Consider the following 53,948-nt stretch of genomic DNA (forward strand, 5'->3'; position numbering starts at 1 on the left):
CCGGCGCGGACGGCAGCAGCTCCAATTCGGCGGCCCGGGATAAGGCGGCCAGCAAAGCCATGCGTCCGCTGCTTGCGGCTGGCTCAGCTGTGGCGGCAGCAGCCGTCATCTCCTATCCGTTTTTCTACGAAATGCCTGTGGAGTATCAGGCCGGAGCCTTCTGCCTGGGCGCGTTGAATGTGCTGGCTGCCATCCTCCTCGTCAGGAAACCGGGTTGCAGGACCGAAGCACAACCCGTCTGAAGAGGCGTTGCGCCGCCAAAGTAAGGAACTGCCTGATGGACGAGCAGATCATCAAGTACCCGCGGACCCCGCATATCGAGGGGTCGAAGCTGCAACCCGGTGACAGCGGCCATGATCAGATCACGATCGCGAAGCTGCGGGAGCAGTACCCGGGTGCCGCGTTCATCAGTGAGGAGAAGCTGGACGGCGCCAACACCGGCCTCTTTTTCGACCGCAATCTGGACATGACCCTGCAGTCGCGGGGACATGCCCTTCGCGGCGGCGCGCGGGAGGCGCAATTCAACCTCTACAAACAGTGGGCCTGTCAGTTCGAGGCGGAACTTCTGGAACGGCTGGAAGACCGGTACCGCACCTACCATGAGTGGACCTTCGCCAAGCATACCCAATTCTATGACCGGCTGCCGCACTACCTGCATGAGTTCGACATCTGGGACATGAAGGAGCAGATCTGGCTTTCGACGCCACGCCGCCACGCGCTCTTGGAGGGTTTGCCGGTGGTCTCTGTTCCCGTGATCAGCACCGACTGGCCGAAGGACGGCAAGCATCTGGCCTCCATGGTCGGCCCGTCGCTCTACAGGAGCAAGGAATGGCGCGAAAACCTGGCCGTGGCAGCGGACCGCGCTGGGGTCGATCCTGATCGGGCGCTCATGGAGGCAGGTGCGGACAAGCCGGATGCGGATCTGGCAGAGGGCATTTACATCAAGATCGAAGACGCGGATCAGGTGCTGGCCCGCTTCAAATATGTCCGGAAGGGATTTTTGCAGACCATTCTCGACAGCGGCACCCACTGGCATGACCGGCCCATCGTGCAGAACCAGCTGAGATGCGACGTGGAGCTGTTTCCAGCCGCCGGAGGTCCTGGCTGGTGAGGGGCATGACCGAGAAGGAAGTCATCGAGCAGATGTACCAGCAGGACCGCAAGCAGGCCCGCCGAAATTACATTGAAGCCGTCACGGAGGCCAGGCGCCTGCGGGAAATGCGCCTCGATAACCTGCAGAAAGACAGCAAGAAGGAGCAACCTGGCTGTGACGCATGAACAACGCCTCGCGCAGCTGCGCGAACTTCACCGCACCATCGCTGAGATCGCCCGGCAGGACGTCAGTTTCCGCCGTGCAATTGGCCGCATCCCGGATGAGGTCGAGAGCCTCATCGCGCATCTGGCGCGGGATCCGGAGTGCTGGCGCCTGACTCGGTCCCTGCACGCAGTGCATGTGCCTTCCTTCGCAGCCGCGGTCGGTCTCTATGCCCAGATGCCTTCGGGCAGCGATGAGTTCGCGGAGGATCGCGCAGCGATCCACACCGCTTTCAGTCGGGCGGAAACCCTGTTTGCGCAGGCCCGCAATACGCTCGACGCAGGGATCGTGTGCCGGGCGCGCCTCGAAGCAGAGGCTCTGGCAGACCGGGCCCCTCTGCCCGCACCTGCCCCTGAGCCTTCCGGCCGGTTCGGCCGCATCACCTCGGGGCTGGGAAGTCTCGGAGCCTCGGCGGTGAGTTCCTTTTCAGACACGGCAGGCGGCATGTTCGAAGGGGTGGCCACTCGGGTCGCAGCTCTTCCGAAACTCGGCAGCGCTCTCGGCGGCTCTTTCATCGATCTGGTCTCGGAGAATGTCACGTCACCCGTAGCGGTCCGCTTGGGAGCGTCGCGCAGCGCCATTGCAAGCGCCGCGGCTACCGGGACCGGCCTGGGTGTAGCCATCGGCATCCTCTGCCCTCCCCTGCTGCCTTTGGCGGCCGGGGGCGCGGTTCTCGCAGCGCTGGACGCCTACTCACAAGGGGTGGACGAGCTGTCCGCTTTGGAAGCCGCGGAACGGGACAAACGGCGCCAGGCGCTGGCCGCAAGCCGTGCCCAGGCGCTGCGCGAACTGGCGTTCGGGGCCGGCGCTCTTCAGATCGAAAGCCCGGATCTCAGCCTGACCGTCGATGCCGAAACCGGCGCTGCGGATGCGGTTGTTCTTTCCGGGCCGCACGCGGGGCGCTCATATTCCAGCCTTACGGACGAGGAACGCGCTGAGATCCAATCCCGGGTGCGCAGGGGCAGCAATGGCGATGAGGGCCGCGGCGGGTCGGGGCGCTCATACTCCAGCCTTACGGACGCGGAGCGCGCTCAGATCCAATCCCGGGTGCGCGGGGGCAGCAATAGCGATGAGGGCCGCGGCGGGTCGGGGCTGCTCATCCTGGACATTCTTGCTCTGGGTCTGACAGCAGCGGTGGAAAGCTGATGGCGCCAACGACAGCATTTGTGTCCATCGACTATGATGAGGCTGATCCGGCCAGCTACCGGGGCGTTGAAGTCACCTTCGACCGGAAGCGGATTGCCTACTGGGGCACCGGCAACCCTCAGGCCGACTGGGCCAGTTTCCGCGCCTGGCAGGATGAGCGCTCATTCGGCTTGTTTGTTGGCACCTTGAGTTCGGTCACGCATTTTCTTCACGACGTGCCAGGCTGGCGCATGATTGAAGATGCCCGCGGCCGAGAGATCCTGGTGCCTGAAGACCGGCCCGGCTTCGAGGATGTGAATGGCGTTCTGATCCCGCCCGCAGCCGCTCCGAATATGTGAAATGTCTACATGCAACCCGGATGCAGAGGCATCCGAAACTCAAGGGCCCATCTGATGACCTTAGCACCCATCACCCCCGAGGAAGTGAAAGCTGGCGCCGCCGGCGCCATTCCCGAATTTGTCCTCGAGGCATTCAATGCGCTCCTGGCTCAAAAGGCCAGGAATGGACGCGCCACCATCTACCAGGATGAAGTGATTGATCTTATCCTTCAGAAGGCGCCCGAACCCACAAGCCGCGACATGATTTTCAACCGAAACTGGCTGGATGTCGAAAGCATCTACCGCTCGGCCGGCTGGAATGTGACCTACGACAAACCGGCATACTGCGAGACGTACAAAGCGCATTTCATCTTCAAGATGCGCTGAGCCCGCTTTCTTTGCATCAGTTTTTCGCGTAATGTCCGGCGTCGCAACAAGGTCATTGACCGGTACGCGGCGGGGCAAAGATAGTTTGCCCCGTTTTCGCCGGAACATGCGAATTTGCATGTGAAAATCAAACGCCGGAATGACTCAAGCACCGGGACACACTGCAGGGTTCCGCAACACTCGCAAGGATCTGGGTATGCAGAATTTGGACGCGCAGGACACCGGTTCTGCGCTTATGGCTCAAAGGACACTGCGCGACGAGGACGGGCGCCTGTTCCCCGTTATCGAATTCGACAATGGCTGGACCATGTCACTGCAGGGCGACAAGGCGGGATACGCCTGTGAGCCGCGCCAAAAACTGGAGGCGCTGCAGGACTACCGGACATTGGAAGTCATGATCAGCGCTCCGTCTCTTACGCCGGTCGACCCGGCGCGCCTCGGCCTGCCAGCGACGGTGCTAGAGAAGTTCACCCCCACCAGTCAGGATGGGCCGCACCTGGGCCTCTATATGAACTGGGCGGACATTGCCGCATTGAGTGAAGCTGTCAGCCTGGCAAGCAAGCAGCCGCTTGATCTTCATGGGGTTTATATTCTGTCCGGCTCCGGCCCGGAAGGCGCCTGGATGGAGCCCCATCCCAGCCGTCAGGCCGCGATCGTACGCACCGGACAACTCCTGAGCATCGACCACAACAGGCCGGAAGCTGACCATGACCAATTCTGGGAGACGGCTGCGATCGCGGCCGCTGAAAGCGGCATGACCTTGCACCTGGCAAAGCTGGATCCAGAAACGCTTGCCTCCGAAACGGTGTGGTCACACCCGGCAAAACCCGAGATCGATTGTTTGGAACCATCAGCATGAACACCTCATCAAAACACATCAGTGACGAAGCCGTCCTGGCTGTCAGAAAGGTTGTTGCGGCGCTACAGGAGAGAGACTGCCACGGCGCAGTCACTCTCTTGGGGATGGCCGTGGGACGCAATTCGAGATCAGAGGGCTCCAGCGAAATGATCCTTCGCTGGGCCTCAGAAGGGCCGGATCCGGACGAGCTCTCCCTGTATTGCGGCAAGGCCATTGTCCGGCCGATGCGCGAGGAGGTCTTCGAAGGCTATATCGATGAAATCGTGTCGGCCTTTGATCTTGTGGCCGCTGAGGCCGCGGTCCGGGAAGAGCCGGAACTGATGCCAGCCTGATTGCCGCCTTATGATGAGCAAGGGAGCATAGAATGCCTGCAAAACACGACGAGAAGAGCTACGCGCTTCTGACCCCGGTCGGACCTGACGGCGAAAGCTTTCCCCACGGGCTGACCGCAAGCCGCTGGAGGGTTGCCACGGCCCAGCCGAAAGAAGGGTCACTAACCGAACGCGTTTTGAGCAATGCGCAAGAGCATGATACCGAAGAGGCCGCGGCCGCCGCCTTCTTTGCGCTGATGCGCACGGGTCTGCCCGGGGTGCTTGATGCGGCGAATTTGCGTTTGCACGAAGACACGCCCCTGGCCTTCGCGGAGGCGATGACCGACCACGTTCTTGAAGCCTGTGAAGCGGCCGGCGGCGACACCGCCAGGGCTGATGACTGGGATAACACAGAGTTTTCGGCTTAGCGGGATGCAATGGTCGATGCATGCCCGGAGTATTCCGGCGAAGATCCGGACAGCGGCCCGCAGATGGGTTAAGCAGGTCATATGCGGGCCCAAGACTTCATCTTCCTCGACTTTGAGGCTTCCAGCCTCAGCCCGCAGAGCTGGCCGATTGAGGCTGGCGCCGCCTGGCTGGATGAGAAGGGGAATGCCTGCAGCTGGTCGAGCCTGATCAGGCCGGCCCCGGCATGGCCGCGGAGCGACTGGGCGGACGCGGCAGAAAATGTGCATGGAATCCCGCAGCAAGAGCTGGACCATGCGCCGGAAGCTGGCAGGGCCGCACAGGAACTTGCTGGCCTGCTCGCCGGCCGCACACCCGTTGCCGATGCACCAGAGTTCGATCAGCGCTGGCTGGAACGTTTGTTCGCGGTCCGGCCCGGATTAGACGTGCCCTTGATCCGGGACTTCAACGACGTTGCGGATGAGGCATTTGACGGGCTGGTCCTCGACCGGCTCTACGAGAAGCTTTCCAGGCAGCCGCGGCCGCATAGGGCAGGCCCTGATGCCCTGCGCATGGCGCGCGCTTTCGCCCATGCCCGGGCAATCGCCACCGGCCAGCGGGGCTAAACGGCCCGTAGCTCCTTGGCCATTTCGAGGTAGCCGGCGTAGCCATAATCCCGGTACATCTGTTCATACCAGGCCGCCCAGGGCTCCCGGCGCTCTTCCGGGAAGACGTCGAACCAGGATCCTTTGCGCACGCTGACCTGGCCGTCCGGCATTCGCTTGATTTCGATCTTTCTGGCAGCCATTGATCTTCTCCATAAAAGCCGGCGGGCATTGCCCAAGCAGGTGCATACCGCCAACGCCGCATGACTGATTATGAAATGTGGATTGCGAGGTTTGCAAGCAAGTCGCCGAATGTTATGATTTGCGAAAATGTAACTGAATAGACAATTGGATCTATACTATATGAGAGACCATCCCATCCTGGCCCCTTCGTTATTGGTCCCGATCGGTCTGCTTTTCGGCATTTGCGGAATTATGATCTCTGCGATGATGGAGATGACGCCGCAGGAAAGAGGTTATGAAGGTCTTCTCAATGCGCATGACCTCCAGGTCGTGCAGCTGGAGAGCCATCAGCTGAACGAGATTGCACCCATGGCAACCGACGGCACGCTTCGCATGCTGCCGGGCACCGGCTTTGACCTGCGTGACAACGGTTCCGGCCAGATGGTCGAAAACTATGCGCTTGCCTGCCTGAATCTGCCGGACGGGAAGAAGGCCGCGCAGATGGTCCGGTTCCGCTCCGGCCGCATGATTGGCGTTAATGACGCCGAACTGCGCGCGCGCATCCGTGCCGATAAACTTTGCGAGACCCGAAGCAAGATCTGACTTGAGGCATGTTTAGCCGTTTTAGAAACACAGCTAAACATGCCCTTATCAGGTCCGGAGGGTTCCGTTAAAATGGCGTCATCCCGATCAGCCTAGGTATCGCTACCGATCAGAAATCCTTCCATACGTCTCTTGCGGCGCTGCCCATAGTGGTGGCGACAGGAACTGGGGCGGTCGTGAGCTTACCCATGCCCCTGTTATCGCTGCCATGGGCAGTTGGCTTGAGTGGGGCCTCGCCACCAAAGTTCTGCTTCCCGACACACGCAGCCGAGACTTTGAACTTGTCCACGATCTGGCCAAGCTTGCCGGCATCAGAGTTTAGCAAGTGGCTCGCCGCGGTAGCCTGTTCCACCATCGCAGCGTTCTGCTGGGTTACTTGATCAAGCTGAACGACGCCTGTGTTGATTTCACCCAAACCCGTGGATTGTTCAGATGCGCCTTCGGCGATATCAGACACAAGGCGTGCAATTTGGCTAACGCGCTCCACGATACTGGTCAGAGCTTCGCCAGCCTTGCCGACAAGATCTACACCACGTTCGACCTGTTTCGAGCTCTCGCTGATTAGCGTCTTAATTTCCATCGCTGCATCTGAAGAGCGCTGAGCCAGCGCACGGACTTCACTTGCAACAACGGCAAAGCCTTTGCCGGCTTCTCCCGCCCGCGCGGCCTCAACGCCTGCATTCAAGGCCAGCAAGTTGGTCTGGAAGGCGATATCATCGATCAGGCCGATGATTTGGCTGATGTGTTTCGAGCTTTCCTCGATCTCGGTCATGGCCGCAACCGCGCTCTGAACCACCTGACCACTGGCTTCGGCTTCTTGCTTGGCCTCACCAGTGATGTTTTCCACGCTGCGCGCGCCCTCCGCGGTGGATCTCACGCTTGCGGTCAGTTCATCCAGGGCAGCGGCTGTTTCTTCCAGGGTTGCGGCTTGGCTTTCGGTGCGATGCGAGAGGTCATCCGAGGATTGACTGATTTCAGCCGCGCCTGTGCGGATGCTTTCCGTGCTGGCCACAACCTGCGACACCGTGCCGTTCAACGTATCAACCGTGTCGTTGAAATCTTTGCGCAACTGTTCGTAGTGATCTGGGAAGACCTGGTCCAGTTTTGACGTCAGATCACCGCTTGCAAGGCTCTGCAACCCGCTTGCAAGGGAATGAACAACTCGTTTCTGATCTTCCTGCTCCTTGAGCCGTGCCATCTCAAGGCTTTCCTTTTCCGCGAGACCTTGACGCAGCTTCTCGATCGAGCCGGCCATATTGCCGATCTCGTCCCTGCTTTTCGGCAGGTCAACGGCATCTTGAACCCGCCCTTCGGACAAGGAATTCACCGCTGTCAGCATTTTGGCTAGGGGGCGACGTACCAGAGACTGGGCCGAGAAGAAAATGGTCACAAGCGTCAAGAGAAGCAGCAGACCACTGGCGACCAATTTTTCAATAATGCTCTGGCGTACCGGAGCAGCGAAAACATGGTGCGGTACATCCATTACTACAACCCATGTCTTGTTCATGCCGAAAGCGGTGAACGGATAGAACAGGCGGGTCGCGCCGTCCGGAAGGTTAGCGGCCACCTGTACTTCACCTGTTTCCACGGCAGCGGCCAAGGCTTCGGCGCCGGGACCTTCATAAGACCGGGTAATCTTTTCCTTGTCGGCATGGGCAAGCCATTTTCCACCTTGCCCCAGCAGCATGACTTGGCCGCCATCGAAAACCGACAGGCTGGTTACTAGTGCTGTCAGGTTGTCCAGGACAACGTCGACACCGGCCACCGCAGCGATTTCATCACCAACAAAAACCGGGACTGAAACCGATGTTAACAGACGGCCCTCGTTTGAGAGATATGGTTCAGTGATCAAACCTTCCCCAGTCACCTGAGGCTTTCGGTACCATTCCACCGTTGTGTCCGGTTCGAACTCAAAGGATTCGAAAGTCAGATCACCGGTTTCCGTCTTGGTCCAGTAAGGCGTAAACACACCTTTCGCATTGCGGCCCTCATCACCAACGATGAGCGTATCAGTCGCTCCGCCAGGGATAGCCGCCATCCAAGCAAAGAAGCCTGGACCGAAGCGTTCTGGTACACCTTTCAGAAGGTTGATTAGTTTCCCCGCAGGCACCTCTCCCTCTTCCAGAAAACCGGTCAATGCCCCGCCAACCGAAGCAGCCGCGGCCGTCGCCTCGGTCAATTCCGCCGCAAGCGTGAGAGCAATACCCGAAGCGGCGAGCGTCGCCTGTTCAAGCGTCTGCTCATGGGTTTCTGAAGAAACGCGCCACGCTGTCAGAGTGGTGTAACAGATCACCAGAATGGTAACTGCGAGTGTTATTGCAGCGAGGAGTTTTCCTGAGATCGTCTGAAAAGGGGGTGTCATGTTCATATCCCACTGAATGAGCAATTCTGCCGCCTTCAGTCCCATGGCTTTCTGAACAAAGGCTTACCTTCTCACCTTTGACATCTGGATAAATCCGAAGAAGTTAATTTGTCGCACGCGGCTCTGCTCAAGGCCCTTTGAGCTCTGCCAAGCGGCATGATTCACGTCCGCTAAAACGGGCGGTGAGCCGCCGAAATAGCATCGCTAGCAGGCAGTCTGCGCCCCTTAAGGGGACGCAAGTGCTACATTGAAAAATTGGATTCCGAAGTCGTGCGCGAGCACAAGGCAGAGTCGATCAGTGCGTCATTCACCCAAGTGAAACCGATCTCGATGCGATCGCCGGGATCTGCCGCACCGGTGTCCTGCTGCATCTGCTGCTCGATCTCAATGTCGTCCACCCCCAGATAGAAGCTGACCTCTCCGCCGGTGCGCAGAATGCATCCGGCCGCGCGGTCATCAGGACTGCCAATTGCGCTTCCGGTGCGGATGCTGAGCCCTTCGATGTTCTCGATCGCCGTGAAGATGCTGACCTCCTCCGGATAGAGCCTGCGCACCGCCGCGGCCAGCTGCGCCTGCGCATCACTGGGCCGCTTCCCGATGAAAAACAGGCTCACTTCGCTGGTGTCGAGGTGTGCGATATGAAACCGGCGCTCACCACAGCGCTGCAGCTCGCCTTCCCAGAACGCCTCTCTGACATCCTCGCCGTGGAGGGGAGGATGGAATGCCTCGCCATCGAGGTATTCCACGCCGTATTTCGCAACCACATCAACCGGTTCAAGCCCGGCTGTGCTGCCGCGCGCCAGCGCCACGACAGTGTCATAGACCGGAGAGGCCCCAAAGGACTTGAGCACGGTGACTTCAACGCCCTCGTTCATGGCCACACCGGTCAGGGTCGCATAGAAGCTTTGCCCCTGCTCCATCCGCTCCTCCATTTCATGGCTGGGAAGCTCAGCAAAGGCGGCCAGGCCATGCTTGTCTTTGAACCAGGTCATCTCACATCTCCATGCTTGTGGAAGGCTCAACCGAAAGCCCGATGTCGCGCAGTGCTCCAGCCGCATCGTCGGCAGGCCATACCCGCTCGAGATCGTCATGAACCAGGACCACCCCTGGAACCTCATCCTGAGGAACATGCCCGACCCGCCAGCCGCCCTCTTCTGCCAAAGCCAATAGGGCTTCCGGTATTTTCTTTTTCGCTTGCTCGATTTCATCTGCGAGATAGAACTCCCGCAGCCAGGATTTGGCGACCTGTTTAGACCAGACCTGACTGATCAGCTCATTCCCGGCAATACGGCCGGCCTTGAATTGCGTGTTCGGACAGTTGATGTCGCTGCCGCCGCCGTCAGTGTCCACCTCGAACACAATCGCATCAGGCGCCATGTCCGGAACGAGGGCGCGCATCGCACGCGTAAACTGCGGCCAGGGATCGAAGGACAGGCGGTGCGCCACTGCCGCTTCAGATGCCGCGTGAATGAGGGGGAGCATGTCGGCATCAAACTTGGAGGGGTGACGGTTCAATACCGGCTGCACCCACGCATGCCATGCGCCAAATTCCATGTGGTCGTCCGGCACGAGCTGCGGGATCCGGTGGATCAGAGCCTCAGCGGTCTCCTGGTGCTCATCCCGCTGCATTTCGCGGCTGCTTGGCTTGTTTTCACTGCTGGTCATCGCGCACCCCATATGACTTTCGCATTTTCATTAATCAGCATTACCCTGCTCGATATGAATCTAGGAGGGCTGTATGAAAAACGCCATCATGCAACTGGAGGAGCAAGAGCGGATCCGCTTTCTGTCGGGCTCCTGCATCCGGGCAAACATTGCTGTTCTGAGCGAGATCATGTCCGCATCCGGAATTGCATCAGTGCAGATGCGCGCGCTCTCTGCCAATCGCCGCTGCCTGATATCCCCGGATGCTGATTGGATCTATACACGGGATCCCGAGGCGGTGGACTGGCCCTTCGTGCAGCTCCGTACAGTCGATGACGCAGGCCATGAAGCCATGGCTGAGAAGCCATTGCGCGCCGCGATTGCCCAGGTCTTCGGCGAAATGATCGAACATGGTCATCCGGACTGGCGGGACGGCACCTCCAGCATCAGTATGCAGCTGGAAGGCGGCAAGGCACTGCTCAAGGCAGCGGTCATTACGCCCGAGGGACACGACCGCAAGGTTCAGACCTACCAGCAGCAGCCACTGGATCTGTTCCTTGAAAAGGAGCCGGTGGCGGAAACCGATACGGGTGCCTGGTACGAAATCAAGTCCGAAGCCGAGGCAAGGGCCGCAAGCATGCTGAGCGGAACTGCCATTGCTCAATACTACAGGTCCAACAGCAACAATGAGCATGCCCGCTGGTATGCTCATCTGGAACTGGAAGGGGAGACGGCGAAGGCGGGGGTTGTTCTGGCCGCACAGTCCGCCGACGGTTTCGATGCCGGCGTCTGGCCGCATCATTCCCATGTGACCGGCTACCGGAACATAAACCCCTACCCCGACCGCGCGGCAGAGATCGAGATCCTGTCTGAGGCCGCTGGCCTCCATATCGCTCCCAACTGGATGGGCGGGGATCCATACGCAGATCAGCCATCCTTATGATCAGCAGGCAGGAGAAAGAGATGCAGAACTCTGAAAATACGAACATCTATGAGGGCAAGATCATCGTCACATGCATGGGCGATGCGGAAAACCTTGAAGCGTTTGAAACCTGGGTCAGCTCCTTGAGCCTTGAACAGCTCGGCCGCGAGATCAATGAAGGTGAGCTTCTGGGAGCAATGAATCTCGCCTCAGCGGAGGAAGTCCCCGCGGCGGATATCGTCAGCCGCCAGGTCGCACTGGGCAACGATGGCACATTCTTCGACAGCCAGTCCGAGCCGCAGAAGAAGGTCGACCCGAACGGGCGGATCTTGCGCTCCCAAATGGAGCAGGGCTGGAGCAATGAAACATTGGAGATGCTGGGCCGCCGCTTTATTGAGGAGACCGGAATGTCCAATGCCTTTGCCGCCTACCTCGAACAGCAAGCCGCGGCAGAGAACGAAGCCGCTCTGGAGAGCGGCGATGAACCGGGATTCTAAGCCAGGCCCGAAAGGGCAACGGCGTTCCAGTGCTATCCATGCTGAAACGCGGAATTGCAACGCAATTGCGGCCGACGTCTTGTTATTGGCGGGGCACGACCTCTTGGCGCCGCGGCTGGATGGCCGCAGGCCGATCTTTGGCACGATCACTGCCCGTATGTTCGAGCAGAATGATGCTGATATCGTGCGCCGCCTCACTATGTCCGCCAGCCAGGTTGAGGTGATCCGGATACTCGATTTCAAGAAAAAACAGGGCTTTCATCATTTCGGCGTCACCGCTCACAGCTCACTAGCCGAAGACCAGATCGTGGCCTTCTTGAAGAAGGTGCGTACCGCATTTTCAGCCGCGGTTCGGATGATGCAAGAGCGAGAAAAGACAGAAGTGAATTCGGCAGTCACAACCTTCCTGGATGCCAAGATGGCTGGCTCTTCTCTTTTAGCCGCTCCGGATCACACTCAGATGCAAATCGGAAGTCAGAGTATCTCCCTGGCAGATCTGAACGTGAACGAGATCATATCCTAGCGTCGCGGAGCGCTGAAATGACTTTCGCGATTCAGTTTTTCGCATTATCATTTCCCACAGCATAGGAGGATTGCCATGAACATTCGCTGCGTCACTGTTGGGAAACACATCACTGCTCAGGGAGAGCTTGTGCAGGAGCTTGCCAATGGCGAAGCGATTGTCCTCTCTGGCCAGCGGCAGGTGACCGGCAAGCTTGTCCCGGCGCTCAACAGCAACATGCCGGACATCATCCGGAGCGCGGAAGCGCCCGCCCCCTGAGCGCCGTCCAGCCGGGACCGCCATTCCATATTGATTTAGAAAAATTCCTGCCCTAGTCAAAGGTAAGAGAAGGCGCAGCCAGCATCTGCGCCTTGCTTCTTTTCGCGAAGGAATTTTCCATGATCAATTTCAGATGCGCGGGCATGACCCTTGCCGCAATACTTGCCACCGCGGCGCCGGCGTTCGCCACCGGCTGTGATGCCTGGCCCCAGTTTTCCTCGAATGACCCGTATCTGGAGCCGCTTTCCGTTCCGGCAAAAGACGTAGGCGAGCACTTGAGTGACTGGGAGTGGTCGGAAGGCATGCAGTTCACGTCGCGCCTGCATGGCAGCGAGCTTTGGCTTGATATCACCCACTTCCCGGGGAACACCACCGCCGCGGGGGTGAGCCGGTCCGTCATGCATCTGGGCCGTGTTGCTGATGAAGACTTCGCCACCCTGGTTCTGGCGGAAGGCGATACCGGCCTCTTTTCGATTTCCGAACCGGAACTACGAGCCATCGGCTGCCAGTTTATCTGGGGCAAGGAAGGCGGACAGAACCCGATTGCGCTCCTGCGCGAGCTCTACAAGGCACTACGCCACTACGAGACAGGCGCCCCTTTGAGCAGCGGCTTCACAGGTCATCTCTTGGGGGACTCCACTCTGGCCTTGGAGCTGAACAACAAGATCGTGCTCCCGCAGTGGGCGATGAGCGCCGTTAACTGAACGGTGCTGCAGCTGCCGGACCGGCGCTCCGTGCGCCGGCCGCCACTCTCCTGCACGGATGCCTCAATTCCCTGCTCGGCGAGCCTTTTGCGGGCCTCTTCCGACCCATGCAGCAGGCGGGACAGGTGTCTCAGCATTTCCGCAGCCCGCTCCACGCGGTGCAGCTGTACGCCAATGGCCCGGGACGCCGTGGTCATTTCATCTAGGCTTGCAGCGAGGCGTTCCACATCGGAATGCGGCGCCGGATCCGTTTCATCAGCCGCTTTGGCCTCCGGGGATGCAGTCATTCGGCTCACCTTTCAAATAGATCAAGTTGGGGTTCCGCCTCAGGCCGCCATTCTTCCAGACCGGAAACGGTCACACCAAGGAGCCTGACAGGCTTCTTGAAGGGGTGCTCGTCCCGCAGGATGCTCCTGGCCAGCATGGCAATTCTCTCCTGGCTTTGTACCAGGTCCGTCACAGTCCGCTGACGGGTGTGCTGTTCGAAATCCCCGTACTTCAGCTTGACCGTCACCGTGCGCCCGGACATCCCTTTCTGAACACAGCGCTCAGAAACCTTCCCGGAAAGACGATCGAGAGCCTCAGAGGCAAAACGCAGATCCGTGACATCCTCCTCGAAGGTGGTTTCGGCCCCAATGGACTTGCGCTCGCGGTTAGGCCGCACCGGCCGGTCGTCGATCCCGCGCGAAATCGCATGATAGCGCTCCGCCGAGGAGCCGAAGTGCTGGCGCAGGAAGTCCATATCCTTCGCCCTCAGATCTGCGCCGGTCCGGATGCCCAGGGCTTCCATCCGGGCCTGGGTGACAGGCCCGACACCGTAGAACCTGCCGACCGGAAGATCCGCGACAAACCCCTCCCCTTTCCCGGTAGGGATGACGGTCAGCCCGTCGGGCTTGTTCTGGTCGGAGGCCAGCTTGGCCAGAAACTTGTTGTAGCTGACGCCCGCAGAGGCCGTGAGCCCTGTCGCTGCAAGGATCCCCGCCCGGATCTCCTTGGCGATGTCTGTAGCCGTCCGGCCCGCCCGGCAGGCTTCGGTGACATCCAGATAGGCCTCATCCAGGCTCAGCGGCTCGATCAGATCCGTGTATATTGCAAAGACCTCATGGATTTGCGCGGAGACCGACCGGTAGACCTCGAAACGAGGCTCCACAAAAATCAGATCCGGACACTTATGCATGGCAGTGACGGAGGGCATGGCCGAGCGTACGCCAAAACGGCGCGCCTCATAGCTTGCCGCCGCAACGACACCCCGCTTGCGGGCACGCCCGACGGCGACCGGCTTGCCGCGCAGCGCAGGCTTATCGCGCTGCTCGACAGACGCAAAGAATGCATCCATGTCGACATGGATGATGCGGCGTGTTTCAGCGTCCCCTTTGGTCAAGCAGGGTATCTCCGCCTAGATCGGCTTGCAGGTACAGGTATCAGGATAGTCCGCCGCAACCCCAAGCGCCACCTTATGGAAGATCGCAAAGAAGTCGCGCGCGTTCTGCTCCAGATCGCCGCCGCCTTTCGGATCAAACCCGATTTTCTGGACGAGATGGTCCGTCAATCTCGCCTGAGTCCGCCGATGGATCGCATCATAGACGTCCTGGTGCTGCCAGGCCGCCGTTTCCGGATCCTTACCCGTGAACACGCCGGTGTAGAAGCTGCACAGCTCGCGGTGCCGCTGCGCCTTTTCAGCGCCGTTGAGACGATCCGTCTGATGGCACAGCAGATAGCGGAAAATGGTGAACTGCATCGCCACGCAACAGGCGTTCCGGAATGCGTTTTCCGCCATCCCATCCGTCATCTGCTTGACCTGATCCTGTTTCATGCTGCCCTCACCGCTTCACAGACCGCCCGGCACAGGCCGGTGTCAAATTCATCGCATCCGTTGCGGACGCGGCTTTCCATATCGATCCAGCCGCCCTCATGCTCCGGCAGCATGGCCAGAACCTCAGCCACATTGTCCGGCCCAAGGCCGCCCGCGTAGCCAAATCGCACCGTCTCACCGGGAAGATCCGGCCAGGTGGCCGGACTGATCCCGCGGCCGCCCGACGGATCGTAGAGCCAGCTCACCCGCGGATCTTCCGGGAAAGGCCCGCGGCATTGCAGGATCGGCTCGATCTCCTGACCGCTTTGGCGTCCAGCAGACTTCGCCCAGCTGTGAATGCGGCCGGGGTCAACCGCCTGTGCGGTGTTGATCTGCACCCGGGCAAACCCGTGCAAGCGGCCGTCGATCTCAGACCACCCCTCCTCAACGATCTGCCGCGCCCAGCCGCCGCAGATATGGGCTGCGAGCCGAAGGCCGCTCCTCTGGATAGCTTCGATCCACTCCTGCCTTGGGAAACGGGCGGTCCCTTCGCGGGACGGCGAGAACAGAATGGCAAATTCCACCGCGTGGCTCTCAGCCAGCGCCAAAAGATCCCCGATATCGGTTTTGTCGTCAGCCCCGGTGAAGGTGATGAATTCCGGCTTGAACACAAGGGCATCCTCGAAATTACTTTTTCGCATATTCGCACAGCGCCAACGCGGCCACAAATCATTTTTCGCATATTTCGCGAAATCGGGCTTGCCTTCCCTTCTGAGCATCTCTATCAATCAGGCAAGCGCCGGGACGACGGCGTGCCGTTAACGCGGAAAGCGACAGCAAACGTCACACCCTCACCTATGAAGACACATAGCCAGCATGCGCCCGTCTTGTGATGCGCCATGCGGCACATCAGGAGAATGATGATGACGAACGTATACCTTGCGGACGGCACCCCTGTGGCCACCCTTCAGACTGAAGCGAAGGCGCTGAAGAAATCCTCGGGCGCGAAGCTCACCGAAGCGCAGGACAAGGTCGCGCAAGAGCACGGCTACACCAGCTGGCAGAACATGGTCGAAAACACGATCTCCATTGACGAGGAGTTCGAGGAGCACTTCACGATCCAAAAACGCGCCGGCCAGGACAGCTATGTGCTGCATCTCGATTTCCTGGAAGATGGCGAATACCTCGACCGCTCCCGCACCGCCTTCCGCAAGATCTTTGCCAAACGCGAGCTGCTGGTTGGGCATCATCCCGGCAGCGTGGAACACCACGTCGAATTTGTCTTTGGTGAAGAAGTCGACGGAATGCATGCGCTTTATCCGCTGAAGGAGGCCCCCTCAGCCCGCGGAGTCAACAAAGCGCTCAACGAGATCTTCATCTCCGGCGACGCCAGCGGCTTCATCTCCATCCTGAACGATCAAGGGTTCTTCGACGGCCTCATGAACACCCCGCTGGATGAGGTAGAATTTGAAGCGGAACTGATGCTGATCCTGCGGAAGATGGGGCGCACTGTAGGTGACCGAGTCCTGTTGAACACTCACCCTGTAGATATCCCCCCCAAGGATCTCGATTGGGAGCTGCGCTGCTTTGCCAACGCATTGGATAACGATGATGTGGTGTTCTCCAACGGCGCAACCGGAGAGGACCTCCTGTACAAGATCGTGACTGCGGCTGAGTTCGAAGATCTGAAGCAAGACTTGCTGAAGGCCTGCGGCCCGACTGCGGCCACCTCCCGCGACGGCGAGCTCTGGCTGCATAAAAAGATGCTTGCCAAGTCGTCTGAGCCGGACAATCAGCCCGGGATGTAATCGCGGTTGCCGGGGCGCCGGATATGGTGCCCCGGCCTAAAGCCTATCCCCGGCGTCAGACCTCAGGTGCAGCGCTGCACGACCATTCCGGTGCAACACCAACGCGCGCAAGAAAGCCTTGCATCTCCGGATCGACCTCCTTGAATTCTGCAGCCAGCCGGGCCGCCGCGGCCCAGTCGTCAATGCAGCCGTCAGCTTCCCCGTCCACCCAGGTCGCCGGATCTCCCAGATTTACATGCGGCATGCATTGATAGGCCACGCCTTCACAGCGCGCCACCGACCGCATCGGGTGCCCGGTGGTCCCTTGTCCGGCAAAAGCGCAGGGGTGCCCGCCGCCGCCGGGCATATGCGCCGGGCCGCCTTCCAGGAATTGGATGCCTTCTTTGGTCTCCAGGAAATCGAGGGTGCAGTTCATACGGTCTTCGGGCCACTCCGCGTCCAGCATTTCAATCGCCTCGGTGTCCTCTCCGGTTTTGCGAATGAACACCTGATCCATGAAGTGCGCGCTCAGCCCAAGCTGCTCCGCATGATCCACGATCCTCTGCGCCAATGCGGCCGACCGGATGGCGTTCCAGGCGTTGGCGGCCGTAGCCCCCTCCCCCGTCCAGCCGTAGTAGTTCGCGACACCGGACACCAAGCCGCCACGGACAAAAACCCTCCATTCAGCGGGCCATTTGCCTGGACCGGCCAGCGGTGTATTCGCCCGGTGCAGATCCTCACCCTCATGGTACCGCGCAGGCTGCGCCCAAGGGCGCGCCAGGTAGGAGACGCCCGGCTTGTGTCCGCCGATAGCGGTTTGGAGGAAGCGGGGATCGGAGAAGTCGATGATCCGCCGGTTTCCCGTCCGCACCCAGCCGCCGCCGATTTCGAAGCCGGGCCGCACCTGCGCCGTGTCATCCGCCTTCAGCATCAGGCCGGTGCCGACCAGAGCTTTGAGATTGCCTGAGCCTGCATACTGAGTGCGCACCATCCAGCTGGAAGGCACTTCGTCCAGCGCGCTTTCCATTTTCTCGAATGCTGCCCGGGCTGTATCCGCCTTGCGGCCTGCAGAGGCCTGATCTTCGTTCTTGAGGTCCAGGACCTGCTCAAAGAAGGCGCTCAGGTCTTTACGCCCGGCATTCCCCTCTGCTGTGTCCAGCCCAGCGGCAAGACCCTCAGCGAGAGATTTCCGGATGCCCTTGGGCAACTGCACCGACCCCAGAAGGAGTTCCAGCTCCTCCTCCTCCAGGCGCGCGACCTCCTGTGCAGGAATGGCAGCGACCCCAGCCGCTTCAGCCAAACGCAGCCAAATTCGGAGATCGCAGACGTCGAAACGGGACCGACCATCACCGGAGCAGACCTCATCAGGGTCCGCCCAGCTCTCCAGTTCCTGGTCATGGATCTCTGACAGCCGGGCAATCCCTTTGATGTTCCCCAGCAGTTCAGCCGGATTGCTCCTGGCGAGCCGTGCCGCCCCGGTGAGCACCCTGCGAAAGCCGTTGCGCTGCCCCTTCTCGGCTGCTGCCCGCGAAATCGCCCCGATATAGTCTCTCAGCTTCATGATAGGCTCCTTTTGATTTTCGCAGAGCCGCTGCGGACTCTGCGAAAACCAGCAAGATTTTTAGGGCGTCATGCCCAAGTCGGCCGCGCCCGGCATCCGATGGGCGGCGATTGCCGCCTCGTCTTCCTCGCCGGACTCGTAGTCTCCCCAGCGCACGACCGCGAAGTCATCACTCTTGTCGCGCCCGTATTCTTCCAGCTCATCCCGGTAGCACCAGGAGCCATCGGCCCAGGTGATCAGGTCCTGCGGGTCACTTTGCTGCTTTACCGGCTCCCAGTCGTGAGGCAGGTCACGCATCGATGCCCCATCCGGGACCCCGATCACCCGGGGCGCATCACACTGGCTGTCGATGATCATGTACCGCGTCACGCCGCCTTCCCGTTCGATCCGCAGGCTCGAAGCCTGACGCCCGTAGGGATCTTCCTTGGCCCCGCCGATAAAGACATCGATGTGGTCTGCGGCCGATTCGATGGCAACAGTGATCGGCTCCCGGATCGGCACATCGCCGCGGGCCACATCCTGCGGCGCGCGCCAGTCCTGCAAAGTCAGTGCATGCGGCTCCTGCGCGGCCGGCCCTTCGTTTTTGAGGGTTGCCATCAGCGCGGCCTGGTTTTTGAAGCCAAGCGCAGATGCGATCAGGTCCATTTTCTGGAGGTAGCTGAGGCCAGGGACATCAAAGGTCTTGGCGAGAGTCGTGATTTGCTTACGGTTGACGGAAATTCCCATCGTTTTCACCCATTGCAGTTCGACCTTGGCTTGAGTTGCTCCGCTACCCACCGTGTCGAACATGGATTGAACGATTGGTGTTTTCAGTCGTCAGGACCGGTTTGGCTTAGCTGGAGCGCCAGGCCCGGTCTGGCCATGGACGGAGATTGGCATTCCTTGCCGGGAGCGTCAATCGCTTTTTCGCATTTTTTTGCCGCGAGGCCGTGCCTCACGGCTCCAGGCCGTCCCGGTCCGGCTCTTCCGGCACAAAAGACGGATAATCCATCTTCTCCAGGATCTGCTGCCACCGTTTCAGCTCGTGCTCATCCATCTCAGCGGCATTCGCTTTGAGATGACCGTGAATGAGAGCGCCGACTTCCTCAACTTCGGGCTTGTTCAGCGTCTGGGCCATAAAGCAATGGCCAGCAGAGAATGTGGGATGAGATGCGGACATTTTCGGGTTCCTGTTTCAATTTCCGATTGGCGGTCTGAAGCCTTCAGCCGTTCTGGTTCAGGGCGAGGGACTGTCAGCTTCTTGCGCCGGCGCATGGGCTTCAAATGCTGCTTTCAGCGCCTCCAGCTGTTCTTCGCTAAGGTTCTCCCTGGCCACCCTGTCCCGGCCAAACCTGTCCCCTTCGACGAAAATCTTGCTGTGCTCGCTCATTTGGTTCGCATCGTCCAGATGGGCGATGAAGTAGTCGAGCGCGCCTTGTTTTCCGCCGGTGCCGCAGGCAGCAGCATAGCCCTCCCGGTGGTCTCCGTTCAGCACAAAGAACACCGAGTCCCCGAAGACCAGAGCCGTGGTCTGGCAGCCGTAGCCGCTGGTGCTGGAGTCGTAGCTGACATGATATTTCCCCTGGTCCAGCACGGTGTTCGGCGCCAGCTGGTTGATGACGGGAATGCGCTGCGACTTGAAGTCGTTCTTTCCGCTCATGATTTTCCTTCCTAGTATCAGAGGCCCGGCACAGGTGCCGCCTCGAGTTCCGCACGTTCGATCAGCTCGGCGTAACGATCATGGCCGCGAAGCACCTCCGCTTTCTCCGGATCGTCCATCGCTCCAAGCACAAAACGGGCCAGGCCGTCGGTCGAGATCTTCTCGTTGTCCGCAATTTTGTCGATCAGCCCGGAGAAATGCGCGGCGCGCTCGGCAGCCTGGGCCGCGGCCAGGCTTTCGGTCCGGGTGTCCCGGATGTTCTCCATCTCCGAGCGGTCACCGTTGAAGGCATCCCGCAGCGTGATGATGTCCTTCTCCAGCGCCGGGAAAGGGAGGGTCTTTGCCCACGCCATGAACTCCTGGTACGGCTCCTCCATATCCGCGTAACGCTCCATGCTGGCTTCTTTGCCGGCGAGCTTTGCCTTGCGGATGTGGTTGACCGCGCCACGCATGCGCTTCCAGTTCCGGTAGAAGTGGCTCTTGAGCTTGTAGAACTGACCTGATGCGTCCTCCATGACACAACCCTCTACCGGCGCGCCGTTGATCATCCACTTCGGATCATGCTCGACGCGGCGGTTGAAGCTCTCCAGCGCCCGTTTGTTCGGCAAACTAGCGATACGGTTTTTCACATCGCAACCGAGCCATTTGGCGACCTTCTGAAGATCCTTGTATGGCGCTTGCTCGAAGGTTTCAGAGCGCCGGATGCAGGCCAGGAGAGTGACCGTCGGCCGGTCAAGCTTGATGATATGCGGATCCCGCTCCGGGTCCTCGATCTCGAACACCAGGCTGGCCTGCTGATCCCGGTTGAAGCGCAGAAGACGCTCCATGCCCGCCGGTCCGAGCGCCGTTGCAAGCACATCCCTGGCGATGTCCGGAAAGTCCCCATCGGTGACGGATTTCGATGCCACGACAAGCTCGCCGAGACGCTCAGAGAAGCCGGTGATGCAAAGGAAGCCATTGGCCTTCTCAAAAGCATCGACAGGAAAGGTCAGCCGGTCCCCGATCGTGTCCGCCTGCGTCTCGGGCCTCTCATTCAGGTTGAAGAACTTCTCATAGCTCCGCGCTACGACCGTCCCGATCTCCCCATCGATGTAAAGGCCGCGCGCCATGGTGGTGTAGTCGTCCCACGCCGCGTTGTTGAAAGCCTTATGCGTGAAGTTCACCGAGAAAACGCCCGGCAGGGAGCCGGAAGGCTTGATGTTGATCATGTCATGGTTGCGAAGCTTGCTGACCAGGCCGGAAGAGACCTTCGGCAGCGCCTCGCCACGCTGGATCCAAGGCATCAGCGGCGCATGACGGCTGGCCGGTGTCCGGTTCACCGCCCGGTTCGCAGCGATATCGTCTTGCATCGTGCGGTGAACGGCCGACCGTATGTTGATTGGGGTGAAGCCCGCATCGTCCAATTTCAAAAATCGCAGATGTCCGCCGAACTCGACCTGCCCCTCGAGGTTGATCGACAGCGGCGCAGCCGTGCTGGGCTGCATGGCGCTGTTGCGGTGGCCATGCACCTGGACGCGGCCGGTCCCGGCCTCATTGGCGGACCACTCGGTATCGACATCGACCTCGTAGCGCCCGTTGCCGCGGCGCAGCTGATGTGTGGAGACCAGATCCATATTGCTTGGCCAGCGCGCAAAGCCCGCATGCGAACACAGCACTTCGCGGCCGCGCCAGCTATATGCCAGGTAGTCTTGAGACATCTCCGCGATACGGCGGCAATCACGGTGCGTCAGGCCGGCCTCCTTGAGCTGGGGCCAGCTGAACCGGGCCCACTCGCTGTCGGGCAGCCCGATATCACCTTTCCCGGCGCGGGCCTGGTGCTCGACATAGTCTTCATGGTTGCCAGCAATCAGCACGGCATTCGGCCGTCCGTAGACCTCCTGCATGAACCATTTGCCGACCTCACCGTTCTGGACACCACGGTCGAAAAGGTCGCCGTGGAAAATATAGAAGGTCCGAGGGTCCAGCCCGTCCTTCAGCGGTGAGCGCGGATCGAGCAGAGGCGCGTGGCACCCCTGAATATCGCCGATATGGACCACGCGGTCATAGCGGGACAGATCCCGTGAGCAGCGCGGGTCCGCGAGGAAGCGGCCGATTTCTGCAAGTGCCGCATCGATGCCATCGTCATCCGTGGGATTGAAAAATTCCACTTTGGGATTTTCGCGCATCACCGGCGGCATTGGCACTTCATCGGCCATGGCCTTCATCCTGGCCACGCTGCTTTCCGGAACGCGCTCACGCTCAGGCCGGGCCATGTTGCGCTGCATCCGGAGCGTGTCATCGAAACCATAGAGGTCGATGACCAGGCCCGAATATCCGCCCTGCTCGAACTGGCTCCAATGCTCGTAGAGCTGTGAACCGTTTGCCAGGGTGCCGTCGATGCAGACAACTTCGCCCCGCGCAATGCGCCGCTTCATGCTGTCCTGGAACACGTCAAAAGCCAGCGGCTCATATTCATGGTTCGGGACAAATTGCCCGTCCGGATTCAGCATGTCCCCGCCCAGCACATTGCGGATCTTGTCCATGGAGATGTTGAAACCCTCCAGTCCAGCTCGCCGCATGAGCGTTGACTTGCCTGCCCCCTGAGGACCGCGGATGAAAATGACTTTGCGGGCCATTGCTGTTCCTTACGTTCTGCTTCCCGGCAGACTACCAACGTTTTGCGAAAATGAAATACGGTTTACGATTATGGCTCGAACTCGCTGTCCGGCGCCTCCTGCACAGGCGCTGGCGTGACGGCTTCCAGCTGCGCCTGGATAATGGAAATGGCCTTTTCGGCCCGCACGACGCGCGGGTTGTTATGAACAAGGCGGGATACGATCTCTTCGGCAGTTTTTCGATCCGTGAGCCAGACCTCATCCGGGTGGACCTCTGTCCAGAAACCTGTTTCCCGGGAACGGACCGGGGCCTTGCGGGCCAGTCGCGTTTTCCCGAAGTTGCGGGGGTTGTCGGTCATGACCGCATAGAGCCGCTCTTCGGAAGGCTTATCTTTGGGTTCGCCCTTCATGGCTCGATCTCCTCGTTGTGGCTGCAGCAATAGCGTTCAGGCCAAACCCAGTCCGCCGCATCGACAAGTTCCGCGGCAACATTCAGCGCGCGCGGAGAGAGGATGAACATATCCTCGAGCCAATCATGGCGGCTGACGTCAGGACTGCGGAAGTGTTCATGAAACTGCGACACCCTGTTGCCGGTGGCCATGTAGAGATGGAGGCTTGCGCCGGGCTCCACTTCGAGCCGGACAACATCATGCTCTTTCTCATATGCATCGAGCAGCGCGAGGGCCTCCTCTCGCGTGAGTGGCGCGCCTTCCACCTCCCGACCCCGGTCCCCGATGCCGCCATTCGCCGCGATCGCCTCGCCGCCGGCAACAAGGATATCGGCCAGGATCTCGCGATCAGCGAAGGTGACATCCCAAAGATCGCAGCAGACGCGACCGATCTCATCAGGCACCTTTTCAGCAAGGAAACGCTGACCGTACTCAGCGTCGGGGTCATCGACCCAAAGATCCTCGCTGTCCTCATCGAAATAACCGATGCGGATCAGGTCACCGTCACGGCTGACCCGCGGAGAGGAGTTCGTGGTGTGGACCCGCAGCAGTCCCAGGCGCTCGTAATGATCCTGAGTCCGATTGTCGACGCCGAGGGCGGAATTGATGCTCGGTCCAAGCACCGCGTCGTCCTTGACCCCCTCGTTGAATCCAGGGATGCGGAACCAATCCGCTATGAGGATCGTGCCGGACGGCGACTTGAACTCGACGTGCCGGATGGGCTTGGGGCCATCGAAGGGGCCGATCAGCTCGAAACGTGATGGTGTCCGCTTCGACTTGTCGGCATTCCAGCCGCCATGATGCCAAACACCCAGGGCTGGCGAGAGAAGCTCCCCCTCGACCCAATTGAGGCGCGCGTCCGTCTTGGGGCACCAGGGCGCATCACCGCCAATCTGGAAATAACGCAGCACACCGGTGGCACAGCCTTCCATTTTGGCGATACAGCTGGCAACCACCTTGTCGATCAGCGCATTGTTGCACTCCATCAATGCCTTGCCGGCAACACGATCAGAAGGCTTGTCGGCGGAATTACGGTCAAACCCGGCCGCCTCGCGGGCCTCCCGGATTGCATCGTAGCCTCCAGACCAGATGGTTTCCCCGATGGCGCGCGCCATGGGCGTGTTCATCACATCCCGCCAACCATATTGGCTGACACCCTCTCGTCCATGGGCGACGAGCCCATTCCACTCCACAGCTTCTCGCACATTCCGATCCGCGCCATGCGGAATGGGATTTAGCAGCCCTTCGGCCTGCAGGTCGCACAGGATATCGGCGATCTTCTCCTGAAGAGCCTTGTGGTTCGCGGGATGCGGCAGCGCACGCTCCAGCGCCTCATCGGTGCCAAGCTCCGCTGCGGTCGGTGGCCGGTCATAGAAGTGTGTCTTCTCACCGGCCTCGTGAATGGCCATGGCCTCATTGATCCGGGCCTTGAGCCAGTCCGCGGTGATGTGCCGACGCAGGATCTCGACATCGAAAAGCGGCTCGCGAGGCGGATCGTAGGGTTTAAACATGGGTCAGATCTCCAGATTGGGGCTGGCTTCAGCCGCAGTGGGGTTTGGTGTCTTCCAGCGGCCTTCCAGAAGGTCATTCGCGCTCACCCCGCGCAGGTGGCGCCAGGCCTCACGGCATTGCTCGACCGAGAACATGCCGGTGTGGGTCTGCTCCCGCGGCATGCCCATCGCGCTGGAAAGGAACCGGTAGAGACCGGTGCGGACTTTGTTGCGCTTCTTCCGGCCCGCCTGCAGAGAGATCGGTTCGATCATATGCTTGTGGAGAAGCATGCGGGCACGACGGGTTTCTGCACCGCTGGGATAGCCCAGCGGCACATCCGTTCCCGGATGGCAGCCGCAATATGCGCCGCAGCTGCACAGGTGCATCGGGAGGTCATGGAGATCCGGCCGGCCTGGATAGACCTCTTTTCCGGATACTTTTGCCACCTCCTTCGCGCCGCACTCAAGGCAGTGGAAGCCCGGCGGCCAGCCTGGTCCGCTCATGTCAGGGTTCCATACCGTCATCACTCTGCGGATCATCAGGAAGATCAAAAGCGTCTTCCGCCGGCGCATCGGTATGCTCGATACCGGCGAGCTGCTCAAATTTCATGAGCCCGTCCAGAAGATCCATCGGGTTCATCCTGGCATCGCCGTCCACCAGCTTGCCAAGACCAGCTTCGCGCATCAGGTCTTGCTGCTCGCTCTTCCCGAGGTCCGGCATGAATGTGGTACTGCCATCCCGGCGCGTGATCGAGATCCCTTTCCTGCGGCTCTCACTCATGGCTCCATCCCCGCATCCTCTGACGGGCGGGCGCCAATGCGGTCGATAAAGCCGGGGCGCAGCTCATCGAGGTAGGCGATCGCAAACGGCAGCTGATCCGCTTCGATCGCTGTGGTGTGGGCAATGCCTTGAGAGTTCAGTCGCTCAAGGTTGGCATCATATGCCAACGGATTGTGGGACCAATTGATCACCTCTTCCGGATCCGCCTCACCGACCTTTTCGGTGAAGTCCCATCCCCGCTCGATGCAGTATGCGATGTCCTCCTCGTCGGCGACAGCAAACCATTCGCGCATGTCGAGCTGGCCTGCGAACTCTCCGTTATCAAGGCGCAGCCGGGCCAGAACGGGGCGCCCGAAAATATCTTCCGGGCGGGACCAGAGCCCATCAGGCCCAGGGTTCAGGTTTCGCTCTGCAATGACGCTGGAATGGAGCGTGTCCTCCAGATCGATATCCTGCGCATCAACCTCAACCCAGCCGCCGGCCGCCTTGCGGATGACATTGGAACGGGTTGCGGACCTCAAAACCCAACGATCCTCGACCTCGGCGCCAAGCGGTGACCCGAAGATCTCTTTCAGCTTGTCCGGCTGCGCTTCCACACGGTCCGCCATCTCCCGCAGGGCCGCAGCGGCTTTCTCCGCAGTGAATCCGACGCCGCCGCGGTCAATCATGCCCTTGACCTCAAGCAGCATTGCGTAGTGAAGCTTGTAACTCATTTTCGCATTCCTTAGCTCATGTCCATTTGCGGGGCGCTCTCAAGATGAAGCAGATCCTGGTATCTCTCGAGGTTGTCAGGGTGAACTTTCCGCCCCGCCTCATATGCCGCGACAACCTCATCGCGATGAAAGGCCCGGCGGGCCTCATATCCTGAGCGCGAAAAGTGTGACGGCATGAAAAGACCGAGCGCCTCCTGGCGGTCGGCCTTATGCATCGCCTTGCCAAGGCCCCGCCCCCGCCAGGCCTCCTCGACGTAGGGTGTGCCCCTGACGCACCCTCCTGCAAGCTTGAGGGTCCCCGCATCAAGGATCGCAAGGCGAGCCATCATGAGGTCGGGTGCCTGGGCGAAAAACCGGAAATCCGGATAGCCAGGAACCTGGAATTCCCGAACGTCTGCGAAAATCAAAGGGCCGCCGTCGCGGAATTCTTGATAGAGATCCAGATCCATCCGCATGCGGAGCAATCCATCCCGCGTGAAGTCGATCATTTCCTGCTCTGCAGGCCCGAAGTTTTGGTCTTCAACGATAATGGGATGAGCACGGCCGATGAATCTATCGAGCGGCATTTCGGCAACCGGAACGCGCGCCTTCAGGGCATTGACATAGCCAGCGTTCTGCCAGCCCAGTCCCTTGCGTTTGACCAGAAGATCCAGATCCTTCCACCCATCAATTCTGACCAGCAGATTGTCCGGGTGACCAGCTGGCGAAAGGTTGGCATTATCCTTGAACATTGGGGTGCTCAAACCAATCTGGATGCCGCCGGTGGTATGCGCCAATGGATGGCAGAGGTGCTGGAAAATACCTGCCGCCGTATCTTCGATCCGGGCCTGAAAGGCGGCCATATCGATGATGCCCTCATCATCTCCGCAGGACAGCAATGCTTGAACAAGCTTCGATTTGACCTGATGGCCGGCAACCGCGTTGAGGATGGTCTTGGCGCCATCCGTCAAATCACCGCCCGCGGCAAAGCGGTTCCAGTCTTCAGCCTCCGGGAACTCCCGCCCCTCCAGGTTCGGAATTTTGCCGAGCTTGCGCGCGCTGCGCGCAGCGAGCGCGGCCTCGACATCCACCGCAATCCGGTCGCGAAGGCCATTAATGGCCGCAAAACCCTCGGCCAGAGGGATTTTGGCAGCAAGCGCGTCGAGCGGCGAGAGAAACTCGTAGATGCGTTTAATGGTAATCATCTCAAATTTCCGGACATTCATCATCAGCGCTGCGGGCGACTGCAAGACGCTCAGCCAGCTCGCCTGTTTCCATCCGCACCACGCGGAACCGGCCGGTCTCCGCCAGCGCGTCTGCCAGATCGATCATGTCCCGCACCCCGGCCATTGCGGCTTCGTCCACAAGACCCTCAAGGTTTTGCCGGATCAGAGATGCCAGATTGCGATCCGTGCCGGAGGCAAAAGCCATAGGCGCCATCGGATCCTGGAGGGCATCATCAAAAAGGACTGCGAGATGCCTCAGCTGCCCGCCATAGGGCAGAGCTGCGATGCCGTCAGCGATGACCACTGAGGGAGCCTGCCCGCTCAGCATCATTTCCTGCAAGAGGTCTGAGGCCTGTTGAAATGCAAAGGCCGGACTGCTGCCGTATGTGAGGAGGATCGGCTGGCCGGCGTTTTCGATCATCGCAATGGAGATGTTCTGCAAAGGCCGCATTAGGGCACCCGCGGGAACCGTGCCGATGATCTCCTTCAGCCAGTCATTTCCGGAACGGACCATGCAGGATGCGCAGCCGCAACCCGGCCCATGGGCCGCCGCATCACGCTTCAAGAGCACCTGGCTGTCGACGGACCAATTCCGCTCACGGCCATACCCGGCAATCTTGCCAATCACGTCCTCACCCTGAAGGCCATTCAGGTCAATAAAGTAAAAACGTTCGCGCAGCCCGTCAGCCAGCGTATCCGCGTTTGCGCCGACGTGGATTTCAGTACCCCCTGCAGTCATGACCATGAAGGCTGCGGACGCCACCTGCCCTTCACCCAACCCGTGCCGGCTCAGGACGGCCCGTGTGATTTGGGCATGCTTCGGCAGCGCATCCACCCAGGCGGCCATCTGATCTTCATCCAACGCCCAGAGGAAACCGCTTTCGCCGCCGATCCGCACATGCGCAACAGCGAGGCTGTCCATGACGTCAGCAGTCCGCTCCGGGTCATGCACCGGGTTGTCCCGCAGCATCTCCGCAGCCGGAACAAAGTCCTGCACGGTGATGTCATAGCCCGAAGTCTCGTTCGCATAGTGGCGCATACGGCAGTTCAATGTTGCAATCCCTGGCGTCGCCCCGGCCGGGTACATTGGCGCATAGAGATCATGAGCCTGACGCAGCGAGCCGTCCGGCAAACGATATGCAGCGACACCCGGGATCATGTGGTCCCCTTGCCCCATCTTGCTTTCGCAAGACGTTCTGGCATTTTTCGCAGACACTTCCGCAAGCGCGGGAGGGAACGGCAGGAAAGTAAGCATCGCATCGCCTCGAAATTATTCTTGATGAGCATAGGAAACGGACCGGAAAATCAAAAGTGCGAAAACGCCCACCTTGCCCTTGATTATTTTTTTTCGCATACTGCCGGGAGGACGCCAGATATCCCGTTTGGCGCGCAGCAGGAGCAGTGCCGTGTCGCCGGAAATTGCAGAAGAAGTCCTCGGAGCCAGTGGGAATTCCATTCTGATCGGTCAGCTGATTGCACGCCTTGCGGTCAAAACCCCGGACATCCTCTATCGCTCCCAGGATATTCTCGACAATATCGGAAACGATCTCCTGGCCAATGCGTTTACGCTGGCAGCCGCTGATCATCTGCGCACGGACAAGGATGAGGGCTGCCAAGCCCATTGGCGCACCGACACCGATGGGGAAGAGGAGATCAATCTCTTCACCGAATTCTGCCGCGCCCGCTACCTGGAACCAAACACAGAAGACTTCGCGGAGGCCATTGAGGTGATCTCAGCATTGGAGCCTGACGTCCTGAGGAAGGTTCTCGGCCGGCTTGTTGATAAGGCCGGCGGCCTCTTCATTCTGCAGCCAAATGTCTTCGAGGGGCTTGAAGGGCAAGGCGCCGGAATCCTGATGTCCGCGGGCAGAAAGGAAATCGATCCGGAATGTGCCTTCCGGTTCAGCGCCTGCGTCATGACCGCTGGTGATCCGGGCCATATCTTCGTGCTGCGCATGCTGTGCGTGCGTGAGGGTGGCCCGATGCCGTCGGAAGGTCAGCGGATTTCGGAGATTGGGCTTTCACCCCGATCGCCTACACTTAGCTGAGAAAACCAGAGGTACACCCAATGCAGGCGGAAGCATCAGTTAATCTGATCCTGAAAATTCTGTGCGGCGCTGTAAAGGCGCGCTATGAGCAGCATCCCCATGCGCGAAGATTGCGCCGCTTCGCGGTGGAAATCGATAAAGGACTTGTTCTGTTGCGGCCGGATGAAGAAGACGGCCGCTTCAGGGACTTCCATGAAGATCAGATGGCCCGGCCGGATGTGCGGGCCGCACTTGCCAAGGCTGCAGACCGTTTGAAAGCATCCCTTCCGCCCGGGGCATTCCCCTTTCGCATTGAAGCCAGCATCGAGCTTTATGTCGCCCGCAGCGAAGCTAAGGCGCAAGCAGAAGACGTCGAGTTCTCCGCGGCAGGCATTCGCAGCAACACCAGCTACACGAGCTGGAGCAAACCCCTTGAGCGGCTTACCGAAAAGCTTGAGTTATTGCATGAGCGCGAAGCTGAGACCATGGACAAGCATGCCTACTATATCGTCCGCAAACGGCCGGATGGTGAAGGCTTTTCCGGGTTGCAGAAATTCTATGCCTCGAGCCCTACGGCCGCCCGTGACAAGGCGCTGATGATCGAATCCCCAGCAGATGCCAAGAGGCTGTTTTCAGGGGCTGTTTCAAGCTTCGATGAACGTGTCTTCGAGCGGCTCGATCTGCTGCATGTTTGCCCCGCTGGCCCATCTTTGGCTGACCTTCTGAAGCAGCAGGATAACGCCCCCTCCCCTGCTTGAACCCCCAATACCGAAGAGGTGAAACCGTGACGGCTTGGCTCGATCACATTCTGGCCGGTCCGGCCGATCCGGATCAGATGGCAAGAGATTTTCCCTGGGCAGCCGCTATGATCGGCTGTCCGCATGACGCCGTTTATCATGCCGAGGGAGATCCTTGGGTTCACACCTGCATGGTCGCCGAGGCTCTGGAAGCCAGTGACGGCTTTCAGGATCTGCCCGGCGACCACCGGGAGGTCCTGCGCCTGGCGGCGTGGTTCCATGACATCGCAAAGCCGATGACCACCGAAATCATCTGGGACGAAGAGCAGCAACGCGAACGCGTGCGGCAGCCGGGCCATGCGTCCCGGGGCGCCCGTATTGCGTGGCAGGCCCTCGTGGACGCTGGCTATGATCTGTTGAAAGCGCGTGATGTCCACACGCTTGTTTTCTGGCACCAGCGGCCGACCCACCTCCTAAGCCAGCGCAATACTCTGCAGCGTGTTGTTGAACTGGGGCATGAGCTGCATCACGCAAACTGGGACGACCTGCTGCGCCTGTGCCGCGCCGATCAGGATGGGCGCATTTGCCTTTCCAGGGATGGCGCGGACGACAACCTGGAGCTGCTGCGCATGTTCATCGAGGAGGCAAACGCGAATGCAGGCGCCGATCTGCTGACGGAGCCTTGGCCGTTCCAGTCGGACGTCGCCCGGCGCCGCTATCTGGCAGGCGACCCGGATGACTCCCCGTTCTTCACGCCGCAAGAACCCGGCGGATCGCGCGTCATCATCATGTCGGGACTTCCCGGGTCGGGAAAAGACACCGCGATCGCGCAGCATTTCGGGCATATGCCAGTGATCTCCCTGGACGCGCTTCGCAAAGAGATGGGGATCTCGGCAACAGACAATCAGGGCCGCCTGATCCAGGCCGGCATCGAGGCCGCAAGGTCGCATCTGCGCGCGGGGCAGGACTTCGTCTGGAACACGACCGGTATCACGGCGCAACTTCGGCAGAAGATCATCGGGCTGTCCCGCGGGTATGATGCCCGTGTTGACGCCGTTTCGATTGATGTTCCGGCCAGTATCGCCATCTCACGCAACCGCGGCAGGAAGGATCCCCTGCCCGATGCGGCGATTGAGAAGCTGGCACGCAAAAGAGAACCGGTCATGGCCGCAGAGGTGCATGGCCTGTGGTCAGTGGATGCGGACCTGCAGCTGCGGCCGGTATTTGGCGGCGACGCCATCACTCGGTATGCGAATTTTGAACCGGACTATCTTGAAGGAGCCAGACCATGACGCGGACGCCGGAAGAACTGCTTGCCCTTGCCTGCCGGTTCCATATCGGTGCAGACATCTACGTCGAGCGCCGCGGGCCTGACAGCTGGGCTGTATGCACCGCCTCGCGCTGCTGCATCAATACCGATTTCGAGCGTGAGCTGGAGCCCTTCCCGTCCAGCCGCAGCGAGAGCTTCCTTGCCCGGACGCGCTTTGCTTCCCTCGATGAGGCTGTCAGCCATGCGGAGGCCTACCTCCAGTTCGCAAAGGAAGAGATGCGCAGGCACTCCACGGACCTTGCCGAAACAGAAACAAGCCAGGAAGCCTGAACCATGCCCATTATCGCCTCTCAGCATCGCTGGAAAGACAAGGACCATCTCGCCCATCTGCGCAAGGACTGGCCTGACGACTGCAAAGTCCAATGGGGCGGATCGGGGATCGTGCTCGGCGAGAAAAAGGGTCCGCGTCAAACCGCTTTCTTCGAGGCGTTCCCCAAGAGCGGCGGCTTCATCCGCGGCGAGGGAGCCACCATTGAGGAGGCGGAAAACAATGCTTTCCGGCGTTTTCAGAAAGAAGCCGCCTGCCAGCATCAGTGGGGCCGGCGCGGATACACGAACGGCGGCTGCCGCTGCACCCGCTGCGGCGCCTTTAATACGGTCATGAAACCCGTTGTGAAGCTTGGCAGTTACCGCGACCCGATCAAGTCGATCGAGATTGAAATCGCAATTAGTCTTCACGGACTCGCCCGGTCAAGAAGAAGCGATCGGGACGGAAACAACACCTCCCGTAAAATCTGGCTTCGGCTGCGCCGCGCCGGAATTGACCTCCCCCCAATTCCAGATAAGCCTGAACCCGAAAATCATGATGATCCCTTCGCTCCAAGCCCCTTCGCGGCCGCATGCCGGGTGGCGATCTTCAGCTATTTTGATGCCCATGGCGGTTTGGATCTGCTTGAAGGCCGGGGTGATCTTCAAACGATGCAGGGCTTCTTTGATGGGATGAGCTTTACCTGCATTAAATGGGACTACCAGAACTGGCTCGAAAGCAAGGAGGAGAGCGCTCCTGCGCCGGACATGTGAGCCGGGACGCCGAACCTGCGTAACGCTCGTCCTGAGGCGATTGCGAGGACGGGCAAATTCGAAATTCTCCGCGCTGGACGCTGCGCGCCCGGCATGCTCCTCTCCCGTGGCCCACTGTGTGCTTCGAACTGAAAGGATTCTCCCGCATGGCGAATGACCTGACCGCGCGCGTTTCGCTTGAAGACGCTCTGAATGAGGTGCCGGTGGCCGTTGCGGACTTCTTCCGGCGCCTGGACGGGCAGCCGGAGTTCCGGGTAACGCCGCTGCGCATGCAGATCACTATCCATTACCGGGACCAGAAGGCTGGGGGCTTCAACCGGTCGACTGGCGAATGGTACATCTCCAAGCTGCTCGTCGAGGGCACCAGCGGTGCCGAGGTGCTGGAGCGGCACGGCTTCCTGCGCAAGGAGAGCGGCGCTCGGCATGTTTATTGGGGCTTGAGAGATCCGGAAAGCGCCGCCGTGTTTCAAGCCGCGCTCGCCGAAATCTTGAAGCGGCCGATCTGAGCAATTCCGGCCCTGACAGGCCGGCATCCCCATCTATTTCTCGAAAGGATCCAGTGCGGACGGCGCCGGACTGGAGAGGAAGTCATCCAGCTCCTGAAGTGCCTCCAGGAACTTTGGAAACACGTCCCTCATTCGCTCGAGGTTGGCAGTCACCAGATCCTCGCGCAACTCATTTGCATAGTTGTGGTTGACCACATGTCTGAATGCACGAAGCTCGTTGACGTCCGGGTACCATTCTTCAGAAACCAGAGCGGGCCGAATGCCCTTCCGTGGAGAGGCCACCTGATCGAGAATATCCTGGTGAGATGACCCGCCTCCCGGCACAAATCCATCAACATCACGGCAGACCACTTTCATGACGTCTTCCATACCGTTGTAGATATTATGCAGAGCTGTGGCGACAGTCGTAATCGCGGCCCATCGCAAGGGCGCGACCTCAGTGTCAAACGGCTTCAACGCAAGAAATTCATCAAGCCGGCCCATTTCGCTCTGAGCTCCATTGATCTTCTTGGTCGCTGCAAGCAATGGCGGCGAAGCGAATTCAATGCTCAAGAATAGCCTCCACCGTGCTTTCCGAGAGATCCTGCTCAAAGAACAGGTCCAAACCGATTTTGGCTTCCGCAGCCGCCGCTTCAGCTATCTTGCGGGCTTTTTGCCGACAGTCAGGGCTTAGATTTCCAAGGATCATCAGATCGATATCTGAATGCTCCCGGAAATCGCCTTTTTCCAGGGAGCCAAACAGCCGGTGATCGATCCCCGCGCGCGTCAAGGCTGAATGAATCCGCTTCCAGGCGGATGTTGCCGCCTGAAGGCGATACTGCCTTCGCTGATCCAAAATCGCCTCAAACCTGGTCATAGAGTTCTCCATGAAATCAATATAATGGAGTTCAGCCGAAATGTCAGGACTCTGCGGCGCAGCCAGAAGACGTGCGGGCATTTAATTTTCTGCCAGCCCCGCCAGGCGCGGCCGGATCGCATTTATGAGCCGGTTGCCGACATCAAGCAGCCAGTCCAGCTGGTCCTGCTCATCAGAAAAGTCTTCAAGCCTGACCTCGTAGCCGATCGTGTCCCGCTGATCAGGCATTCCGAAAGTGTGAAAGCGCAAACCCGAAAGCCCCGTATCTGAACGCAGATCCTCCTCTTCACAAGCGAGGAGAGCGTAGACCTCCCCTGCCCCCTTGCCGGACAGGAAGAAGCCGATGTGACCATTCCCGGTGCTTCGGTATGCAGTCAAACCCGCCTCGCCGGGCAATGGCAGCCGGACCCAATTGTCCCCGCCGTGCCGCGGTGCGGGCTGATCCGGGTGGTCGAAAACGGCCGTGTCGATGTAGCGCTGCCAAAAGGCCCTGTTCACGGCGCGGCGGCTTGCGGCCTCCGGGTTCGAAATCGCCTCTACAGCATCCGCTTCACCGCTTTGAACCTCAACGGCCGCCCCATCCGGCGCCACCAGAACGGTCTGCCGATGGACCTCAGTCCGAAAGGGAATGCTAGGCACAACAAGCCTCTCACCCCCAGCGCCGGTCCAAATCTGAAACTCAACCAGGGCAAGACGCGCCCCCTGCCCCCGCAAGTGCCCGGCAATAGCGTCAACGTCTTCCCGCATCCCGTCTCCGGCCACGATGAGATCGAAGTCTCCATTGCGCAGGCTCCGGGACACCGCGTCCGTAAAGGCTGCCTCTTGCAAGCAGCCGCCACAGGCCGCCGCCTTGGCGTAGATCGGATTTTCACCGGCATAGCCCCGGTGCGCCTTCAGATATGCGGTGAGATCCGCGTAGCTCCAGCGCCGCAGCAATGCGGCATATTCCAGGATCTGGGCAATGACCTCCCGGCGCGCCTGAGGATTGCGCCAGAGCTTGCATTCAACCAGCACCAGGCGGCCGCGCGGGGTCACGGCAAGCATATCGAGAAACACGCGTCCGGAGGCGGAGGGCAACCCCAGCTCCCGCGCGATCGGCACCACCTCTCCGGCGCCCGGATCGATCTCCTCCATCGGAAGGACAGCCGGGTTTTCAAAGATCAGATCTTGCAGCCATTTTTCCGGAAAGGGCGCCCCGGCAATGTTGCGCTCCAAAAAGCTGGCAGGCTTGCCCTGCACGTCCAGGAGGATCGATTTCATGATTTCACCGGCGCTTTGATTTGTGGTTCGGGCACAGGCTAACCGATGCGCCGTAGAGATCCATGCCCGCGGTTAACAGGACTGCAGATCCCGCCTATGGTGGGGCGCATGTGCAACCTTTATGCCAACACCTCAACGCAGGACCTGATGCGAAAGCTGTTCGAGCTGCCGCGGGAGCGGGACCGGCTTGGAAACGCGGAACCGCGCCGTGCGATCTTTCCCAAGTATCCCGGACCCGTCCTTCGTTTGGACGCGGCCGAGGAGCCGGAACTTGTCGAGATGGGCTGGGGGTTCATCCTGCCGCAGAAATCAAAGAAGACCGGCAAGCCCATCCTGCCGAAAGCGGTCAACAACGCCCGGGATGACAAAGTTCAGACCTCGCGCTTCTGGAAGGCATCTTTCGAGGAGAGGCGGTGCCTGATACCGGCCACGAGCTTTTGCGAAGCCAAGGGCCGCAACCCCGCCGTCTACCATTGGTTTGGAGTGGACGGCCGCAGCCCGTTCTGCTTCGCCGGAATTTGGCGCGAAAGCAAATCCGGCTACGGCAAGGGCGACGGCGCCATCGAGACCTACTCGATGCTCACGACGACCCCGAATGCGCTGGTAAAGCAGATTCACCCGGACCGGATGCCGGTCATCCTCGATCAGGCGGATTGGACCGCCTGGCTGAACGGCACGCCGGAGGAAGCGGCAAAGCTCCTGCGCCCCTTTCCGGCGGACCGCATGGAGATCATTGAAGACGGCGAAGATCTGAAATCCGAACCGACCTGAAGCGGCACTTAACTGCCCAGCTGCAGAAGATGCAGGCCCTTGGAGCAATCACGCACCCTTTCTCTCGTCAGTCTTATACAGATAGTTGCAAATTTTTTCTGTAGCACGGAGAGGAAGTTTGCCGCCAAATACGCGTTCTCCGTCGCTCACAGTAATTCGTTTGGAACTTGTTAGACAGCGAATGTGAATCGAAACCTGCGCCTGAGGCAGATGTAACGTTACCGGATGTGCAGCATACATGTTTTCTGCTGGATATACGGAGCCAATAATTGCTGAAAGCTCATCATCTTGCGCAGCGTCTATCTGCTCTGCAACTTGAGCAGATGTCAGAAATGCGGAATCCAATCCCCTTGGAAAGGCGGCCTTTTGATACTCGCGGCAGATAAAGTCCGCCTCATCCGGATGCGCGGGCTCTTTCTCGTCAAACAAAAAGCCTTCAGAGATGACGTATGCCTTACTATGAAGCAGCTCTCCGCCTTCTCGGAGCACGTAGTGACATGAAGCCTTTCGTCGGCTGATTGAACTGAAGACAGCCCCCTCGACAATGACCGTCAGTTTATCGTGATCAAGCTCGATATTGTCGATCGAAACTGATTCAAGACCGTCCATTTTGCCGTTGTTATAGTGGACCTCTGAGCTGGCTGACACGAGGTTCTCACCAGCTGAGGCAAGGGAGGTGGTAGAAATGAATGCTGCCACAAGGGCGGATGCGAGTTTGATATCGATCATATTGCTTTTCCTGAATTTCGTTGGCGGTTTATGAGTAAGTTCTTGGTCTTGTTCACATGACCGGCGAGATATCTGCCTTGAGAGCCCTCACCCGCTCGACCATGCCCTCCAGCTCGGCTTGCTCTGCCGCACGCAGCTCTGAACGGCCCGGGTATGTGTCGCCCGCTTCCGGCTCGTCCGCGTAGCTGCCCCACCAGGGCACGCTCACCACATGCGGCTCATCCTCATCTGAAATCCAGAACTCGCCTTCCGCAGGCAGATGCTCCCGCAGGCTCATCGGCTCTGTGCCTGGACGATCAGTGAAGCTGTCCGCAACCCGGCGCAAAATCGGGGAAGCCGCTGTCGTCTGCGGGCCCTCCCGGGAGCTGCCGTCCACGTTGTCTCTGCCACTGAACCAGACACCCCCGTCAACCTCGAACAGGACGCCGAAATGCCAGCTCGCTTTGATCTTGCCACTGGCGGCCTTGAGGCCGGTGCGATTTCCAGCTTCATCTTCCAGCACGACATGCACGGTTTTGTCGAGCTGCATGCCGTCGATACCGCAGATCGTTGTGTCCGAGCCATAGACGGCCATGTCCGGATTGCAGGTGAAATGGACCTTCGAGAGCTGGTGCGTCTGGCCGGTCACCTCGTCGACATAGCCGCCCCTGTGATCAACCTGACCGTCACCCATGACCATTGCGGCAACGCGTTCATTCTGATCATCAGTCAGTTCCAACTCGGTCTCGACCTCGAAGGTCATCTTCCGCAACGCGCCGGTCATATCTTCACTCTCCGCATGATTTCGGTTTCTCGCATCTTGCAAGGGTCTGGCGAAAACCCATAGCCTGATCAGGCCGCGATACGCGCCTTCGCTCCCAGGCGCAGAGCCTGGGCGATCTGCTTGCCGACCGCGGCGGCAAACAATGGCGGGAAAGCGTTGCCGATCTGGCGGTAGGCCGCGGTCTTGCGGCCTGCAAACTGCCATGCATCCGGGAACCCCTGGATCCGGGCCGCCATGCGCGTGGTCAGACGCGGCATGCCATCAAAGCCCGGTCCCGGCGCCTGATCCCAGATGCCCCGGCCATCGACACCCAGCTCCGCCCAGGCCCGCTTTGCCCGCGTCGGCCCGAGATCCGGGCCGCCATGCTTCTTGCTGCCGCCAACGAGTGTCGGCGCAATGCCTGCCGCCTGGTCGCGCCAGGCGGCCGCGCCTTCCCATCCGTTGTCCGACATCAGATCATACAGCAGCTCGCCGACCGTTGCCGGCGGTGTGTCGGACCGGTCCGGCCACGAAAAGTGATCCCAATACGAGGCCTGAAGCGCAACGCAGACCACGCGCGGCCGCAGCTGAGAAACGCCAAAGTCTGACGCATTGAACAGCTTCCAGCCGCAGCTGTACCCGAGACTTGTAAGTTCGGCTTCAATGCTTTCACGATAGGCCGCAAAAACCGGATCCAGCAGCCCGCGGACATTTTCGATCATCACCGCCTTCGGCCTGACCTCATTGACGATGCGCAGGGCTTCCGGGAACAGATCCCGTTCATCCTGACTGCCCAGCTGCTGGCCAGCCTTCGAAAACGGCGGGCACGGAACACCGCCAGCGACGAGGTCCGCTCCCGCGTAGGGCCGCGCATCAAATCCGCGCACGTCCATCTCGACCACGTTCCAGCCGGGTCGATTAAGGCGCAGCGTCTCACACGCAGGCGGTTCAATCTCGACCAAAGCCTCGTGGCCGAAACCGGCCATCTCCAGACCCAGAGCCTGACCCCCTGCCCCGGCACAGATTTCCACAGCTGTCAGCATTTCGTCGTCCAATCCGTTCTTGCATATTCCGTTGCGGCATCATCCAAACCGCTCTGATGAGAAGCGGCAGCGGAAGCCATTACATCCTTTTTCGCAGATTATTGCGCCAGCAGCGCAGCCGCAACAGAGCACAGGGCAGAAATCTGATTTTCGCACCCTTATCGGCGCGGCTTTACAGAGAAGTCGTTCAGCAGTGTAATAAAGGCGTCCCGCTCCAGCTTCGCCGGCGTCTTGCCGTGCTTTCCGCTTTCTTTGCGAAGCTGATCGAGCTTGTTGAGTACCCGGTAAGGATCGTGCTCTTGCAGAAACTGAACCAGGTCCAGTTCAAGGAACAGCTCATTTGCCGCCAACGCGGACAGCCAGGGCCGCAGAATGACAGCCGAGTAGAGAGGCACGCGGCCGGTCTCATCGTATGACCGCAGAGCCTTCAGCCCGGCGGTGACGACATTCCCCTGCCCTTGTTCAACCAGCTTGCGGATGAGGGCGATCGCATAGATTTCGCCCGCCTTCTTGTTGTCGGTCGACGAGTTGGCCGTCATCAGGCGGCAGCCGGACTCCGAGACAGCATCCCGGCAGCGGACCGCCCAGTCATCTCCGGCGGCAAGTGCTGCCTTGAAGATGTGAAAGGTGGAGATCCGTGTTACCTGGTCATTCACCCAGGAGAATGAGCGCGCCTGCTCTTGGTAATCCATCTGGACGATCATGGTGGGAACAGCCGGATAACCGCACATCTTGGCCGCATGCACACGGTGCTGCCCGTCAACCACCGCATAGCCACCACCAGCCGCCCGGGAGACCAGGATCGGAGAAAACCGGCTCCATCGGAATGCTGACGCAATCTTACGGATGCGCGCCCAGTTCGACTTGCCCAAGGGGCGCTGGTATCGGTCATCGATCAGCAAGCTATCGATTGCGACCCATGCCAGTTCCGGGTTCGGCTGTTCTTCCGGAACAACTGTCTCTTCGTTGCCGATACAAATCTTGCGCATGACGCTCTCCTTTACAGGAGGCAGAGTACCCGCCCGGAGGCGGATACCTATTCTGTTTTTCGCATTATCCACAATTGCCTGATTACGCAGGCCGTGGCTCCGCTTCCGCCTCATGTGCGTTTGACAAAGCCTCCCGGCAGATCCGAATGGCGACCCTCGCCGCACCAGAACAGTTTGCCGCCTTTCCCGTCATCTCGATTTCGGCCTGAATCCTCTTCCCGGAGCCTGGCCGCAGCGCAGCTGCCTGGGCGACAACCGTTCTCCCTTCGGCCAACGCCAGGACGGCCGTCTGTAACTGGTCCGGCTGATCCATTTTCAGGTCTGCACGCAGCAGCTCCTCCGCGACGGCCGCATCAACCCGGTCTGCAGCAATCACCAGTTTGCCGCAGGTCTCGCGGCTGTTGGCCTTGGACAGCCCTTCATCAAGGTCATGCCGCGGCACAATCGCGGCGATGGAGGTCTGGGAGAAATGCGCCTGACGCTTTTTGCTGATGGCCTCCATGATTCTGCCAGCATCGAGATTGACGGTGACCGGCACCGCCGGAACATGGCCGCGGCGACGCATGCGGTCGGCGAACTGGACGGGGTCTGCACCTCTTTCGAGACCGGACAAAGCCATCCTCTGGTAAGGCCAGAGCTCAGGATCCGCCCCATCATCAATCCGCTTCTGCACCGCTTGCAGGGTGCGGAGCTGATGCGGATACAGGAATGCACCATCCGCACGGGCTTTGCACTGCCATGCAAGCGCGCGGAATTGCGGCAGCCTCAAGCCGTCATCAATGACAACCGTGGTGCCTTTCGGGGCACGCCAGCCGATCGCAGACGTGTGAGCATTCGCAACCACATCGCGCCCGTCCTTCAGCGCCTGGATGGCGCCCGGGATATGGCTGGAGGTTTCGAGCATGAACGGGGGCTGCTGATTGCCATCGCTCAGCTGGGCCTCCCAGTCTTTCATGGCTTTCACAGTCTCGCAAAAAATCAGATTGGGCATACCTTCAACCTTTCTCGTCATCAGAAGCTTGGAACCAGGCGCTCTTCAGCGCTGTCGTCCCGCCAATTCTCGATCTCGAGGCCGATAGTGTCGGGACTGGGGCTCTCGTTGCAGCCGCACCAGGCCTCGAAAATTGCATCACCGGCCGTCTCGGGGACGTAATCATCGTCAAATCCGCACTGCCGCGCAGCCAGGGAGATCCGCTGATTGAACAGCCGGGCGTCGGTGATCTCCGCCGTGATCGAAATCTTCAGCTTGCGCTTGGTGACCTCAACCTGGACGTCCTCCATCCGGGCGCCGAACTCCTCAGCTGAGAACGGTTCGAGCAAGAACATCTTGAGCTGGGGCGTAGCGGTTTCAGCGTCGAAATCCTTCGGCAGGCCGAAGTGCTCAAGGAACTCCGCGCGGTCAGTGATCCTGATTTTGATTTCGCAGCTGTGACGGCCCGCCTCGAAGTTTGGCGGCGCAACCGGCGGCGTCATGGAATGAGCAGAAAAGATGTTTTCCACCTGGAGAATTTCGCAGGGCCGTTCGTCCGCAGCGATTGCTGCCTCAATGCCCTTGCGGGCTTTGCCATAGAGCGCGATGGATCCATCCTCATAGACCCTCGCGCGCATGATGGCGATGTCCTGCCCATATCGTTTCGGGTCATCCCTCAATGTCGTGACCAGGTCCTTATCCTCCCGCATTTCGTCGATCAGAAGGCTCAGGTCGGTCGAGGCGGTGTACTCCTCCAGCCAGTCTTCAGGGCTGAACGCATCGGAAATCCCCAGCGAGAGACTATCCTGAGGCGGCCAGTACGTGCGGCTTGCCTGCCCGGCTCCCTGAGCCAGCTTCATCAGCACAAAGCCATCGGCATATTTCATGAGAATGCTCCCCAAGATGATCTATCAGCGCCGGCCGATGTTACTTGGGATTTGCGAAAACATGGCACTGCATTTTTCTTGATTAATATTTTTTTTCGCATATTCTCACACCATCAAGGTGATTATTCCATAGGGGCATGCCCCGCCAACCTCAGTCAAAGAGGGATCGCCTTGAACAAGCTGTCGCCTATCCGAACGAACAAGACCGTCATTCTGGAGCCGGTCAAGGAATTCACCAAGCTCTTCCGAACCACGGCCCGGTATCACCACAGGCATGAGGTGTTCCGCGATTTCATTTTCTGTGCCGCCTGCGCCCTGTACAATGGCGTGCCGCCAAAGGCGCAAGACCGTGAGCAGGAATACCTGGACACCATCAACCGATACGCCGCAGACGACCGGGCCGCTTTTCAGAGGCTCTTTGCCCTGCTCGTTGAAGCGCTGGAGCCTGAGCCGCGCGATGTCCTGGGGTCGATCTTCATGTCCCTGGAGCTTGGCGATGCCTGGAAAGGCCAATTCTTCACCCCTTCAGAGGTCTCCCGGATGATGGCTGAAATGCTCATCGGGGATCTTGATGAAAAGCTCAGCCGGGGAGATCCGGTTTCTGTCTCCGAACCGGCCTGCGGCGCCGGCGGCATGGTGCTGGCGGTGGCAGACGCAATTCTGCGCCGTGGCTACAATCCCGCCAAGGTGATGAGCGCCCATGCCATCGACGTCGACCGCACCGCGGCCCTGATGACCTATATCCAGTTGTCGCTCTGGAACATCCCGGCCACCGTAGTGGTCGGGAACGCCCTGACACTTGAAGAGCGCGAGATCTGGAAGACACCCGCTCTGCGCAACCCTGTGCTGCGGCTCTAAGGGCCGCGGTCAGGCAAAAATATGAATGGGGCATCCAACCCTGATGACCCGGAACAGCTCATCCATGTCCCGGTTGGACACTGCGATGCATCCACGCGTCCAATCATGGGCGTAGGTGCCCTGCCGGCCATTGGGCTGACCATGAACGAAGATGTCCCCTCCCGGCGAGCGGCCGCGGGAGGCCGCGTATCCCCGATCCTCCCTGTTGGGGTAACTGACACCCAGGGACAGATGGAATTTGGAATGCGGATTTTTCCTGTTGATGGTGTAGCCGCCCTCAGGAGTCTTGTTGTCCCCCTGAAAACGCTTGTGCCCGTGCGGCGAGCGGCCAAGCTGGACACGGTAGCTTTTCAGGATCTTTTGATCCCTGCCGATCAGATCCAGAGACCGGATGGCCTTACGGACTTGGATATAAGCCACGTCGCCCTGGTAGATCGGTTTTGATCCTGCGGAAGCAGCCATCGGGCACAGCGCGGTCACGAGCGCGGCGCCGCCGCCCATGACGAATTTACGGCGAGAGAGACCTGTCATAAATTACCTCTGTTTCATTTTTTCGCAGGATACGAGAACGCCGGCCATCACTCGATGACCGGCGTTTGCTTATCCACATCTCTGTCCGGAAGGTTCGGACCTGCGTTTGCGGAACGCCCTCGCCTAAAGCGCTGGCTGGCAATCCGCCTCCGGGTCACCCGCATCGGCCCGAACCGGCATGAAGCCAAGAGCCGCCAGATGATCGGTAAATCTCTCCGGCATCTCCAGGGCGTTTGCCCGTGCCATCTCACGGCAGGCCGACCTCAGGGTCTTGTCCGCCTCAATCACGGGATTGACGCGGGTATCCGAAACCAGACCGGGATCCAGGATCTGCAGGAGTTCGGCCATCGGGTTTTTAGGCAGCTCCTCCGGATCAAACCCTTCAATCGGCACCAGACGGAAACACCTGCCGAGCACTGCCTCTCTGGCCAGGCGCGCGTTGTCAGGGGTCGCCGGCCGGAAGCCAAGCTCTCGCAGCTGCAGCCCCTCTTCGAGTGAGAAGTCGAAACCTGTGCCATGGGAAAGACGATCAGCCGCAGCTTCGCGGATCCGTTGCACCTCTGATCCGATGCCGCTTGCCGGATCAATCGCCTCGTTCCAGCGCCGCAGCAGATCAAGGGATGCGGCCCCGTCGTCCGGACGATGCACCGGCATGAATGCCAGGGCCGCCAGGTGAAGCTCCTTGCGTGCGGCTCGGGCCTCGCTCTGGCTCCCGATCTCGTAGCCGTAGGCTTCAGCTTTATTGCGGAAATGCGATTGCCCCTGGCCGGGCGCAAAAAACGCATCGTACGCAGCATTGCTTACGAGATCATGGAGAGCATCGCCGCGCTCACTGCCGGGCGTCAGATCAGCATTCCACTGTTCGAGGAACTTGCGGGCCTGCCCCGAAGCCAGGGCCTCACTGACCCTGCTTTGGAACGGCACCAGCGCTTTTGGATCAGCCGGCTCGGGGCGCAGCCCTTCCCCTGAATTCCAGGCCAGGATTTCGGTTCCGGCGCGGTCACCGTCACGAACATGGAAATAGTGCTCCCTGCCATCAATGACGATTGAGCCTTCGGCCTCCCTATTCAGAACGTTCAGTTCTTCCATGCCGATAATGACAGCCCCGTCATATCTGCCCTCTTCGCTCCAGATTGCCTCAACAACCCGCTGCAGGACGTCTTCCTGCTGATCCTCCGGAACGTCTTTGCCGAAGTCGCCGAAGAACCCGCTTTCAACCAGGTTGTCTTTCATCAGATCAGGGCCTCCTGGTGCGCTTCGAAGTCCTTCAGTTTGATCTGGAGAGACTTCTTCCCGCGCCACTCATTGATTTCCAGCTCGCCCAGAAGGTTCACGAAGCCCCCTTCCGCCTTGCGCATCCGGTCCTCTTTTTCGGTGCCGATCGCATTCCACTTGAGCGCTGTGATCGTGCGGTCGCCATCACTGAGCATGACCTTCAGGTGCTTGCCTTTCACGTCGGTGATGGCGTCTACGCGCACGCCGGTGACCAGGCTCATCCGCCGCGTGCCCTGGTTTATCTCGACCTCCTCCATGTCGACGGCTGCCAGGGCCACGATGTCATCCGCGTCCGCTGCGAGACCTGCCTCGCTGCTCTGAGGCTCTTCGAGCACATCCAGCGCAGGGCGGATATCCTCGATCATCAGCTGCGGGCTGCGGTTTCCATTGAACTCATTGATTTCAGCGGTGCAAAGGACATCCACCGTCCTTTTGAGGTGGGCCTCGATAGTGTCGGCCAGAGGCGTTCCGGCAACGCCCCAGATGAGGCCATCCACGCGGACCGGCCCGGACTTGAATGTCAGCTTGAAATGTTTTTCCTTCAGAAGCCGGATGCCTTCAAGCACTACGGATTTCACGATCAGGTTCGGGACCTCATTGCCGTTCCCGAAGGGGCGCATCTGGCCCAGGCTTTCGATTGCGGCAACCGAAAGCTCCTTGAGCTGAACCTCAAGATCGGCCCGCGACCGCACACCTTCACGGAAATACTCCGTTTTTCGGATCTGCGCATCCGCAAAGGCGACAAAGCCATCGATCTGGTCGTCGCGCAGATTGAGCCCGCCCGCCATGCCATGGCCGCCGCCGCCGAGGATCACGCCTTCCGCTGCAGCATCCTGAATGATGTGGCCAATGTTGACGTCAGCAAGCGAGCGCGCAGATCCCTTCAGATTCCCCTGATGATCGCGGGTCACAACGATGGCGGGTGCGTCCTTGGCCTCTTTGGCCTTGCCCGCCGAAATACCGACCACGCCTTCATGGGCGTCTTCGACAACCGCAAATGCCAGGCGGCGGTCACGGCCTGGAAGCATGCCTTCCAGCTGCTGAAGCGCTGCCTCAGTGACGGCATCCGAAAGCTCCTTGCGCTCCACGTTGATGGCATGAAGCGCCTGAGCACGTTCCTCGATCTCGCCTGGGTCTTCTGCGATCAGCAGGCGCGCCCCGGAATCTGAGGCCCCTACCCTGCCGCCCGCGTTGATCCGCGGGCCCAGCACCCAGCCGCAGGATCTTTCGTCAATCGGTTCATCATCCTTGATGCCTGCCGCCCGCGCGAGGGCGGCGATGCCCGGGTGGCGCCGGGCAGACAGAAGCTTGACACCAGCCATCACAAAAGCCCGGTTCAGCCCATAGAGTTTCATGACATCGCAAATCGTTGCCAGGGCCACCAAGTCGAGCAGGTTCATCAGCTCAGGGCGTTCCTGCGGACGCCCGTCTTTGCCATCGAAATAGCCCGCCTCCCGCAATTCACGGACAACCGCCACGAAGAAGCAGAAGGTGACACCCGCAGCGCAGAGATGGCCAAGGCCGGAGGTATCGTCCAACCGGTTGGGGTTGATGATGGCATATCCCTCCGGCAGCTTGCCGGACTGGTCGGCGTTGTGGTGATCAATGACCACCATTTCGATCCCGGCGGCCGCGGCTGCTTTCAGCGGCTCAAAGGCGACGATGCCCGCGTCGAGGCAGCAGATCAGATCGCAGCCCTCATCCTTCTGCATTTCCAGAAGGCCTTTGGCATTCGGACCATACCCTTCTTTGATGCGGTCAGGAATTCGCAAAACCGCATCCCTATGGCCGCAGAGGCGCAGCGCCTCGATGAAGAGACCGGCACTGGCGGCACCATCGACGTCATAGTCCGACCAGACACCGATCCTCTGTTTGTCCCGGATTGCCTGGGCGACCCGTTTGGCCCCCTTCTCCATGTCCTGCATGGCAAACGGATCCGGCATGGTGTCCTTGATCAGCGTTTTGACATAGTCCGGGAATTCCCCCGCATCCATGCCGCGCACCGCCAGGATCTTTGCAAGAAGCGGGTTTGCCCCTGCATTCTTCAATGTCACCGTCTTCGCTGCCGGAACTTCGGGCAATTCCCATACCCGGCCTTTGAACGACGATATCTGCTCTGCAGTCTCAGCTGGGGGCTCATCCTGACCCGCCTGGGTCTCAGCGACATTTGCCATCAGGGCCTCATAAATTTGCGAAATAGCTTTCCGCACAATCCCGCATCCGGCGGGGTCAGTAAAGGGATATTGTTATTTTTTCGCATATTCTGTTGCCATCATTTAGTTTTTCGCCAATATATAGACGACCCGCCCCGCGATTGGAAAACAAGAAGACAGGATGCAATGCCATGGATGGTGGGAACATCAATTACGAACATGCTGAGCGGCAGGTGAATGACCGCTGCATCGAACTGGTTGATGGCAACCTGTTCGATCCGCTGGCGCCGGATCCGTCCCTGATGACGCTCGAAGTCATCGCGGCCGCCCTGGCCAATAACACCCGGTTTGCAGGTCAAGCAAAGAGCTTCTACTCGATCGCACAGCATTCGGTTCTCGTGGGCGCTCTTTCCCCGCAGGACATGGCTGCGCAGCGCTGCGCGCTCCTGCATGACGCGGATGAGTGTTTTGGCCTCCCGGATCTTCCGACGCCGGTGAAGCCGCATATGCCTGATTACGTGGCTGCTCAAAAGAGGATCGGCGCGGCTGTGGATGGCAGGTATGGCATCTCAGAGGATGATCATAAGAGGACCAAGCCCGCTGACAGGCAGGCTCTCTTGATCGAAAAGCACGCACTGAAAAACCCGCGGAATGCCGGCTACTGGAATATCTGGTCAGCAGGGGTCGAAATGCCGTCATGGGTCCGCATTGACCCGTTGCCGCCAGAGGCGTCCATGGAGCTGATCCTGTCAGCAATGGATCGTGTCTTCGAAATGGATCTGCCGATTTCAGCCGAATGGCTCAGCTCTCTGGATGGCTTCGATGTTGATCCAGAATTCGAGCCAACGCCGATGGCTTAGGTGCGCCGGGGCTCCAGGAAGACAAGAAAGGGCGGCTGAGCCGCCCTTCTGTTTTTTACTCCACGCCGCCGGCGCGCTTGTAGGCGTCCAGAAGGAACTCCTTCTCATCGCGCTTGTCCTTGTCCTCGCGCTTCATCTTGACGACTTTCTCGACCAGCGCGGCATCCAGACCGGCGCCCTTGCACTCGGCCTTCCATTCCTTTTTGCGGCCCGCCAGCTCTTCCGCCTCATCCAGAAGGCCCGCACAGCGATCCATATGGGAGCGGATCAGTTCTTCGGAAACGTTGGGGTCGCTCATATCAATCTCCTGTTCTTCTGAGCTCGGCAGCAATCGCCTTCGGTGTTGAGTGCCACCAGGCATGTGCGCAATGTCCGCTTCAGCCTGGCAGCGCCTCAAGCGAGGCTGCATCATATTTTCGCATAATAGCCAGCGCCTCAGGCGAACGGCAGCGGCTTCTGAGCGTTATCCACATTCCTCGCGCGCAGCGCCTGGACCCGCTCCACTTTGGCCATATCCCCGCGCAGACGGGCGACATGCTCGACAGGCCCGTACCGGTCCGTCTGAACCGCGCCGGCCGCGAGTGCCCGGGCCTTCATGGTCAGGGAAACATCGAAATGCACCCAGCTTGCCTTGGGCGGCTGCTGCAGCCATTTCCTGCTCATTCCAATCTCGTCTGCCATCGCCAACAGCTCATCCAAGCTGTCCGCCCACATGTGGCACATGATCATGCCGCGGTATGGGTGGCGCGCTGTATCAACATAGACCGCCATGATCAGCGCCCTCCCCTTCCGGCAGCTCGTCAAACACCGAAAACTCTTCGATGTACTCTTCAAAGAGGCAGTTCCCCGACAAACGCAGCGTGACGCCGCTCGGCAGCTCAGCCTGCAGGGCTGTGAGGACGCTGCTTGCGCAGCCGGAGCTTCCATCACGGGTCGCCCAGGCGCCGGAGACAATCACCTCCTGAGCGTCCAGCAACTTCCCGGCCGCGGCCAAGGCGGCAGCCTCCTGGTCGGCGTGCTGGAGCCCGAATCCGCCGGCCCGCCCTTCCCAGCCGGGATATGGCGCCTCCCCGCTATCGCACCCCCAAACCCGCGCCGCGAGCATGCTGCGGGCCGCCGCGGTTTCCAGCTTCGCGGCTATTGCGCGTGTGAGGCCGGAAGGGACCCGCTCGGAGAATGCACCATCGATCACAATCAGGCCGTCAGCCGCCTCGATATCCTCGAAGATCCCTCCGATCACCTCGGCAAGCTTCCAGTCCGCGACCTCGGCGCTGCCGGACACAAAGACCGATCCCGGATGGACCAGCACCAGGACTTTCATGGCTCCATTTCCGGTTCATAGTCTGAGTGGCAGTGGTCCGGCTCGATTTCGTCCACCAGGCTGGCATCTTCCATGATGGGCTCCAAGGCCCGCTCGCGATCCAGCTCGGCCTGCAGGTATTCAGTGAAGGGCGCCCAGGCATGGCGGCAGAAAGCGCGGAACTTGGGGTTCTCGCTGAACTGAACGGGATTCCCGCAATCCTTCAGAAACGCATGTGTCATTGCGTAATGGACCAGCGAGCTCACCTGCTGATCCTCGGGCTCATCAGGCTTGTACTGGTAGTGCTCACGAAGGGTCATGCGGATTTCATTGGCAACGGCGACACTGATCTCGCCCTCCGCCCGCATCTCATTGACCGAACCGCGGACCACACTGAGCGTTTTACGGAAATCCGTCTTCCGCGTGTTGAAGCCGAACAGCTTCGAGCCGATGTAATCGCTTCCGATATCCGCCAGCCACTCCCGCCAGTCGGACTCTCCGCAGTTCGGAAAATGCGCGGTGCCTTTGCCCCAGGGTGTCATGACGGAAAGCTCGATTGCGGTGTTTTCTGCGCCCAGGTGATCCACCCAGGACTTATGCTTCACAATAAAGCTGGACCGGCGGATGCGGTGCTCAAATACTTCGAAACCGCTTTCCTCAACACTATTTTTCGCAGTCCTTGGTGCCACTGTTTGACCCTCAATACTTCACATTGCTGCTGCGGAATTCCGAGATCTTAGGCTGGCTCCGCGAACGGGAAATGCAGCCCTGGCACGGGCTGCACTGGCGACTTTCTTTTTCGCAATTACACCGCGAAGGAGATCTCTTCCTCGACCTCGTTGAGCCAGCGCTCTTCGCGCTCCGAGCGGATCGCGTTGAGCTCCCAGGCCACATCATAGGACCGGCAGCTGCGGCTGAGGTCTTTGTCCAGCACACGCACGGTCGTCCAGAGATTGAGAAGGTCTTCGGTTGCGAGGTTTTTGAGCTTCGTGTTCAGCTCCCGGAAGCTGCCGAAGCTCATATCCTGCCCGCCAAAGGCGGACAGCATCAGGTACCGGTCATCCGGACCGCCGAACTTCAGATCGCAAGCGGCGCTTTCACCGAGATCGAGCACGTTAAAACCGTCGCTCGTATAGGGCGCCATCGCCCGCTGCACCGCATCCGACAGGATTTCGGGCTCATCACGCATTGCGCGCCGCCAGCGCGTATCGAGCTGCGCGCTGAGATCCTGGCCGCCATCGATATGACCGCTGCTGTCCCATTTGAAGTCCATCCCGATATCCCAGGACAGCATGCGGCCTGCATCTGCTTCCTGGGACTGGCGGATCATCAGATCCTTGATCATGCCGTCGCGGCTGACCTTTGGCAGGTTGTATTCGCCGGTCTCATGAAGCGTTTTCACAAATTCGCTGCGCTCGTCGACCTCTTCCATGTGCCGCAGGCCCAATTGAACCTGATTGCCGATCGACCCGCAGTCCGGCTGGGAAGCAGCCTGATCCAGATCGGGCGAACCGGCGCGATAGGTCTTCTGGGAGCGGCAGAAACTGACGAAGGACTGCCAGTCCATTTCGCGGATCTCAGCAAGCAGCTTGCGCTGTTCACGCGACGCGCCTTTCAGGCCCGATGCCTGCTGCAGGCATGAATCTGCCACAATGCGCCAGTTATCATTGTCGATGACCGCGATGCCATTGCGTCCCAGGTCCAGGTTTTCCTGCTCATTTGCCTTGTATCCCAAGGCGATCAGAACAGTGAACGACCGCGGAACCTCCCCTTCCCCTTCAAAGAACAGATGGTGCTTAAGCCCGCCCTCATGCAGGAACTGGCCTGTCCGCTGAATATCGCGGTAGCGAAGGGAGGGCGGCAGCGCCCCTGCTTCACGGGATTGATCAAGGGATGCGGGGGTGTGGGCGTTCATGTTGCTCTCCAATCTCTTGCACTTGCCTGCGCCTGCTGACCAGCAAGCTATGACACCAGGCTGAAAATGAGTCGTCATTTTTTCGCATTTCTGATTTCCGCATTGCACTGAAAGGCACCTCAGGGTCAAGCGGCTATTTTGCGAAATTCTTTATTTTTTCACTCTTGCGCCTCTCGTGAGAATATGCGAATTTCCTTCCTGTCAGCATGCTGACTATGAGCATAAACGCGCTCGGAATAGACGTTCAGGACTGGGGGGCGGTACCCCACAGCTCCACCATATCCAGACCAGTGAGGTCGGCCGCGGGAAAACAGTAGGACACCCCAAGCCGTAAAGGAGCCTCAAGCCGAAGCAAGGGGGTCTGGATTTGATGGGGCTGAAACAGGATCGACTGGCGTTCAAAGGGGTAAGCTTTGCTTCGGTGAGGAACCACCGTTATCGGTCCAACGAGTACAACTGCAAACGCAAACCGTGCTCCCGCACTCGCCCTGGCTGCCTGAGGCAGCCGGCGCAAGCGGAACCTAAGCCCTGACGGATAGCACCGTCAGGCGGGGCCTCAGGGAGCCTGGCAACAGAATCCCTGGATACTCCCGCGACAATCCTCAACAAGAATATCCAGCCACCGGCTGAACTCCACATTTTGAATACGAAGCACATACCAGAAAACAATGCTCCTCCGGTTTCTTTCCGGACCTTCCATGACCGGACTTTGGCGGTCTTCTCCCCCTCCCCTCTTCCACATCATGAGCCGGACTTCGTGTCTGGCTCCGGATCCGCCTATTGGGACATGGCGCAAGGCGTCATTCGCTGCTCGGATCATTGGGCCGGGCACAACGGCTGCACAGGCCAGGCCTCTTGTGTCTGGAGCTATTCCGGCATCATTGACCAGGGCGCCTGGGCTACGGGATATTGCGCCTATGGCGATTTCCATTCCCGGGTGGCGCTTCCGATCTTCCACGCCATAACCGCTGAAGACACAGCGGCGGCTGATCTGCTCCATTCCGCGGGAGGCGCCCTGCCCTACCCGGATTGGCTTGCCTCTGGGCTCGATGTGCCCCCTTGGGCACAAAGGGTGTTCCCCGGCCCCGCGCTGATCCCGCCTGCGGCTCGCGCATTATTCCGCCAGACCCCTGGGCTGCGGCACGCGGTCAGCGCCGACCCAAACCGGATCGGCCGTATTCGCGAGGGCGCAGCGCGGATCAAAATCGGATCGAGGTTAAGCCTGCCTGAAGATCTTTCAGAGATGTCCACATAGATCCGCCGCCGACGCCCTTTTACCTGCCCGTTACTCTTCTTCGCAGCTCTATATTCAAGACTGATCCGCCCCTTCGGCGGGCGACACTCGTTTGATGAGCTGCCCCATGAAGAAACTTGCAGTCCTGACGCTGAGCCTTTCATCATTGCTTGGCTCCCCTGCCCTCGGGAATTACGGAACCCATGAGGTTTCTGGCAACGTAATGATTGTCGGTAACGACAATGGCGGCCTGGTTTATGACCGGATCCGGGAGGTTAAGCGCCTGATCGCGGACAAGATCGAGATCCGCGTCACCGGGCGGCATTGCTACTCCTCCTGCACCCTCTATCTCCGCAGCCCTTACACTTGTGTCGCCCCTTACACCAAGTTCGGGTTTCATGGCCCTAGCCTGAGCGGCAAACCATTGGAGCCGGAAGCCGCGGACATGTGGCGCCAGGCGATTGCAGCCCACTACCCTGCCCCGCTTGCGAAGTGGTATTTATCCGGCCCCGCCGAACTTCTGGTCAGGCACAGAGTCATCCTCGGCAGGAACCTGGAGGAACATGGGATCAAAATTTGCGACAATCAGAATTAGCCTATCGTTTCGCATGGACCCGGCCAGCCTTTCAGGTTACTTTTTCGCAAAACTCTGAGCAGCGGAGAAGACATGCCCGAGCATTCGATCAGGCCCTGGGCGGCCTTCCTCATGGCAGTGAAGATCGAGACCGCCCCTGCCCCGCTCCTCTATCCGGCTATGCTTGAACTGCAGGAGATGCTGCAGCCGGTTATTGCAAGCAACCGCAGGTTTCTCGCCTCATTGGCACCGGTCCTTCAGCTGAGCGGTGAAGCAGCAGATACCGAAGGTGTTCTGGAGACCGCCAGGATGGCTATCCGCTTTGAAGCGGCGGCAACGGATGCCGCCCGGAAGATTGCCAAGAGCAGCCCGCTGGATGAGACAGCCTTAAGAGAGGCCGCACAGGCCGCACAATACCTCGGCCACCTGGCGCTGCTCTTGAAACAAGAGACGGCACAGGTCCAGCAGGATCATTCTGCAGCACACAGATTTGCGAATAACTGAAATGACGGAAGCCATGACAACTCTGAACCGTATCTTCGGCGCAGCTATCGCCGCCACTCTTGCAACCGCGGCCGCACCTGCCCTCTCGGACACATATGTTGCCAGCTGGAACGTCAAGCACCTGGGCTGGGACAATGGGAAGGACATCCGGGCAGTTGCCGAGGTTGCGGCGGCTTTTGATCTGATTGCGCTCCAGGAGGTCATGTCTCTTGACGGGCTTGAGAAGCTGGAATGGGAATTGGAACAGCGGACCGGTGCCGAGTGGCAAACCATGGCTTCCGAGGCCATCGGCCGGGGCAGCTATCGGGAGCACTATGCCTTCGCCTGGCGAACGGATGAGGTCGAATGGGTTGATGGTGCGGTCGTCTACATTGACGACCGTGACGCCTTCGCCCGGGAGCCCTTCTCAATGCGCTTTGAAACCGCGGAGGGCTATCGCTTCGTCATGGCCTCTGCGCACCTGATCTACGGCGACAGTGTCGCAGAGCGCGAGCGGGAAGCCCGCGCACTCGACAGCTATCACGCCTGGCTCGAGGAGAGCTTCGCGGGCACTCCGATCTATATCGCGGGCGATTTCAATTTACCCCCTGTCAACGCGGCATGGAATGCCCTGGGCCAGGATACTGCGCCCTTGATCACCGAAGGCGCAACCACCCTTTCGCCTGTCAACGGTCGCTTCGCGAATCTCTACGACAACATCTGGGCACCGGCCGGTATCGAGATCCCCGTTGCCTCGGCGGGCATTTTCAACTTTCCGGCTGAGCTGGGCATCACCCATGAGATCGCGCGGGGAACGGTGTCAGACCATGCTCCCGTCTGGATGCTGATCGACCCGGATACCTATCATGTCGTGCTGTCTCCTCACGCAGCGTCTCATGATGTGTCGAGCGCCACGGGCGCCTATCAGTTTGATGAACCGCGAACCGGCGGAGATGTCCGGGGCAACCGCAACTCGATGATCTACCACATTGAGGGCTGCCCGGGTTTCGACAAGATGTCCGAGAAGAACATTGTCCATTTCGCGAGTCAGGAGTTGGCCATTTCGGCCGGCTTCCGCATGGCGCGGAACTGCTCCTGATCTGCGTTCGGCGCGGTCTCGGCAGAACGCCGGCATCCTGATTTGGAGGCGACCTGCACGCCGCTTTGCAGAACCTGATTTACCGCGGTAAATCGGCGAGCATGATCAGGATGCCTCTGGGGTGCATTGCTGCAAGCGCTTTGCTTCAGCGGTCGATTTACCGCGGTAAATCGTCGGCCATCGTCAGGATGGCTCTCGAGGTCATTGCGGAAAGCCCTTCGCCTCTGCGGTCAGTTTACCGGGGTAAATCGGCCAGCAGCATCATGGTGCCGCCCGCAGGCTCACAATGGATGCGAGCATCTTGCATGACCGATTTACCGCGGTAAATCGGGTGATCATGACCAGGACTCCCTTGGGGTTCACTCTTGAAAGTCCTTCGCCTCTAGGGCCGATTTACCGGGGCAAATCGGCCGCCACGATCATGGTACCAACCGCTGGTTCACTATGGATGCGTACGGCTGGCATGATCGATTTACCGCGGTAAATCGTCGGCCATCATCAGGATGGATCTGGGGGTCATTGCGGAAAGCCCTTCGCCGCTGCTGGTCGATTTACCGGGGTAAATCGGGTGACCGTGAACAGGATGCTTTTGGAGTTCATTGCCTGAAGCCGACTGCAGGGAATATGGCAGCGACCGCAGGCTTGCAAAGGATAACAACGGCGGGCAAACCCAATTTACCGCGGTAAATCGCCAAGCGCGATCAGGATGCCCGTGTAGTTATTGGTGCAAGTCGTTCTCTTCTGGCT

General features: G+C 59.8%; 66 protein-coding genes and 1 other RNA gene (1 of these 67 running past the window's edge). 31 read left to right on the top strand and 36 right to left on the bottom strand.

The annotated features are described in order from the left end of the window. The 10 genes from CAER_RS0105255 to CAER_RS27560 all read left to right on the top strand — a co-directional run. Positions 1–242, top strand: the 3' portion of a protein-coding gene (locus tag CAER_RS0105255) for a hypothetical protein (protein WP_154667693.1). The gene continues 103 nt to the left of window position 1, outside the view; only the last 242 of its 345 coding nucleotides appear in the window; its start codon lies beyond the left edge, outside the window; the stop codon is at positions 240–242. Positions 243–277: 35 nt separating this feature from the next. Then, a complete protein-coding gene (locus CAER_RS0105260) occupies positions 278–1,111 on the top strand; it encodes an RNA ligase family protein (protein ID WP_036796898.1) in 834 nt (277 codons plus the stop codon). 5 nt (positions 1,112–1,116) lie between these two features. Then, positions 1,117–1,278 carry a hypothetical protein gene (locus CAER_RS29620; RefSeq protein ID WP_154667694.1) on the top strand — a complete coding sequence of 54 codons (162 nt, stop codon included), beginning with the start codon at positions 1,117–1,119 and terminating at the stop codon, positions 1,276–1,278. Continuing rightward, positions 1,268–2,461, top strand: a complete 1,194-nt coding sequence (locus tag CAER_RS0105270; protein WP_027234373.1) for a hypothetical protein — start codon at positions 1,268–1,270, stop codon at positions 2,459–2,461. Before CAER_RS29620 ends, CAER_RS0105270 begins: the two co-directional genes overlap by 11 nt. Then, complete coding sequence (locus tag CAER_RS0105275) at positions 2,461–2,799, top strand: hypothetical protein (protein WP_027234374.1); 339 nt, start codon at positions 2,461–2,463, stop codon at positions 2,797–2,799. The genes CAER_RS0105270 and CAER_RS0105275 overlap by 1 nt, the downstream gene beginning before the upstream one ends. A 54-nt stretch (positions 2,800–2,853) precedes the next feature. Next, positions 2,854–3,165 carry a hypothetical protein gene (locus tag CAER_RS0105280; RefSeq protein WP_027234375.1) on the top strand — a complete coding sequence of 104 codons (312 nt, stop codon included), beginning with the start codon at positions 2,854–2,856 and terminating at the stop codon, positions 3,163–3,165. A gap of 196 nt (positions 3,166–3,361) precedes the next feature. Further along, entirely contained in the window at positions 3,362–4,024 is a 663-nt protein-coding gene (locus CAER_RS0105285; RefSeq protein ID WP_027234376.1) for a hypothetical protein, read from the top strand. After that, positions 4,021–4,356, top strand: a complete 336-nt coding sequence (locus CAER_RS29625; protein ID WP_154667695.1) for a hypothetical protein — start codon at positions 4,021–4,023, stop codon at positions 4,354–4,356. Before CAER_RS0105285 ends, CAER_RS29625 begins: the two co-directional genes overlap by 4 nt. A gap of 32 nt (positions 4,357–4,388) precedes the next feature. Continuing rightward, complete coding sequence (locus CAER_RS0105295; RefSeq protein ID WP_027234378.1) at positions 4,389–4,763, top strand: hypothetical protein; 375 nt, start codon at positions 4,389–4,391, stop codon at positions 4,761–4,763. Between the two features lie 81 nt (positions 4,764–4,844). Next, complete coding sequence (locus CAER_RS27560) at positions 4,845–5,366, top strand: 3'-5' exonuclease (protein WP_051357704.1); 522 nt, start codon at positions 4,845–4,847, stop codon at positions 5,364–5,366. Here CAER_RS27560 and CAER_RS0105305 read toward each other — a convergent pair. Further along, on the bottom strand, positions 5,363–5,548 hold the full coding sequence (locus CAER_RS0105305; RefSeq protein WP_027234379.1) for a hypothetical protein: 186 nt from the start codon (positions 5,546–5,548) through the stop codon (positions 5,363–5,365). The two genes, CAER_RS27560 and CAER_RS0105305, sit on opposite strands and share 4 nt — an antisense overlap. 247 nt (positions 5,549–5,795) lie before the next feature. Between CAER_RS0105305 and CAER_RS0105310 the strand changes: the two genes are divergently transcribed. Beyond that, positions 5,796–6,131, top strand: coding sequence for a hypothetical protein (locus tag CAER_RS0105310; RefSeq protein WP_154667696.1), 336 nt, complete (start codon positions 5,796–5,798; stop codon positions 6,129–6,131). Between the two features lie 109 nt (positions 6,132–6,240). On the opposite strand, the gene CAER_RS27565 is transcribed toward CAER_RS0105310, so the two are convergent. The 3 genes from CAER_RS27565 to CAER_RS0105325 form a co-directional block, all read right to left on the bottom strand. Then, the gene (locus CAER_RS27565; protein ID WP_051357705.1) at positions 6,241–8,538 is read right to left on the bottom strand and encodes a methyl-accepting chemotaxis protein; all 2,298 of its coding nucleotides are present in this window, start codon (positions 8,536–8,538) and stop codon (positions 6,241–6,243) included. A 197-nt stretch (positions 8,539–8,735) separates the two neighbouring features. After that, entirely contained in the window at positions 8,736–9,485 is a 750-nt protein-coding gene (locus tag CAER_RS0105320) for a hypothetical protein (protein ID WP_027234381.1), read from the bottom strand. A 1-nt stretch (position 9,486) separates the two neighbouring features. Continuing rightward, positions 9,487–10,158, bottom strand: a complete 672-nt coding sequence (locus tag CAER_RS0105325) for a hypothetical protein (RefSeq protein WP_027234382.1) — start codon at positions 10,156–10,158, stop codon at positions 9,487–9,489. 73 nt (positions 10,159–10,231) lie between these two features. On the opposite strand from CAER_RS0105325, the gene CAER_RS30020 reads away from it, so the two are divergent. From CAER_RS30020 to CAER_RS0105355, 5 genes are all read left to right on the top strand, one after another. Then, a complete protein-coding gene (locus CAER_RS30020; RefSeq protein ID WP_027234383.1) occupies positions 10,232–11,080 on the top strand; it encodes a hypothetical protein in 849 nt (282 codons plus the stop codon). A gap of 20 nt (positions 11,081–11,100) precedes the next feature. Beyond that, positions 11,101–11,556, top strand: a complete 456-nt coding sequence (locus tag CAER_RS0105335; RefSeq protein WP_154667699.1) for a hypothetical protein — start codon at positions 11,101–11,103, stop codon at positions 11,554–11,556. Beyond that, positions 11,540–12,079, top strand: a complete 540-nt coding sequence (locus tag CAER_RS0105340; RefSeq protein ID WP_154667700.1) for a hypothetical protein — start codon at positions 11,540–11,542, stop codon at positions 12,077–12,079. The genes CAER_RS0105335 and CAER_RS0105340 overlap by 17 nt, the downstream gene beginning before the upstream one ends. A 75-nt stretch (positions 12,080–12,154) precedes the next feature. Next, positions 12,155–12,337 (top strand): hypothetical protein, encoded by a 183-nt coding sequence (locus tag CAER_RS0105345; RefSeq protein ID WP_027234386.1) that lies wholly within the window; start codon positions 12,155–12,157, stop codon positions 12,335–12,337. Positions 12,338–12,456: 119 nt separating this feature from the next. After that, the gene (locus tag CAER_RS0105355) at positions 12,457–13,041 is read left to right on the top strand and encodes a hypothetical protein (RefSeq protein ID WP_154667701.1); all 585 of its coding nucleotides are present in this window, start codon (positions 12,457–12,459) and stop codon (positions 13,039–13,041) included. A 292-nt stretch (positions 13,042–13,333) separates the two neighbouring features. On the opposite strand, the gene dinB is transcribed toward CAER_RS0105355, so the two are convergent. Genes dinB through CAER_RS0105370 form a run of 3 tightly spaced genes read right to left on the bottom strand, consistent with a single transcriptional unit; the run spans position 13,334 to position 15,534 of the window. After that, complete coding sequence (gene dinB / locus CAER_RS0105360; protein WP_027234388.1) at positions 13,334–14,422, bottom strand: DNA polymerase IV; 1,089 nt, start codon at positions 14,420–14,422, stop codon at positions 13,334–13,336. Between the two features lie 15 nt (positions 14,423–14,437). Further along, positions 14,438–14,854 (bottom strand): hypothetical protein, encoded by a 417-nt coding sequence (locus CAER_RS0105365; RefSeq protein WP_027234389.1) that lies wholly within the window; start codon positions 14,852–14,854, stop codon positions 14,438–14,440. Further along, complete coding sequence (locus CAER_RS0105370) at positions 14,851–15,534, bottom strand: hypothetical protein (protein ID WP_051357706.1); 684 nt, start codon at positions 15,532–15,534, stop codon at positions 14,851–14,853. Before CAER_RS0105370 ends, CAER_RS0105365 begins: the two co-directional genes overlap by 4 nt. 222 nt (positions 15,535–15,756) lie before the next feature. Between CAER_RS0105370 and CAER_RS0105375 the strand changes: the two genes are divergently transcribed. Beyond that, a complete protein-coding gene (locus CAER_RS0105375) occupies positions 15,757–16,641 on the top strand; it encodes a P-loop NTPase family protein (RefSeq protein WP_027234391.1) in 885 nt (294 codons plus the stop codon). A 55-nt stretch (positions 16,642–16,696) separates the two neighbouring features. On the opposite strand, the gene CAER_RS0105380 is transcribed toward CAER_RS0105375, so the two are convergent. From CAER_RS0105380 to CAER_RS0105435, 12 genes are all read right to left on the bottom strand, one after another. After that, positions 16,697–18,181, bottom strand: a complete 1,485-nt coding sequence (locus tag CAER_RS0105380) for a hypothetical protein (protein WP_027234392.1) — start codon at positions 18,179–18,181, stop codon at positions 16,697–16,699. A 60-nt stretch (positions 18,182–18,241) separates the two neighbouring features. Next, positions 18,242–18,970: a hypothetical protein gene (locus CAER_RS30115; protein ID WP_036796902.1), complete on the bottom strand. Its 729-nt coding sequence runs from the start codon at positions 18,968–18,970 to the stop codon at positions 18,242–18,244. 145 nt (positions 18,971–19,115) lie between these two features. Continuing rightward, a complete protein-coding gene (locus CAER_RS0105390) occupies positions 19,116–19,340 on the bottom strand; it encodes a hypothetical protein (RefSeq protein WP_154667702.1) in 225 nt (74 codons plus the stop codon). A 57-nt stretch (positions 19,341–19,397) separates the two neighbouring features. Next, positions 19,398–19,820, bottom strand: coding sequence for a hypothetical protein (locus tag CAER_RS27575; protein ID WP_051357707.1), 423 nt, complete (start codon positions 19,818–19,820; stop codon positions 19,398–19,400). Between the two features lie 17 nt (positions 19,821–19,837). Next, entirely contained in the window at positions 19,838–22,435 is a 2,598-nt protein-coding gene (locus CAER_RS0105400; protein ID WP_027234394.1) for an RNA ligase, read from the bottom strand. A 68-nt stretch (positions 22,436–22,503) separates the two neighbouring features. Next, positions 22,504–22,824 (bottom strand): hypothetical protein, encoded by a 321-nt coding sequence (locus CAER_RS0105405; RefSeq protein WP_027234395.1) that lies wholly within the window; start codon positions 22,822–22,824, stop codon positions 22,504–22,506. Beyond that, positions 22,821–24,374: a hypothetical protein gene (locus CAER_RS0105410; protein ID WP_027234396.1), complete on the bottom strand. Its 1,554-nt coding sequence runs from the start codon at positions 24,372–24,374 to the stop codon at positions 22,821–22,823. The genes CAER_RS0105405 and CAER_RS0105410 overlap by 4 nt, the downstream gene beginning before the upstream one ends. Positions 24,375–24,377: 3 nt before the next feature. Then, positions 24,378–24,857, bottom strand: a complete 480-nt coding sequence (locus tag CAER_RS28820; RefSeq protein ID WP_051357708.1) for a zinc-finger-containing protein — start codon at positions 24,855–24,857, stop codon at positions 24,378–24,380. Position 24,858: 1 nt separating this feature from the next. Next, positions 24,859–25,134 (bottom strand): hypothetical protein, encoded by a 276-nt coding sequence (locus tag CAER_RS0105420; RefSeq protein WP_027234397.1) that lies wholly within the window; start codon positions 25,132–25,134, stop codon positions 24,859–24,861. Further along, on the bottom strand, positions 25,131–25,847 hold the full coding sequence (locus CAER_RS0105425) for a hypothetical protein (RefSeq protein WP_154667703.1): 717 nt from the start codon (positions 25,845–25,847) through the stop codon (positions 25,131–25,133). The genes CAER_RS0105420 and CAER_RS0105425 overlap by 4 nt, the downstream gene beginning before the upstream one ends. 11 nt (positions 25,848–25,858) lie before the next feature. Next, positions 25,859–27,031, bottom strand: coding sequence for a hypothetical protein (locus tag CAER_RS0105430; protein ID WP_036796904.1), 1,173 nt, complete (start codon positions 27,029–27,031; stop codon positions 25,859–25,861). A 1-nt stretch (position 27,032) separates the two neighbouring features. Beyond that, on the bottom strand, positions 27,033–28,229 hold the full coding sequence (locus CAER_RS0105435) for a hypothetical protein (protein WP_154667704.1): 1,197 nt from the start codon (positions 28,227–28,229) through the stop codon (positions 27,033–27,035). A 229-nt stretch (positions 28,230–28,458) separates the two neighbouring features. Here CAER_RS0105435 and CAER_RS0105440 point away from each other — a divergent pair, with 229 nt between their 5' ends. From CAER_RS0105440 to CAER_RS0105465, 6 genes are all read left to right on the top strand, one after another. After that, complete coding sequence (locus CAER_RS0105440) at positions 28,459–29,100, top strand: hypothetical protein (RefSeq protein WP_027234401.1); 642 nt, start codon at positions 28,459–28,461, stop codon at positions 29,098–29,100. A gap of 20 nt (positions 29,101–29,120) precedes the next feature. Beyond that, complete coding sequence (locus tag CAER_RS0105445) at positions 29,121–29,837, top strand: hypothetical protein (protein ID WP_027234402.1); 717 nt, start codon at positions 29,121–29,123, stop codon at positions 29,835–29,837. Positions 29,838–29,863: 26 nt separating this feature from the next. After that, positions 29,864–31,108: an AAA family ATPase gene (locus tag CAER_RS0105450; protein WP_084299439.1), complete on the top strand. Its 1,245-nt coding sequence runs from the start codon at positions 29,864–29,866 to the stop codon at positions 31,106–31,108. Further along, positions 31,105–31,416, top strand: a complete 312-nt coding sequence (locus CAER_RS0105455; protein ID WP_027234404.1) for a hypothetical protein — start codon at positions 31,105–31,107, stop codon at positions 31,414–31,416. The genes CAER_RS0105450 and CAER_RS0105455 overlap by 4 nt, the downstream gene beginning before the upstream one ends. Before the next feature lie 3 nt (positions 31,417–31,419). Then, entirely contained in the window at positions 31,420–32,166 is a 747-nt protein-coding gene (locus CAER_RS0105460; RefSeq protein WP_027234405.1) for a hypothetical protein, read from the top strand. A gap of 146 nt (positions 32,167–32,312) precedes the next feature. Then, positions 32,313–32,672: a hypothetical protein gene (locus CAER_RS0105465; RefSeq protein ID WP_027234406.1), complete on the top strand. Its 360-nt coding sequence runs from the start codon at positions 32,313–32,315 to the stop codon at positions 32,670–32,672. 33 nt (positions 32,673–32,705) lie between these two features. Here the strand turns inward: CAER_RS0105465 and CAER_RS29640 are convergent, their stop codons facing one another. From CAER_RS29640 to CAER_RS0105480, 3 genes are read right to left on the bottom strand one after another with little or no spacing between them, the layout of a single operon-like run. Further along, entirely contained in the window at positions 32,706–33,224 is a 519-nt protein-coding gene (locus CAER_RS29640) for a ribonuclease toxin HepT-like protein (protein WP_154667705.1), read from the bottom strand. Next, entirely contained in the window at positions 33,214–33,609 is a 396-nt protein-coding gene (locus CAER_RS0105475; RefSeq protein ID WP_027234407.1) for a nucleotidyltransferase domain-containing protein, read from the bottom strand. Before CAER_RS0105475 ends, CAER_RS29640 begins: the two co-directional genes overlap by 11 nt. Then, positions 33,610–34,788 carry a PDDEXK family nuclease gene (locus CAER_RS0105480; protein WP_027234408.1) on the bottom strand — a complete coding sequence of 393 codons (1,179 nt, stop codon included), beginning with the start codon at positions 34,786–34,788 and terminating at the stop codon, positions 33,610–33,612. A gap of 108 nt (positions 34,789–34,896) precedes the next feature. Between CAER_RS0105480 and CAER_RS0105485 the strand changes: the two genes are divergently transcribed. Then, positions 34,897–35,559: an SOS response-associated peptidase gene (locus CAER_RS0105485; protein ID WP_027234409.1), complete on the top strand. Its 663-nt coding sequence runs from the start codon at positions 34,897–34,899 to the stop codon at positions 35,557–35,559. Between the two features lie 48 nt (positions 35,560–35,607). Here the strand turns inward: CAER_RS0105485 and CAER_RS0105490 are convergent, their stop codons facing one another. From CAER_RS0105490 to CAER_RS30025, 6 genes are all read right to left on the bottom strand, one after another. Then, positions 35,608–36,288 (bottom strand): hypothetical protein, encoded by a 681-nt coding sequence (locus tag CAER_RS0105490; protein ID WP_027234410.1) that lies wholly within the window; start codon positions 36,286–36,288, stop codon positions 35,608–35,610. 52 nt (positions 36,289–36,340) lie between these two features. Next, positions 36,341–37,051, bottom strand: coding sequence for a hypothetical protein (locus tag CAER_RS0105495; RefSeq protein ID WP_027234411.1), 711 nt, complete (start codon positions 37,049–37,051; stop codon positions 36,341–36,343). A gap of 68 nt (positions 37,052–37,119) precedes the next feature. Beyond that, the gene (locus tag CAER_RS0105500; protein ID WP_027234412.1) at positions 37,120–38,085 is read right to left on the bottom strand and encodes a DNA cytosine methyltransferase; all 966 of its coding nucleotides are present in this window, start codon (positions 38,083–38,085) and stop codon (positions 37,120–37,122) included. 146 nt (positions 38,086–38,231) lie between these two features. Beyond that, positions 38,232–39,062 (bottom strand): ParB N-terminal domain-containing protein, encoded by an 831-nt coding sequence (locus tag CAER_RS0105505; protein ID WP_027234413.1) that lies wholly within the window; start codon positions 39,060–39,062, stop codon positions 38,232–38,234. An 82-nt stretch (positions 39,063–39,144) separates the two neighbouring features. Continuing rightward, positions 39,145–40,017 carry a hypothetical protein gene (locus CAER_RS0105510; protein WP_154667706.1) on the bottom strand — a complete coding sequence of 291 codons (873 nt, stop codon included), beginning with the start codon at positions 40,015–40,017 and terminating at the stop codon, positions 39,145–39,147. Between the two features lie 56 nt (positions 40,018–40,073). Then, on the bottom strand, positions 40,074–40,919 hold the full coding sequence (locus CAER_RS30025; protein WP_027234415.1) for a hypothetical protein: 846 nt from the start codon (positions 40,917–40,919) through the stop codon (positions 40,074–40,076). A 171-nt stretch (positions 40,920–41,090) separates the two neighbouring features. Here CAER_RS30025 and CAER_RS30030 point away from each other — a divergent pair, with 171 nt between their 5' ends. Then, positions 41,091–41,777, top strand: coding sequence for an N-6 DNA methylase (locus tag CAER_RS30030; RefSeq protein WP_161631068.1), 687 nt, complete (start codon positions 41,091–41,093; stop codon positions 41,775–41,777). Between the two features lie 9 nt (positions 41,778–41,786). On the opposite strand, the gene CAER_RS0105525 is transcribed toward CAER_RS30030, so the two are convergent. The 3 genes from CAER_RS0105525 to recJ all read right to left on the bottom strand — a co-directional run bounded on the left by CAER_RS0105525 (position 41,787) and on the right by recJ (position 45,757). Further along, entirely contained in the window at positions 41,787–42,308 is a 522-nt protein-coding gene (locus tag CAER_RS0105525; RefSeq protein WP_084299447.1) for a L,D-transpeptidase family protein, read from the bottom strand. A 123-nt stretch (positions 42,309–42,431) separates the two neighbouring features. Then, on the bottom strand, positions 42,432–43,610 hold the full coding sequence (locus CAER_RS0105530; RefSeq protein ID WP_154667707.1) for a hypothetical protein: 1,179 nt from the start codon (positions 43,608–43,610) through the stop codon (positions 42,432–42,434). Beyond that, complete coding sequence (gene recJ / locus CAER_RS27595; protein ID WP_051357709.1) at positions 43,541–45,757, bottom strand: single-stranded-DNA-specific exonuclease RecJ; 2,217 nt, start codon at positions 45,755–45,757, stop codon at positions 43,541–43,543. Before recJ ends, CAER_RS0105530 begins: the two co-directional genes overlap by 70 nt. Before the next feature lie 140 nt (positions 45,758–45,897). Here recJ and CAER_RS28825 point away from each other — a divergent pair, with 140 nt between their 5' ends. After that, positions 45,898–46,596 carry an HD domain-containing protein gene (locus CAER_RS28825; protein ID WP_154667708.1) on the top strand — a complete coding sequence of 233 codons (699 nt, stop codon included), beginning with the start codon at positions 45,898–45,900 and terminating at the stop codon, positions 46,594–46,596. A gap of 55 nt (positions 46,597–46,651) precedes the next feature. Here the strand turns inward: CAER_RS28825 and CAER_RS0105545 are convergent, their stop codons facing one another. From CAER_RS0105545 to CAER_RS0105565, 5 genes are all read right to left on the bottom strand, one after another. After that, positions 46,652–46,894, bottom strand: a complete 243-nt coding sequence (locus CAER_RS0105545) for a GapR family DNA-binding domain-containing protein (protein ID WP_027234418.1) — start codon at positions 46,892–46,894, stop codon at positions 46,652–46,654. Between the two features lie 137 nt (positions 46,895–47,031). Continuing rightward, positions 47,032–47,367, bottom strand: coding sequence for a DUF4031 domain-containing protein (locus CAER_RS0105550; RefSeq protein WP_027234419.1), 336 nt, complete (start codon positions 47,365–47,367; stop codon positions 47,032–47,034). After that, positions 47,351–47,917, bottom strand: a complete 567-nt coding sequence (locus CAER_RS0105555) for a hypothetical protein (RefSeq protein WP_027234420.1) — start codon at positions 47,915–47,917, stop codon at positions 47,351–47,353. The genes CAER_RS0105550 and CAER_RS0105555 overlap by 17 nt, the downstream gene beginning before the upstream one ends. Continuing rightward, positions 47,914–48,585 (bottom strand): hypothetical protein, encoded by a 672-nt coding sequence (locus CAER_RS0105560; RefSeq protein ID WP_027234421.1) that lies wholly within the window; start codon positions 48,583–48,585, stop codon positions 47,914–47,916. The genes CAER_RS0105555 and CAER_RS0105560 overlap by 4 nt, the downstream gene beginning before the upstream one ends. Before the next feature lie 116 nt (positions 48,586–48,701). Beyond that, positions 48,702–49,811: a hypothetical protein gene (locus tag CAER_RS0105565; RefSeq protein WP_027234422.1), complete on the bottom strand. Its 1,110-nt coding sequence runs from the start codon at positions 49,809–49,811 to the stop codon at positions 48,702–48,704. A gap of 160 nt (positions 49,812–49,971) precedes the next feature. Between CAER_RS0105565 and ssrA the strand changes: the two genes are divergently transcribed. The 5 genes from ssrA (at position 49,972) to CAER_RS27610 (ending at position 53,201) form a co-directional block, all read left to right on the top strand. After that, positions 49,972–50,398, top strand: a transfer-messenger RNA (tmRNA) gene (gene ssrA, locus CAER_RS29190). 170 nt (positions 50,399–50,568) lie between these two features. Then, entirely contained in the window at positions 50,569–51,066 is a 498-nt protein-coding gene (locus tag CAER_RS0105570) for a hypothetical protein (protein ID WP_154667710.1), read from the top strand. Between the two features lie 106 nt (positions 51,067–51,172). Then, positions 51,173–51,640 (top strand): hypothetical protein, encoded by a 468-nt coding sequence (locus CAER_RS27605; protein WP_051357712.1) that lies wholly within the window; start codon positions 51,173–51,175, stop codon positions 51,638–51,640. Positions 51,641–51,757: 117 nt separating this feature from the next. Further along, entirely contained in the window at positions 51,758–52,123 is a 366-nt protein-coding gene (locus tag CAER_RS0105580) for a hypothetical protein (RefSeq protein ID WP_154667711.1), read from the top strand. 1 nt (position 52,124) lies between these two features. Then, on the top strand, positions 52,125–53,201 hold the full coding sequence (locus tag CAER_RS27610) for an endonuclease/exonuclease/phosphatase family protein (protein WP_036796908.1): 1,077 nt from the start codon (positions 52,125–52,127) through the stop codon (positions 53,199–53,201). The last annotated feature ends 747 nt before the right edge of the window (positions 53,202–53,948 follow it).

This window comes from Leisingera caerulea DSM 24564, from assembly GCF_000473325.1.
Classification (GTDB): Bacteria; Pseudomonadota; Alphaproteobacteria; order Rhodobacterales; family Rhodobacteraceae; genus Leisingera; species Leisingera caerulea.

Excerpts from the sequence above, each read along its gene's own strand:
- CAER_RS0105380 (WP_027234392.1), bottom strand. The coding sequence starts at position 18,181 with ATGAAGCTGAGAGACTATATCGGGGCGATTTCGCGGGCAGCAGCCGAG.
- CAER_RS0105425 (WP_154667703.1), bottom strand. The coding sequence starts at position 25,847 with ATGAGTTACAAGCTTCACTACGCAATGCTGCTTGAGGTCAAGGGCATG.
- CAER_RS0105435 (WP_154667704.1), bottom strand. The coding sequence starts at position 28,229 with ATGGGGCAAGGGGACCACATGATCCCGGGTGTCGCTGCATATCGTTTG.
- CAER_RS28820 (WP_051357708.1), bottom strand. The coding sequence starts at position 24,857 with ATGAGCGGACCAGGCTGGCCGCCGGGCTTCCACTGCCTTGAGTGCGGC.
- CAER_RS0105460 (WP_027234405.1), top strand. The coding sequence starts at position 31,420 with ATGCCCATTATCGCCTCTCAGCATCGCTGGAAAGACAAGGACCATCTC.
- CAER_RS27560 (WP_051357704.1), top strand. The coding sequence starts at position 4,845 with ATGCGGGCCCAAGACTTCATCTTCCTCGACTTTGAGGCTTCCAGCCTC.
- CAER_RS0105275 (WP_027234374.1), top strand. The coding sequence starts at position 2,461 with ATGGCGCCAACGACAGCATTTGTGTCCATCGACTATGATGAGGCTGAT.
- CAER_RS0105320 (WP_027234381.1), bottom strand. The coding sequence starts at position 9,485 with ATGACCTGGTTCAAAGACAAGCATGGCCTGGCCGCCTTTGCTGAGCTT.
- CAER_RS0105430 (WP_036796904.1), bottom strand. The coding sequence starts at position 27,031 with ATGATTACCATTAAACGCATCTACGAGTTTCTCTCGCCGCTCGACGCG.
- CAER_RS0105505 (WP_027234413.1), bottom strand. The coding sequence starts at position 39,062 with ATGCGCAAGATTTGTATCGGCAACGAAGAGACAGTTGTTCCGGAAGAA.
- CAER_RS30025 (WP_027234415.1), bottom strand. The coding sequence starts at position 40,919 with ATGAAATATGCCGATGGCTTTGTGCTGATGAAGCTGGCTCAGGGAGCC.
- CAER_RS0105370 (WP_051357706.1), bottom strand. The coding sequence starts at position 15,534 with ATGCGAAAAAGTAATTTCGAGGATGCCCTTGTGTTCAAGCCGGAATTC.
- CAER_RS0105545 (WP_027234418.1), bottom strand. The coding sequence starts at position 46,894 with ATGAGCGACCCCAACGTTTCCGAAGAACTGATCCGCTCCCATATGGAT.
- CAER_RS27610 (WP_036796908.1), top strand. The coding sequence starts at position 52,125 with ATGACGGAAGCCATGACAACTCTGAACCGTATCTTCGGCGCAGCTATC.
- CAER_RS0105495 (WP_027234411.1), bottom strand. The coding sequence starts at position 37,051 with ATGACCGGCGCGTTGCGGAAGATGACCTTCGAGGTCGAGACCGAGTTG.
- CAER_RS0105405 (WP_027234395.1), bottom strand. The coding sequence starts at position 22,824 with ATGAAGGGCGAACCCAAAGATAAGCCTTCCGAAGAGCGGCTCTATGCG.
- CAER_RS0105390 (WP_154667702.1), bottom strand. The coding sequence starts at position 19,340 with ATGTCCGCATCTCATCCCACATTCTCTGCTGGCCATTGCTTTATGGCC.
- CAER_RS0105465 (WP_027234406.1), top strand. The coding sequence starts at position 32,313 with ATGGCGAATGACCTGACCGCGCGCGTTTCGCTTGAAGACGCTCTGAAT.
- CAER_RS0105475 (WP_027234407.1), bottom strand. The coding sequence starts at position 33,609 with ATGCCCGCACGTCTTCTGGCTGCGCCGCAGAGTCCTGACATTTCGGCT.
- CAER_RS0105480 (WP_027234408.1), bottom strand. The coding sequence starts at position 34,788 with ATGAAATCGATCCTCCTGGACGTGCAGGGCAAGCCTGCCAGCTTTTTG.
- CAER_RS27565 (WP_051357705.1), bottom strand. The coding sequence starts at position 8,538 with ATGGGACTGAAGGCGGCAGAATTGCTCATTCAGTGGGATATGAACATG.
- CAER_RS0105355 (WP_154667701.1), top strand. The coding sequence starts at position 12,457 with ATGATCAATTTCAGATGCGCGGGCATGACCCTTGCCGCAATACTTGCC.
- CAER_RS0105455 (WP_027234404.1), top strand. The coding sequence starts at position 31,105 with ATGACGCGGACGCCGGAAGAACTGCTTGCCCTTGCCTGCCGGTTCCAT.
- CAER_RS0105365 (WP_027234389.1), bottom strand. The coding sequence starts at position 14,854 with ATGAAACAGGATCAGGTCAAGCAGATGACGGATGGGATGGCGGAAAAC.
- CAER_RS0105325 (WP_027234382.1), bottom strand. The coding sequence starts at position 10,158 with ATGACCAGCAGTGAAAACAAGCCAAGCAGCCGCGAAATGCAGCGGGAT.
- CAER_RS0105260 (WP_036796898.1), top strand. The coding sequence starts at position 278 with ATGGACGAGCAGATCATCAAGTACCCGCGGACCCCGCATATCGAGGGG.
- CAER_RS29620 (WP_154667694.1), top strand. The coding sequence starts at position 1,117 with ATGACCGAGAAGGAAGTCATCGAGCAGATGTACCAGCAGGACCGCAAG.
- CAER_RS0105555 (WP_027234420.1), bottom strand. The coding sequence starts at position 47,917 with ATGAAAGTCCTGGTGCTGGTCCATCCGGGATCGGTCTTTGTGTCCGGC.
- CAER_RS0105525 (WP_084299447.1), bottom strand. The coding sequence starts at position 42,308 with ATGACAGGTCTCTCTCGCCGTAAATTCGTCATGGGCGGCGGCGCCGCG.
- recJ (WP_051357709.1), bottom strand. The coding sequence starts at position 45,757 with ATGGCAAATGTCGCTGAGACCCAGGCGGGTCAGGATGAGCCCCCAGCT.
- CAER_RS0105335 (WP_154667699.1), top strand. The coding sequence starts at position 11,101 with ATGCAGAACTCTGAAAATACGAACATCTATGAGGGCAAGATCATCGTC.
- CAER_RS0105510 (WP_154667706.1), bottom strand. The coding sequence starts at position 40,017 with ATGAAAGACTGGGAGGCCCAGCTGAGCGATGGCAATCAGCAGCCCCCG.
- CAER_RS0105400 (WP_027234394.1), bottom strand. The coding sequence starts at position 22,435 with ATGGCCCGCAAAGTCATTTTCATCCGCGGTCCTCAGGGGGCAGGCAAG.
- CAER_RS0105285 (WP_027234376.1), top strand. The coding sequence starts at position 3,362 with ATGCAGAATTTGGACGCGCAGGACACCGGTTCTGCGCTTATGGCTCAA.
- CAER_RS0105485 (WP_027234409.1), top strand. The coding sequence starts at position 34,897 with ATGTGCAACCTTTATGCCAACACCTCAACGCAGGACCTGATGCGAAAG.
- CAER_RS0105340 (WP_154667700.1), top strand. The coding sequence starts at position 11,540 with ATGAACCGGGATTCTAAGCCAGGCCCGAAAGGGCAACGGCGTTCCAGT.
- CAER_RS0105490 (WP_027234410.1), bottom strand. The coding sequence starts at position 36,288 with ATGATCGATATCAAACTCGCATCCGCCCTTGTGGCAGCATTCATTTCT.
- CAER_RS0105375 (WP_027234391.1), top strand. The coding sequence starts at position 15,757 with ATGACGAACGTATACCTTGCGGACGGCACCCCTGTGGCCACCCTTCAG.
- CAER_RS0105565 (WP_027234422.1), bottom strand. The coding sequence starts at position 49,811 with ATGAACGCCCACACCCCCGCATCCCTTGATCAATCCCGTGAAGCAGGG.
- CAER_RS0105420 (WP_027234397.1), bottom strand. The coding sequence starts at position 25,134 with ATGAGTGAGAGCCGCAGGAAAGGGATCTCGATCACGCGCCGGGATGGC.
- CAER_RS0105550 (WP_027234419.1), bottom strand. The coding sequence starts at position 47,367 with ATGGCGGTCTATGTTGATACAGCGCGCCACCCATACCGCGGCATGATC.
- CAER_RS30020 (WP_027234383.1), top strand. The coding sequence starts at position 10,232 with ATGAAAAACGCCATCATGCAACTGGAGGAGCAAGAGCGGATCCGCTTT.
- CAER_RS27605 (WP_051357712.1), top strand. The coding sequence starts at position 51,173 with ATGAAGAAACTTGCAGTCCTGACGCTGAGCCTTTCATCATTGCTTGGC.
- CAER_RS0105295 (WP_027234378.1), top strand. The coding sequence starts at position 4,389 with ATGCCTGCAAAACACGACGAGAAGAGCTACGCGCTTCTGACCCCGGTC.
- CAER_RS0105345 (WP_027234386.1), top strand. The coding sequence starts at position 12,155 with ATGAACATTCGCTGCGTCACTGTTGGGAAACACATCACTGCTCAGGGA.
- CAER_RS29625 (WP_154667695.1), top strand. The coding sequence starts at position 4,021 with ATGAACACCTCATCAAAACACATCAGTGACGAAGCCGTCCTGGCTGTC.
- CAER_RS0105445 (WP_027234402.1), top strand. The coding sequence starts at position 29,121 with ATGCAGGCGGAAGCATCAGTTAATCTGATCCTGAAAATTCTGTGCGGC.
- CAER_RS0105305 (WP_027234379.1), bottom strand. The coding sequence starts at position 5,548 with ATGGCTGCCAGAAAGATCGAAATCAAGCGAATGCCGGACGGCCAGGTC.
- CAER_RS30115 (WP_036796902.1), bottom strand. The coding sequence starts at position 18,970 with ATGTTCGACACGGTGGGTAGCGGAGCAACTCAAGCCAAGGTCGAACTG.
- CAER_RS0105310 (WP_154667696.1), top strand. The coding sequence starts at position 5,796 with ATGGAGATGACGCCGCAGGAAAGAGGTTATGAAGGTCTTCTCAATGCG.
- CAER_RS0105280 (WP_027234375.1), top strand. The coding sequence starts at position 2,854 with ATGACCTTAGCACCCATCACCCCCGAGGAAGTGAAAGCTGGCGCCGCC.
- CAER_RS0105410 (WP_027234396.1), bottom strand. The coding sequence starts at position 24,374 with ATGTTTAAACCCTACGATCCGCCTCGCGAGCCGCTTTTCGATGTCGAG.
- CAER_RS27575 (WP_051357707.1), bottom strand. The coding sequence starts at position 19,820 with ATGAGCGGAAAGAACGACTTCAAGTCGCAGCGCATTCCCGTCATCAAC.